This is a genomic window from bacterium (assembly GCA_030247525.1).
In the GTDB taxonomy this organism is placed as follows: domain Bacteria; phylum Electryoneota; class JAOADG01; order JAOADG01; family JAOADG01; genus JAOTSC01.
The window spans coordinates 1-41,937 of the sequence record JAOTSC010000008.1 but is presented as its reverse complement, the minus strand read 5'-3'; the positions used below and the strand labels follow the sequence as shown (position 1 = coordinate 41,937).

34 protein-coding genes are annotated in these 41,937 nt (G+C 49.8%); 13 read left to right on the top strand and 21 right to left on the bottom strand.

What is annotated here, in order from left to right; translation table 11 throughout:
* The 5 genes from OEM52_01735 to OEM52_01715 all read left to right on the top strand — a co-directional run.
* Nucleotides 1-504 (top strand): peroxiredoxin (locus OEM52_01735; GenBank protein MDK9698859.1); only part of this gene is annotated, 504 nt, incomplete at its 5' end.
* 229 nt (nucleotides 505-733) lie between these two features.
* Nucleotides 734-1,105 (top strand): cupin domain-containing protein, encoded by a 372-nt coding sequence (locus tag OEM52_01730; GenBank protein MDK9698858.1) that lies wholly within the window; start codon nucleotides 734-736, stop codon nucleotides 1,103-1,105.
* Nucleotides 1,106-1,131: 26 nt separating this feature from the next.
* On the top strand, nucleotides 1,132-2,082 hold the full coding sequence (locus OEM52_01725) for an energy-coupling factor ABC transporter permease (protein MDK9698857.1): 951 nt from the start codon (nucleotides 1,132-1,134) through the stop codon (nucleotides 2,080-2,082).
* On the top strand, nucleotides 2,079-2,699 hold the full coding sequence (locus OEM52_01720; protein MDK9698856.1) for an energy-coupling factor transporter transmembrane protein EcfT: 621 nt from the start codon (nucleotides 2,079-2,081) through the stop codon (nucleotides 2,697-2,699). Before OEM52_01725 ends, OEM52_01720 begins: the two co-directional genes overlap by 4 nt.
* On the top strand, nucleotides 2,696-3,409 hold the full coding sequence (locus OEM52_01715) for an energy-coupling factor ABC transporter ATP-binding protein (GenBank protein ID MDK9698855.1): 714 nt from the start codon (nucleotides 2,696-2,698) through the stop codon (nucleotides 3,407-3,409). The genes OEM52_01720 and OEM52_01715 overlap by 4 nt, the downstream gene beginning before the upstream one ends.
* Before the next feature lie 214 nt (nucleotides 3,410-3,623).
* Here the strand turns inward: OEM52_01715 and OEM52_01710 are convergent, their stop codons facing one another.
* Complete coding sequence (locus OEM52_01710; protein MDK9698854.1) at nucleotides 3,624-5,114, bottom strand: hypothetical protein; 1,491 nt, start codon at nucleotides 5,112-5,114, stop codon at nucleotides 3,624-3,626.
* 206 nt (nucleotides 5,115-5,320) lie between these two features.
* Between OEM52_01710 and OEM52_01705 the strand changes: the two genes are divergently transcribed.
* The 3 genes from OEM52_01705 to OEM52_01695 all read left to right on the top strand — a co-directional run bounded on the left by OEM52_01705 (nucleotide 5,321) and on the right by OEM52_01695 (nucleotide 8,539).
* Nucleotides 5,321-6,295, top strand: coding sequence for a PAS domain-containing protein (locus OEM52_01705; protein ID MDK9698853.1), 975 nt, complete (start codon nucleotides 5,321-5,323; stop codon nucleotides 6,293-6,295).
* Nucleotides 6,296-6,418: 123 nt separating this feature from the next.
* Nucleotides 6,419-6,880: a response regulator gene (locus OEM52_01700; GenBank protein MDK9698852.1), complete on the top strand. Its 462-nt coding sequence runs from the start codon at nucleotides 6,419-6,421 to the stop codon at nucleotides 6,878-6,880.
* A gap of 198 nt (nucleotides 6,881-7,078) precedes the next feature.
* Entirely contained in the window at nucleotides 7,079-8,539 is a 1,461-nt protein-coding gene (locus OEM52_01695) for a T9SS type A sorting domain-containing protein (GenBank protein ID MDK9698851.1), read from the top strand.
* A gap of 102 nt (nucleotides 8,540-8,641) precedes the next feature.
* On the opposite strand, the gene OEM52_01690 is transcribed toward OEM52_01695, so the two are convergent.
* The 3 genes from OEM52_01690 to OEM52_01680 all read right to left on the bottom strand — a co-directional run bounded on the left by OEM52_01690 (nucleotide 8,642) and on the right by OEM52_01680 (nucleotide 14,220).
* On the bottom strand, nucleotides 8,642-9,142 hold the full coding sequence (locus tag OEM52_01690) for a hypothetical protein (GenBank protein MDK9698850.1): 501 nt from the start codon (nucleotides 9,140-9,142) through the stop codon (nucleotides 8,642-8,644).
* A 68-nt stretch (nucleotides 9,143-9,210) separates the two neighbouring features.
* The gene (locus tag OEM52_01685; GenBank protein ID MDK9698849.1) at nucleotides 9,211-11,637 is read right to left on the bottom strand and encodes a DUF2817 domain-containing protein; all 2,427 of its coding nucleotides are present in this window, start codon (nucleotides 11,635-11,637) and stop codon (nucleotides 9,211-9,213) included.
* Between the two features lie 111 nt (nucleotides 11,638-11,748).
* Nucleotides 11,749-14,220, bottom strand: coding sequence for a M14 family zinc carboxypeptidase (locus OEM52_01680; protein MDK9698848.1), 2,472 nt, complete (start codon nucleotides 14,218-14,220; stop codon nucleotides 11,749-11,751).
* A gap of 151 nt (nucleotides 14,221-14,371) precedes the next feature.
* Here OEM52_01680 and OEM52_01675 point away from each other — a divergent pair, with 151 nt between their 5' ends.
* Together OEM52_01675 and OEM52_01670 are read left to right on the top strand one after the other, a co-directional pair.
* Complete coding sequence (locus OEM52_01675) at nucleotides 14,372-14,713, top strand: STAS domain-containing protein (GenBank protein ID MDK9698847.1); 342 nt, start codon at nucleotides 14,372-14,374, stop codon at nucleotides 14,711-14,713.
* A gap of 216 nt (nucleotides 14,714-14,929) precedes the next feature.
* The gene (locus OEM52_01670; GenBank protein ID MDK9698846.1) at nucleotides 14,930-15,724 is read left to right on the top strand and encodes a DUF92 domain-containing protein; all 795 of its coding nucleotides are present in this window, start codon (nucleotides 14,930-14,932) and stop codon (nucleotides 15,722-15,724) included.
* Nucleotides 15,725-15,770: 46 nt separating this feature from the next.
* Here OEM52_01670 and OEM52_01665 read toward each other — a convergent pair whose 3' ends face one another.
* Both OEM52_01665 and OEM52_01660 read right to left on the bottom strand, forming a co-directional pair.
* Entirely contained in the window at nucleotides 15,771-16,289 is a 519-nt protein-coding gene (locus OEM52_01665; GenBank protein ID MDK9698845.1) for a dihydrofolate reductase family protein, read from the bottom strand.
* A 124-nt stretch (nucleotides 16,290-16,413) separates the two neighbouring features.
* Complete coding sequence (locus tag OEM52_01660; protein MDK9698844.1) at nucleotides 16,414-17,535, bottom strand: hypothetical protein; 1,122 nt, start codon at nucleotides 17,533-17,535, stop codon at nucleotides 16,414-16,416.
* Nucleotides 17,536-18,019: 484 nt separating this feature from the next.
* Between OEM52_01660 and OEM52_01655 the strand changes: the two genes are divergently transcribed.
* Complete coding sequence (locus OEM52_01655; GenBank protein ID MDK9698843.1) at nucleotides 18,020-20,170, top strand: methyl-accepting chemotaxis protein; 2,151 nt, start codon at nucleotides 18,020-18,022, stop codon at nucleotides 20,168-20,170.
* An 83-nt stretch (nucleotides 20,171-20,253) separates the two neighbouring features.
* On the opposite strand, the gene OEM52_01650 is transcribed toward OEM52_01655, so the two are convergent.
* From OEM52_01650 to OEM52_01585, 14 genes are all read right to left on the bottom strand, one after another.
* Complete coding sequence (locus OEM52_01650) at nucleotides 20,254-20,820, bottom strand: NAD(P)H-dependent oxidoreductase (GenBank protein MDK9698842.1); 567 nt, start codon at nucleotides 20,818-20,820, stop codon at nucleotides 20,254-20,256.
* A 56-nt stretch (nucleotides 20,821-20,876) separates the two neighbouring features.
* Complete coding sequence (locus OEM52_01645) at nucleotides 20,877-21,326, bottom strand: MarR family transcriptional regulator (GenBank protein ID MDK9698841.1); 450 nt, start codon at nucleotides 21,324-21,326, stop codon at nucleotides 20,877-20,879.
* 271 nt (nucleotides 21,327-21,597) lie between these two features.
* Nucleotides 21,598-21,966, bottom strand: a complete 369-nt coding sequence (locus OEM52_01640) for a VOC family protein (GenBank protein ID MDK9698840.1) — start codon at nucleotides 21,964-21,966, stop codon at nucleotides 21,598-21,600.
* Nucleotides 21,967-22,024: 58 nt separating this feature from the next.
* On the bottom strand, nucleotides 22,025-23,353 hold the full coding sequence (locus OEM52_01635) for a 2-oxo acid dehydrogenase subunit E2 (GenBank protein MDK9698839.1): 1,329 nt from the start codon (nucleotides 23,351-23,353) through the stop codon (nucleotides 22,025-22,027).
* Between the two features lie 35 nt (nucleotides 23,354-23,388).
* A complete protein-coding gene (locus tag OEM52_01630) occupies nucleotides 23,389-24,141 on the bottom strand; it encodes a class I SAM-dependent methyltransferase (protein ID MDK9698838.1) in 753 nt (250 codons plus the stop codon).
* A 2-nt stretch (nucleotides 24,142-24,143) separates the two neighbouring features.
* Complete coding sequence (locus OEM52_01625) at nucleotides 24,144-25,124, bottom strand: pyruvate dehydrogenase complex E1 component subunit beta (GenBank protein ID MDK9698837.1); 981 nt, start codon at nucleotides 25,122-25,124, stop codon at nucleotides 24,144-24,146.
* On the bottom strand, nucleotides 25,117-26,100 hold the full coding sequence (pdhA, locus tag OEM52_01620) for a pyruvate dehydrogenase (acetyl-transferring) E1 component subunit alpha (GenBank protein ID MDK9698836.1): 984 nt from the start codon (nucleotides 26,098-26,100) through the stop codon (nucleotides 25,117-25,119). The genes OEM52_01625 and pdhA overlap by 8 nt, the downstream gene beginning before the upstream one ends.
* Nucleotides 26,101-26,180: 80 nt before the next feature.
* On the bottom strand, nucleotides 26,181-26,783 hold the full coding sequence (locus OEM52_01615; GenBank protein ID MDK9698835.1) for a lactate utilization protein: 603 nt from the start codon (nucleotides 26,781-26,783) through the stop codon (nucleotides 26,181-26,183).
* 117 nt (nucleotides 26,784-26,900) lie between these two features.
* Complete coding sequence (locus OEM52_01610) at nucleotides 26,901-28,298, bottom strand: LutB/LldF family L-lactate oxidation iron-sulfur protein (protein MDK9698834.1); 1,398 nt, start codon at nucleotides 28,296-28,298, stop codon at nucleotides 26,901-26,903.
* Nucleotides 28,295-29,017, bottom strand: a complete 723-nt coding sequence (locus OEM52_01605; GenBank protein ID MDK9698833.1) for a (Fe-S)-binding protein — start codon at nucleotides 29,015-29,017, stop codon at nucleotides 28,295-28,297. The genes OEM52_01610 and OEM52_01605 overlap by 4 nt, the downstream gene beginning before the upstream one ends.
* Nucleotides 29,018-29,026: 9 nt before the next feature.
* Nucleotides 29,027-32,707 carry an NYN domain-containing protein gene (locus OEM52_01600; GenBank protein MDK9698832.1) on the bottom strand — a complete coding sequence of 1,227 codons (3,681 nt, stop codon included), beginning with the start codon at nucleotides 32,705-32,707 and terminating at the stop codon, nucleotides 29,027-29,029.
* A complete protein-coding gene (gene mutY, locus OEM52_01595; GenBank protein ID MDK9698831.1) occupies nucleotides 32,704-33,843 on the bottom strand; it encodes an A/G-specific adenine glycosylase in 1,140 nt (379 codons plus the stop codon). Before mutY ends, OEM52_01600 begins: the two co-directional genes overlap by 4 nt.
* A gap of 283 nt (nucleotides 33,844-34,126) precedes the next feature.
* Entirely contained in the window at nucleotides 34,127-35,254 is a 1,128-nt protein-coding gene (nadA, locus tag OEM52_01590) for a quinolinate synthase NadA (protein ID MDK9698830.1), read from the bottom strand.
* 148 nt (nucleotides 35,255-35,402) lie between these two features.
* Nucleotides 35,403-35,936: a MarR family transcriptional regulator gene (locus OEM52_01585; protein ID MDK9698829.1), complete on the bottom strand. Its 534-nt coding sequence runs from the start codon at nucleotides 35,934-35,936 to the stop codon at nucleotides 35,403-35,405.
* 830 nt (nucleotides 35,937-36,766) lie between these two features.
* Between OEM52_01585 and OEM52_01580 the strand changes: the two genes are divergently transcribed.
* Entirely contained in the window at nucleotides 36,767-40,312 is a 3,546-nt protein-coding gene (locus tag OEM52_01580) for a S8 family serine peptidase (GenBank protein ID MDK9698828.1), read from the top strand.
* Between the two features lie 72 nt (nucleotides 40,313-40,384).
* Nucleotides 40,385-40,774, top strand: a complete 390-nt coding sequence (locus OEM52_01575; protein ID MDK9698827.1) for a hypothetical protein — start codon at nucleotides 40,385-40,387, stop codon at nucleotides 40,772-40,774.
* A 61-nt stretch (nucleotides 40,775-40,835) separates the two neighbouring features.
* Here OEM52_01575 and OEM52_01570 read toward each other — a convergent pair whose 3' ends face one another.
* On the bottom strand, nucleotides 40,836-41,837 hold the full coding sequence (locus OEM52_01570; GenBank protein MDK9698826.1) for a TerC family protein: 1,002 nt from the start codon (nucleotides 41,835-41,837) through the stop codon (nucleotides 40,836-40,838).
* Nucleotides 41,838-41,937 lie beyond the last annotated feature (100 nt).

The following is a 41,937-nucleotide window of genomic DNA, read 5'->3' as shown; positions in this document are numbered from 1 at the left end:
TGGTTAATCGTATTCTTTTATCCGGGTGACTTCACATTTGTCTGCTCGACCGAGTTAACCGCTTTGGGCGAACAGTACGACCGTTTGAAGTCGATGGGCGCGGAAGTCCTCGCCGTCAGCACCGACAGTAAATTCGTCCACCTCGCATGGCAGCGCCATGAAGCCGGTCTGAAGAATGTCAAGTACCCGATGGGTGGCGACCGTACTGGCGACATCGCCCGGTTGTTTGGCGTCTATGTCGATGGTCAAGGTTATTCCCGTCGCGGTACCTTCATTGTAACGCCGGAAGGCCGAATTAACGTAGTCGAAATCCATGACGATCCGATGGGACGGAACATTGACGAACTGATGCGCCGTTTCAAGATGTCGCTGTTAATCGCCAAGCACCCGGAAAAGGCGTGCCCATCCAAGTGGAAGGATGATGGCGACCCGACGTTAACCCCCGGCGCACACATGGTCGGCAAGGTCTACGGCGACGGCGGCGCGTTAAAAGAAGGCCAATAACCGATTGAATTGTGATACTTCACAACGAATGAATGCGGGCGGACTAAAAGAGTCCGCCCGTTTTCTTTCCCCTTTTCCCGCCGCCAAATTTGTGTTATCTTTATATAATTCGTAGCACGATTATCTCGCAGAACCTCTTCGATACATAGGATACCCGATGAGAACTTCCCGTCAAAGATTCCACTGGTATAGCTTTTTCAGTCTTCTTACAATTTTCTTGGGAACGAGTATGGCACACCCTTCACAAACCACAGAACAATCGGCGTCCGATCCTGATCACATTGCCGTAAAAGTAATCACACTGCCCACCGATCCCGCAGTTTCCTACCAATCGGTGATAAAACCGCCACTCAGCCATAAACTGCGTTCGGGATTCATGCGGATTCAACCGGGGAAGGCATGCGAAGAACATTCGACCGACGGGTATGAAGAGCTTATTGTTTTGCTTGCCGGCACGGCAAAACTACACCACGGCGATTCCACGCAAACGGTAGTCGCCGGGCAGGTCATTTACATACCTCCGCATACCAAGCATTCGCTCGAGAATATCGGATCGAGTGATTTACAGTATCAGTACATCGTTACGAAAGTGGAAGAATAGCCGAAGTTTGAAATAGGAATGAACTGATGCATATCCCCGATGGTTTTCTCGATCCGAAAACTTCCTTGGCAACGGCAGCAATCGCGCTCGCCGGCGTCTCCTACTCACTGGTTCGGTTGCGGAAAACATTATCAGCGCGTCAAGTACCGATGATAGGTCTCGCCGCGGCTTTCATCTTTGCCGCTCAGATGCTCAACTTCCCAGTGATGGGCGGCACGTCGGGACACTTGATCGGCGCAGCGCTGGCGGCGGTGCTGTTCGGCGTACACGGCGCGGTATTGGTAATGACTGCGGTATTGTTGCTGCAATGTTTTCTCTTTGCCGATGGCGGGGTCACGGCGCTCGGAGCAAACATACTCAACATGGGAATTGTCGCGGTATATGTCGGTTACTTTATGTATTCGCTCGTCCAAAAAATCACCGGTGAATCACTGCGCAATCGATTACTCGCAACCGGACTCGCGGCGTGGTGTTCGACGGTCGCCGGAGCGTTTTTCTGTTCAGGACAACTTGCTTTCTCCGGCTCGGCGCCGGCAGGACTCGTCTTTCCCGCAATGACGACGATACACATCCTAATCGGCGTCGGAGAATGTGTCATCACGACGTTGGTCGTCTACTCCTTATCGAAAACGCGCCCGGAGCTGTTCGCTGCATCGAAGGAAACAACGCATAGCGCTGCGGAGTGGTCGTTCGTCGGATACGGTATCGCGGTATCGTTAGGCTTGGCGGTGTTTCTCGCACCGCTCGCTTCTGCATCTCCCGACGGACTCGAACGGGTCGCCGGTCTCCTTGGATTCGAGCAGCTTGCCCATGAAACGCCTCTCGTGGCGTCGCCGCTTCCCGATTATGCAATTCCCGGACTTACTTCACCGATAGCCGCAACCATACTCGCCGGAGTAATCGGATTGCTTGCGACGTTTGCAGTGGCGTTCCTCCTCGCGCGCAGTCTTGCCGCCCGCGCACCGGATCGTTTGTGAGTCGGCAGCCAGCGCTCGAATTTTACGAATGGCACGCTTCGCCGGTTCACCGTATCGCTCCAGTAGTTAAACTGCTTGCCGCCATCCTCGGAACGATTAGCGTAGCCTTCCTCCCCGCCGCTTTCCATTCGATTGGATTGCTATTTTATGCGGCGCTTCTCATCACGATTCTATTGATAAGCCGCATCGCGGTGTGGAAATTTTGTACGCGATTGCTCGGGTTGGAATTATTTGCGGTGAGTCTCTCGACCTTAGCGTTGGTGCAGCCGGACGGCTTGCACCGCTTTATCTTGTTGCTTACGAAGAGTACGCTGAGCGCTGCGACGATGCTGCTGTTAACGTCGACGACGCCGTTTGCCGGTTTATTACAGGCGATGCGACAACTCCGGCTGCCGAAAATACTAACGACGATTCTTGCCCTGACATACCGCTATCTCTTTCTCCTCATCGAAGAATCGCGCCGGATGAACGATGCCCGCGCGAGTCGTACGTTTACTAAGCGTCGCCGGCAACGCTGGCAATCGCTCGCCACCGTGATTGCGCAACTCTTTCTCCGCTCATCGTTGCGGGCGGAGCGAGTGTATCAAGCGATGATCGCACGGGGGTGGCAATTGTGAACGCTATTGATGTAAACAGTCTTTCCTATCGTTACCCCGATGGAAAAATCGCATTAGAGAATCTCACATTTCAGATTGCCGACGGGGAAAAGGTTGGATTGATCGGAGCGAATGGCGCTGGGAAATCGACGTTGCTTTTACATCTCAACGGACTGCTTCCCGAACGAATCGCGACGCTGTCTCCGATTCGCATATTCAATACTCCGATTAGCGAACAGAACTTGTTTTCGATTCGGGAACAAGTGGGGTTGTTGTTTCAGGATCCCGACGATCAATTGTTTTGTTCGACAGTCGAAGAAGATGTAGGATTCGGGCCCTCGCAATTGGGACTTTCCACATCGGAGATTAAACAGCGGGTAACCGATGCGTTGCAATTGGCTGGGGTCTCCGGCTATGAAGCGCGAGCACCGCATCGCTTGAGCCGAGGGGAAAAACGGCGGGTTTGTTTGGCGGGCTTGCTCGCTTGTCAGGCAAAAATTCTGCTCTTAGATGAACCGACCAGTGATCTCGACCCCCGGGGACGCAAAGAACTTCTGACAATTCTGCAAAATCTTCCGACCACCCAACTCATCGCATCCCACGACCTCGACTTTATTGCGAAGCTCTGTACGAGAGTGATTATCCTCTATCGGGGAAAATTGGTTGCGATTGGTGAAACGAATGACATTCTGCATAATACAATGATGTTGGCAGAAAACTGCTTGTTGTAATTAACCCCACCAACAATTTCAATGTTTGTCCAAATTGTCGAGTTCTACGTTTCGTAGCGACAAATGTCTACTTTTGTAGCGCATCTCGTTGCACAAAACGTGAGCTTTGTACCTACAAATCGGTAGCAGAAGCATCGATGTTCTATGCTTTAATCAAAGAAAAGAGGGCGTGCGCGGCACGCCCCTACTCCGATGAAAAGCACTACACGGAATACTACGGAATGATGTACTGCTGGATAAAATCATCGGCAGCGAGCCAGAAGCTACCATTACCAGTCGTATCGGTATTCGCGCGAATCAATTCATCCCCCATCAGCGAGAATGATGTCGTCCAGCGGGCATTGGCGTCGCGTTGTGAGCGACCCGTCATTTCCCACACCACCGGAACATCTTCCTCTTCCCATGTAACCACATTACCCGACCATTGGTAATCGGCGCCACTCCACGGCGGCGGCGCGCCGCCCGGTTCATCGAACGTAGACGCGAGGTTATAAGAAAAATCGTACCCGTTCAACCAATAGCGATAATCAAATCCGGCGAATCCGGTTAACCGGGCGAGCGAATCGGGTGCTAATCGTCGAGCGTTAATCCGGTAGGCAAATACGCCATTAGCCGCAGTATCCCCCTGCAACACCGACCAGCGGTACAGTACGGAATCGGCAATACCGCCGGTTCGCCAAACATTGGGGACGAACCGCACGCATTCCGACGTATCGCCATCCAACCGGGCATAGAAGAGACTATCGGTCATCGGATAATTTGCACTGTCTTGATAGGGATGGGGTATGGCATACCCCCGCTGTAAAGCGCGTACTAAATTGGTGACTTCAGTTCCCCGCCCCAATAGCGTTCGAGCGAGTCGCTCCTGTGCGGTAGCCGAAAGAATTGTCGATGGCAGAAATGCGCGCATATTACGGGTGTTCGACGCGGTGAAGGGGAAGACCTGTCGAAACGCATCCCAACCGATTTGGAAGGTTCCCGTGCCGGTGGAGTCGATGGTAGCACGGAGAAAAGCTTCTCCTTCCAACGTAAACGAAATCGTCCAGTTGCCATTACTTGCTGCTTGCGAAGTACCGGCTAACGCCCAATTCGAGGGGATGCCGTCGCCTTCCCAAGTGATGCCATTGCCGCTCCAGCGCACCGTTGCGCCGCCAATCGGAGGTGTGCCCCCGGGGAAGTTGAAAGCGCCATTTAAGGCATAGGAGTAATTATAGCGGTAACCATCGCCCGCGATAGCGTATGCGATAAATCGGAAGTAAGAATCGCCGGTCAGTCGTGGCAACGCCCCTTCGGCGATTCGCTTGGCGTTAATCGCGTATCGGTAGTTGGTATTGTTAATGGTATCGGTGGTGACTTGTTCCCACCGGTATTTCACCGAATCGAGTGTTTGACCGCTTGCCGCCCAAATGTCGGGAATGAATTTTACCCGTTCGTAGAGGGTATCACCCGCGAATCGCCGGAGATAAAAACTGCTATCGGTCATTTCATAGCGAGGGTCCCGTGGCGGCGACAAGGCGAATCCGCGCTGCAAATCGTCTTCCACCATCCATTGCAACTCGGTAACCCGGTCGAGCACCGTCCGGGCAAGCCGTTCCTGCGCACTCGGCGAGATATAAATAATCGGCGAGAGCCCATACTCCTGCCGGTTCGGGTCACATCCCGCCAGCAGAAGAACCACTAACGCCATCAAGAAAACGATTCGCATAAACCTGCCGCCATCTCCGAATAATGTGCAATAACTTACGTTATGACTACTCCATAGACAAATGCAACCGCACATCGTTTAACATTTCCCTATTCATGCCTACGAATTTAACCAGAAATCTCGCGATTGACATTCGTCAAAGTTTTTTCAAGGGATACCAACGTATTTTGTTATATACAGCATATACCGACGAAAAGGAGATTGGCATGGTACAGTGGGTTGACCACCTAATGAACGATCACGCCCGGATTGAACGGGCGCTGGTGATGATTGAACGGCAGCTAAACAACGCCGACAAATTCGATGCCGCGACCGTAGGCGCATTGCTTGAGTTTCTATTCGATTACGGCGACCGATATCACAACCAAAAGGAAGAATTGGCACTCTTCCCGCTGCTGGGGCAGCGCGGCATCCCGATGAATGGCGGGCCAATTGCGGTGATGTTGTCCGAACATAAAATGGAAAAAGAGTATCTCCTCAAGCTTTCCCGTGACACGTTTGCCATCAAAGAGAAGACAATCGAGATCACGCCAAAGTATCGGGAAGAATTGGCAGCATACATCGCCCTCACCAAAGACCATATTTGGAAAGAGAATGATATTCTCTATCCGATGGGACGACGGGTACTCGATGAGGATGACGACACCAAGTTGATGGAACAATTTGCGGAAGTCGCACAGCAGATGCCTTATCAAGGAGTCGGTTACATCGAACGGTGGGATAACTTGCTGGAGGCAGTGGAAAACACTACCGGTGGGCGGGTCGATTTATTGAAATCGCTCAATACCAATACGATTCGCGCAATGCTCGACGCAATCCCGGTTGAACTCACCTTCATCGATGCCGACGATGTCGTGCGTTATTTCAATAAAGTCTACGATCCAAAGATATTCCCCCGCACACTGTCCGTCGTTGGCAGAACCGTGCAACAATGCCACCCGCCGAAATCGGTGCATCTGGTGGAGCAAATCCTGACGGAAATGAAAGCTGGTACCCGCGATTCGGCGGCATTCTGGATTCCCTTTGGTGAACAGAAAGAAATGTTTCTGCACATCAGCTACTATGCAGTACGCGATGGCGAAGGCAATTATCTCGGCTGTGTCGAAATGAATCAGGATATCGCACCGTTACGTTCCTTGGAAGGACAGTCCCGAACGCTTTCTTCCATGGAAGTGAAGTAACCGAATTTCCCGGTAATCGATTCGCAATGAGCGAGGTGTAAGCCTCGCTCATTTCTTGTTTTGACATCTTGCATACCGCACCTACAATCTATATGTTGCATTCGGTTTTTATAAGATACCTCAATGCCTGAACAACGAATACTCATCGTCGACGATAATGCGAAGTACGCTGAATGGGTACGGGCGGTGCTCGAACACGCCGGCTATTTAGTTGATCATGTCTGGAATGCAAAATCCGGAGTAGATACGATTCAAGCGAATCCAGCCAAGTACACTGCGGTATTTTCCGATATCACTATGGAACATCCCGGCGCGGGACTTTTCATGGTACCAAAGTTGAGGCGGTTGGGGTACCAAGGCGCAATTGTTCTAGTTTCAACTGGTTTTGATTATCAGTCAGTATTTCTACTCTCACGTTTTACATTAGGACTCCTCGGAGTCGACGGTCTGGTCGTAAAACGGGAACTCCTCCAACATGGCCGTTGGCACATCAAATGGATAACGCAAAAGCAGCGAACACAAGACTTACGACAAACGATGGCGGCAATTCAATCCGTTCCGAATTGGGAAAAAAAACAGAATTGATTGTATATACTTGCGCTTGATACAGCGTATACGTATCATGGCAATAGTCGACAATTCGAGGGTCAAATCATGACTCATTATCCACCCAGCTGTAACAACGCAACGCAATCGCGCCTACGATTCTACAGGCTTTTCTTTTTCTTACTAACCGCAACTTTTGCAACCCCCTGCTTCGCACAGGATTCGCTCAATTTATCTTTGCGGTTTCGCGAATCGCAGCCATCCGGTCAGGTGTGGGCGACCACATTGTATGATAATTACCTCTTCGAAGGCATATACACCATCGGTATCAAGATTTGGGATATCTCCAATCCGATCAACCCGCAGAATGTCGGATTTTTACAGATGGAACAAGGATTTCCAATTTACCGCCTACAAAACTATTTCTACATATTTTCGCCCGGCACCGATGTAAAAATTTACAATATGAGCGTTCCCACTGCACCGTTATTAACTACCACCTTTACTACCGGTGGACATCCGACGCAAATGGAGGTTGTTGGACAAACAGCATTCATTAGCGACCGCAATGCCGGTTTGGTGATAGCAAACATTGCCAATGTAACCTCACCATCAATACTGCAAACTCTGCAAATGCCGGATCGTGCGGAGGGTATCGCCGTACAAGGTAACTATGCTTACCTTAGTTGTTGGTATGCCGGTTTTCGCATAGTTGATATTTCGAATCCACTCCAACCGACAGAGGTCGGTGTTTGTGCTCTTCCGGGGCTAACAAGAAGGTGTGTCGTTCGAGGTGATTATGCCTACGTCGCAAATTACCAAAGTGGATTAAAAATTGTGAATATTGTGAATCCAACAGCACCATTCGTCGCCGCCACTTGGATCGATGGTCGCGGCGGGATCACCCATGATGTCGTGTTGTCTGGCGATACGCTGTTTGTCGGAAATGCTGGCTCGGGATTGTACATGCTGAACATTGCGAACCCCATCGATCCGCAGTTAATCGGTTGGTATTACAATTCATATCCGGTTGGCATTACGAAAGTTAACAATACGTTATATGTGAGCGATTTTCGTTCCTTTAGCGTTTACTCAGTGGCTGTACCAGAATTACGATTGTTAACACCCAATGGCGGAGAAGTATATGACGGAGGAACCACCGACACTTTGCGCTGGTATGGCGGCGGTTTCCCGGGCACCATCACCGTTAGTATCAACCTTGATTATCCCAATGGGACTTGGATTCCCATTTTAGAGAATATTCAACACGATGGCATCAGTCCATGGTTTATCGACCGGGTGAATACGACGCACGCCAGAATCCGGATTGTGTCCGATATGTATGAGTTTCTGACTGACGAGTCGGATAGTGACTTTTCCATTGTGACTAATTCAGTGATTACTTCGTCAACGATTTTGCCATCCGAGTATGCGATAGCGGTGGCACCCAATCCCTTTAATTCCACAGCGAATTTATCCTTAGCGATACCGGAGGCAAGCAATCTCCGATTGGCAATCTTCGACGTACAAGGGAATGAAGTTGCCCAACTGTATCGCGGGGCCATCGGGGCGGGGAATCATCGTTTTCCGTGGCGCGCTGCCCCAGAATTGGCAAGCGGGGTGTATCTCTATCGGGCAGAGATTTCCAACCAGAATGCACCAAAGCTTTTCGCGGGAAAGCTGTTGTTAGTTCGTTGAGTTGAAATCTCGCAGAAGCCCACTCACAATTCTACTAATTCTTACATGAAAAAACCGAAGCGGTTGCTTCGGTTTTTCTCATAACAAAGAGTTACGGAAATTCTACTTCATGTAGTAATGAATACCGGCGCCGCCAGTCATTGTGGTGTAGTCGTCTTGTCTAACAGTATAATAGCCATCCCACTTCGTACCGGAGTGGAAGTAGCGGACAAATCCGATATCGACACCAAAACCCAATTCCGGTAATTTCCGCAGGAACCATTCTAATCCAAATCCGGCACCCGCGCCACGAGCATTAATATCGGAATTATTATCGTAATCGAAGCCGCCATAAGCGAGATACAACATCGCGTTATGATAGGGGCGTTTCCGTTCGATGTTACAACGAATCGAGTAGGTCGTCAAGTCACCGAATACAGCAAATGCAGCTTGGGCATTCAACATCTCCGTTACATCATACTTCAAACTCATTCCCACCGATGGTGCAGTCGCTTGAAATCCGATCCCTAATTTGTTGCGCTTCTGCTCGGTTTGACCAAATGCGGCGGCACCCAGCAGCAGCACAATGCCGATGGTGAAAAAAAATCGTTTCGTTTGTAACATCACAAAATCCTCTTTCCTTGGTATAGTACTTAGTGTTACGATGTTCCCAGCCACAAAGTGAACTATGTTCATTTCACCAACGCGACTTTCAGCGTTCTCACTTCGCGGTTTTGCTGGGCGCGCAGGAAATATACACCACTGGATAGTGCCGTTGCATTTAGTGTCATGGTGTGCGTTCCGGCGATTTTACGTTCATTGAGCAGCAATTGTACTTCGCGTCCCATCACATCGTAGAGCGCGACTTTCGTCATTGCATCGCGGGGAAGCGAAAGCGATACCCGGGTCGTCGGATTAAACGGATTCGGCGCGCAAGTAAGTTGGAATTGGTTTGGTAGTGTAGAGGGATACTCGGGAGCGTCGATACTTACTAAAGCTGTAGTTGTAATCGATAACTCATCCATTGTGAAACCATCACGGGTAACGGAGTTATCGGTGTGGACGGTAATCTTCACTTGAAGATCGGTTGGCAATTGATTCGTGAGAAATACTTCTTTTGTCCAAAGTTGCCAATTGCTGACAATTCCAGTAAGAGTATCCAGTACGATAAACGGTTGTTCCCCAATCCGGCAGGAAACTACCCAATAATCGAACCACGCTTCCATATTCCCGCGATACAGAAACGAAATGCGGGCAACATCTTCGGTGAGTAAAGCTCGATTAGGGGTAGTATTCATGATTGTAGTGGGATTGAATACAAAATCTTGTTGCAAACTATTTGCATAATTTCCGGTCGGCGAATCGGTCAATCCACCCAATCGATAGCCGGAGTTTGTATACTGCAAAGCCGTCCCCGTACCGGGCAGCTCGGGCGTAATCGGTTCATACATCCAGATGGCGTTGGTTTGGCGAATGGAGACTTCACTGCGTAACGCCCGTACCGGAACAAATACGCCATTCGGCGAATCGAACGCCAACCAATCGCGTTCGTATAGTAACCCAATCGAATCGTTGTTTAATCGGTATTCTGCGAAGAAAAAACTATCGGGTTGCATCGTTGAGGAAAACCATCTACCCGGTAAATCTTCGTAGGGCGAGAATCGCACCGAATCGCTGGAGATACTTCCACCATTGGCAAACATCAAGGACAACACATTTGCCGAATCGTTTTGAAAACGGGTGTGCACCATCAGAGTGTAGTTTACATTTTGCAACGTGGGAGTTTCAATCGTTTGATTCGCATATCCGGTCGAATGCCGTAACGGAGAATAGACCCGAGTTGGCCAAAAACCATAAGGGAGTAGAAAGCGATAGGTCGGCGTATCACCCAACTTCTTATAAAACGGTCCCCATGCCGATGTCTGGGCGACAGTCCGATTGGTGATGCGTTCCGGATTTTGAATCGTTACATCGACTCCTTGCCAGATTGTCGAACAATACGCAAGGATTGAGTATTTATTGGTCTCCCACATCGTCGGGAGCCAGCTCGCCGCCGGGGTATAGGTATCATGCAATTCAACCGTCACACTGCGAATATTGTGGTAACGGTATTGATAATCCTGCAATCCGCCAATCGCTTGATACCACAACACGCCATTGACCGTACCGTGAGTAAACGGCGATTCGTTATTATTCCACATCGGGGTATTGTGGACGGCGTAGCTATCGGCAGCGGCTTGATACCACATCCGATCCGGTTGCAGGGGGTACGAAGCATTCGCGCCAGCGTCGAAATCGGTATCGAAGGGCCAATTCACAACGATGGTACCGGTATGGTAATTTGCTGCGAGCAGCGGTTGGGTATGCGCTACCCATGCCATAATCGCCTGCGTTTCCGGCTGTCGTCCTGCCGGGGAATCGAGCGAATCGGCGGAGGTTTTGCAGGGGTAGTTGCGATTCAGATCGACTCCATTCGCATTCGCCCGTTGGTTCAACGTATAGCCGTCGGGATTCGACAGCGGCATCAACAGCACCCGGCATTCATTGAGTAGTCGGGTTAAGCGGGCATCGGCGGCAGTCGAATCGAGTAGCCATTCGGCAAAATTCAGGAGCAACGGTACTCCCGGTTTCTCATTGCCATGGAGCGTACTGCTGAGCATGATCCCCGGGCGATTGTCGAAGCCGGCGCTATTGATATTGTTGCCGATGGTGATTGTAACTAACGGGCGATTTTGTACCGAGTAGCCGATGGTATCAATCCGGGTTTGCTCGGGATGGCGCAATGCGAGCGCATTGAGCGAATCGGTGACTTGTTGCGCGGTCGGATACGCATTCCACCAATCGACCATCGATTCATCGTCGGGAAATAGCTCGAGAGCAAACCCGGCAGCGGCAAGCGAAGCCGCCCCTTCCGATGTTGCCCAAACGACTGCACGTCCGTAGCGCGTTTTTTCGTCGATGATAACGCCGGGATGATTTAACTCCAGCGCACGAATGAATTTATGGTCGGCAGTGAAACGGTAGCGTTTCGCACCGGTCATGTCCTGCCCATTCACATTCGCCATGGCGGATAGCGCAAGCAGCAACGTAATTGTTAGAAGATTCACAAAGCGGTTCATCGGAGCCTCTGTAGAGGCGTGCCGCGCACGCCCGATTGGTGATGGTAGGGGCGGCTGGCAGCCGCCCGTTGTGTTGTTTGCAAAAAGCGAATGGGGTTCGACCCCTACGATTTATTTCAATAGCACGACTTTCGTGGTTCGGACTTCGTTCAGGGAAGACGCCCGGATGAAATATACTCCGGACGAATAGGCTTGGGCATTCCATCGCATAGTGTGTGAACCTGCCGCCATACGCCCTTGCTGCAACGTCTCGACCATCCGTCCCGTAACATCATACACTACAACGCTGGCGATACCGTCACGCGGCAACGTTACTGTAATATTCGAAATCGCATTAAATGGATTCGGCGCAGTCGATAGTGAGAACCGTTGAGGAATGGTGACAATTTCTTCAGGGGCATCAACCCATTCATAACCCCAGTGAGTTACCGCTAAATCATCCATGGTATAACCATCCCGTGCATCACTTTCATCAGTATGAACGGTAATCTTTAAGTACAGCGATGTGGAAAGCAATGGTATATCAATCAAAGGAATATCTTTCTGGTACAATCGCCAAGCAGGAACCACACCAGTAAGAGTATCTAATGGGAGGTATGCAATATCATCTATACTATAGGAAATCGCCCAGTAATCTGCCCAGGTTTCCATATTTCCCCGATAGGTAAATGATAATGTTGGGGAATGGGCAGAGTCCCATCTTACTTCATTAAGTATGAAACGACCAAATGTAAACTCACTATTTACATTATTCTCATAGTTCCCAGTTGGCGAATCTGTTAAACCGCCACCCTGCCTCCCGTTTGCTGTGAATTGCAACGCGGTACCCGTTCCATAAGTACCATCGGAAGTATATGCGATACTCGTATCTATGTGCAATCGATTGTCCCTCCGCAATGGTGGGTTGAAATTGTCACGCATAAACTTTACAGGGAGATAAACACCATCGGGACGATGATCCCAAAGCAACCACCTTCGTTCGAGTAAAAGTGGCATCGCATCAGGTACTGGTCTCAGTGATAGGGTAGCATACGTACCGAGGGTTACCCCATGCCAAATTAGTGGGTAATCGTCTAACGGCGAAAGCGACAGTGAATCTAGTGCTACCCGAAGACTATCTAATCGATACGAAGGTCCGATAGGAAAAGTAGTTTCCCAATTTCTATACGACGGAAACAAGTTTCCACTAATTGGGCGAAGAAAGTTTGGGCTAACTAATACTGTCGATGGATAATATTGCGAGATCGGACCATCCTGCCGATAGGTCGAGTGAGTATGCGAATCGAAGATACGGGGATAATACTCACCCGGTGGTAGTAAGAAGCGCCAGCTATTCAGCGTGCCGTTCTTAACATACCTCGGATAGCCCCAATTTAAATCGGCAATCGCCGAATCGGAGGGTACCAATCCGACTAATGTGAGTTCGACTCCTTGTTGAATCAATGAACTAAACGCCAGTATCGAATTCTTGTTGGTTTCCCACATTGTTGGCAACCATTCCGGTGCAGGGGTATGTTCATTCGCCAACTCGACGGTGATGTGGCGGCACCAATGGTAGTAATAATGGTAGTCGGGCAACGAGTTGTGCGCTTGGTAGAGCTGCACCGCATTCACGGTACCATTCACTAACGGCGGCGTGTTGCTATTCCACATTGGCGGGTTATAGACCGCGTAGCTATCGGCAGCGGCAGTGTACCATTTTCGATCCGGTTGCGGCGGGAAAGACGCATTTGCACCGACATCGATATCGGCGAAATTCGGATAGACCGCTGCGGTTATGCCATCGTGAAAATCAATAGCAAGCATCGGCTTCGTTTGTCGCGTCCAATTCATCATCGCCTGGGTTTCCGGTTCCCTGCCGGTTGTCACATCGTTGGAATCGTTGGAAGTTTTATCGGGATAATTCCGATTCAAGTCGACACTATGTCCATTCATCCGGTTGTTGGTCAAGTAACCGTCCGGATTGAAAATCGGGAGTATCTGGAACCGGCAATACTGCCGCAGCCACACCATCCGCCCATCGACATTCACCGAATCGAGCAGCCATTCGGCAAAATTCATTAGCAGTACCGTGCCTGGTTTTTCGTTCCCGTGGATCGCGCCGATCAACATGATACCCGGCTTATTGCCGACATCGGGTGCAGTGATTTGATTGCTGATGGTAATCGCAACCAACGGGTGGCGGTTGAAGGAATAGCCAATCGTATCGATTTTCGCAACGGTCGGATGCCGCGCAGCCAATGCCACGAGGGAATCGGTCACCTGTCGATAGGTGGGGTATTGGGTCCACCAATCGGTTTCATCGATTACCGGCTCCACCGGATGCCCGGCACTCGTGAGCGAAGCAACTCCCTGTGGAGTAGCCCAGACATACGCCTCATTGTACCGGGTAAGTTCATCGACGATGACGCCGGGATGGTCGCACTCCAAGCGTTGAATCGCCTTGTGTTCGGCAGGAAAGCGGAATAGCTTCGCGCCTTCCATTGTGGAACCGACCCCACCAGCAAAGGTAAGACTATAGAAAACAATAACGTAAAACACGTACAAGAAGCGAAACTTCGGAACTGCAAGAACGAACTTCATAGCATCCTCCGAAAACGGGATGAATTGAATGTGAGTATTCGATGGGAAGAAGATTTACGTATTATAGCAAAGTACGATTGGAGAAGATGCACTTGCAATCTATTTTACTCGGTCTAATACAATTTCGATCAAACATCACGGAGATTTCATCATGGATATGATCACAACTTCCAAGCAAGGCGATGTCATGGTAGTTGCCCTCGCCGGCAAATGGATGAGCAGCAACGAGGCGCAACAGCTCGCCGAACTCATTCGCGGCGAACTCATGAATGGCGGCAAATCCATCGTACTCGATTTGTTGCATGTAACTTGGATGAATTCAACCGGCATCGGCGCGCTCGCCGCGGTATTAACTTCCGTCCGTTCAGCCGATGCAAAGCTGGTGCTTGCCCGAATCCCAAGCGACATTCAGGAATTGCTCGATATAAGCCATCTATCGTCAGTCTTTACTATTCGCACATCGTTGGAAGAAGCGTTGCAAGCAGTCGTCTAAGTAGGTTAGATACTCTTGTCTGTCCACGTGGGTAGCCGCGGGCTTTAGCCCGCGCATTGGAACAAGTAAGTGACACGCGTGCTAATGGCTTAGCACTAAATGTTTTCAGGTGATACTACACCGAAGCCGCGGGCTTTAGCTCGCGCGTGTTACCAAATTTTAATAATCGCAGGCTAAAGCCTGCGGCTACCATTAGAGTCAAAGCGGAAAAACATCTTGGAATGGTTTCAAGCGAATCTCTTGTTATCCACCGGATTGGCTGCTATCCTGGCATTACTCGCCTATGGAGTCAAAGCAATCACCATCGGCGGCGCACTGGTGGGATTCGCAGTTGCCGTCGCAATCCTCTATTCCGGCGGGCTGCCGCTGTTTCTCTTGCTGCTACTGTTTGTCGGATTCGGCGCGCTCTTTGCCAAACTCCCGAAAACTGATTCACCGAAAGCGGATCAACATGGCCTCCGTGGTGGTTTTCAAGTGTTCCCGACCGTTGGCGTGGCGGAACTGTTGGCGGTGGCGATGCAATTGCAGTGGTGGCAGGATGCGATGTGGCAACGAGCGTTTGTGTCCGGTATCGTGGTTGTTCTGGCGGCTTCGTTCTCCGATACGCTCTCGGCGGAACTCGGCAGCCGCTATGGCGGAACGCCTCGCAAACTGCTCTTCGGAAAGCAACTGGAACCGGGTCAAAGCGGCGGCATGATGCTATTCGGGCTGGCGATTGGCGCACTTGCCGCTTTTACCATTCCGTTTCTCGCGACAAAGTTGGGTATCCTTCCCCGCGATACCGATGCGAATCTTGCGATGATCGCTTTCGCGGGCAATCTCCTCGATTCACTACTCGGCGCATTCGTGCAAGCAACGTACCGTTGCGAGAAATGTGGTTTTGAAAGTGAATTTTCTCGCCACTGCAACGCCAAAGGAACCGTAATCCACGGACTTCCGGTATCGAATGCCGGCGTAAATCTCATCGTAACGGCGGTTCTGGGTGCAATTGTGGTGTGGTGGAACCTGTAGTAGAGGCGCAATTCATTGCGTCCGGCGGATTCGATGAATCGAACCCCTACTTAATAACCTCGTACTTTAGCATCACGAGTCCCGTTTCATACGGTTGACAGGCTTTCAAATTGAGCCAACTGGTTTTCGCTTTCGGGGCAATCAGTGAAATCCCGCCGCCTAACAGTACCGGATGAACCGCAATCTGAAATTCATCGATCTCGCCCGCTGTGAGAAGATCGCGTAAGAGTTCGCCGCCGCCGACTATCCAGATGTTACCGGTTCCTTCCTGTTGTTTGAGTTCCCGGAGAAATTCACCGGGATCGCGATTCACGATAACGATGTCATCCCTTGGCGCTTCGGTTCGAGTGCGGGAAAAGACATACACCTGTTGACCGGCATGGGGATACTCCGGAAAACTCATCGTGACATCGAATGTTTTCCTGCCCATCACCACCGTATCAATCCCGGTGCTAAACGGCGTGTAGCCGTAATCCTGATCGGTAAACAACCACTCGAAACTACCATCTTCACGGGCAATGTAGCCATCTAAACTCGTTGCTATAAACACAATTGCTTTCTTCATCGCTTACCTTCCAATTTCGATAGCCATGTTTCCAATTTGTTAACTCACTGTTGTCGAACAGCCACAGAGAAATGGGCAAGGAGTAACCCCTGCCCATTACCTATCAACTATCACCCAATCCAGCTTACGATTCGATGACTTCGACATTGGCGCGGGGAACGGTCGCATGTTTCCCTTTAAGTTCGACGACCATGACTCGCACCTTCGCTTCGGATTCGAGTACTTGTAGTTCGGGCGGAAGACTAACAACCTTCCCAATTTGACCAAAGTACGGTTCGCGGATCACCCGAATGACATCGCCGATTTCCAATCCCTTTACAGTGTGAATGGATTCTACCGCTTTCTCACTATGGGGAATCACAACTTCCGGTCGAATAACACCGGCGCGAATTTGCGTCGCACCATTGATCGAAGCTTTCCTGCCATTGTATTTGGTAAAAAGTTTGAAGGTAGGATCTGCCATGGCGATGTTACCGAACCCTTCGGTGAGAATCAAGGTGATGCCGATTTGCTCGGTCCCGGTAATCGCTACACCCTGCTCATAGCCAAGCAGTTCTTTCAAATCGCTATTCGAGAATCCACCAATGACAAGACCAGCGGCACCCACTTCAATCGCTTTCCGTACCGTAGCCAACGATGCATAGGCACCGCCGACCAAGACTTGCCCTTTCGCATCGGATGGAATGTCTTTGACTTCGGTAACATCGGTCGGATCTTTCGCAATCATACGCAGATTTCCGACAGCTTCGCCACCGATTCCGAAAATCCCCTGGATGAACACTCCGTGAGTCTCAATCGTTACTTCACGATCGGGCGTCACTTCGGTGACCAAACCATCGACATAGGCAGCTAACTCGATGGGTACCGGCGGCTCCCGCAACATCATCTGTCCGGTAACCGCTGAAACCGATTCAATGAATCCGGTAATCGGTGATTTTACTACCGAACGGAATAGACCAAAGAGTCCTTTTGATTCAGCAATTATTTCGTCCTTTTGTACGGCAGCGCCTTCGGATTTCTTCAGCAATCCGGGGACATCCTGCGGAGGTACTTGCAACAAATTAGCAACATTAACCGGTTGTACATTCCCCGGCATCTCGCTGCGAAGGACAATCTTCTCCGCCGAAACTTTTTCGCCTTTCTTCACCAAAACGTTTGTTTTGTCCGGTTCCGTGGGGAGTTGCCGGTACTTTTCGATCTTCGTCTGTTCTGCAACCCGTAACCCGGGGGTATAACTGTGTGCCATGTAACAACCCGCTTAAAAGTAATATTCTTAAGTATATCCTATTTCTCTGGGATTCTGCAAGTTCACTACTTGAATGATGCTCCACGATTATTTTCTAAAATCACCTCTCCTGTGTTGATTTTTATCCTGACATCACTTACCTTGCGAAGCACCTCCTATAAATAAATATAATTGAATACTTTGTGGTACTTTTAGTTTTTCGTAAGTACATATCCATTCGTAAAGCAAAACGATGCGTTGTTCTCAGTAGGTAAAACTCCCTTTTAAAGTGCGGTTTCGATTCTGGATTGTTACGTGCAACCAATTGCATGTGGGGAAGAGTTTTCTCTAAAACAACGATTTTGCCAATGCAATAATTTCCTTATCGCTTTTCTTGCGAGTTGGTCGAACTGCGCATTGACATTGACATTGATGCACAACCCTCGCCACACCCGTATTCGCCTGTTCGCAAAGAACTCATCAAACCCATTGATCAGGAGGAACCATGTTGGATAACATCAAGCTCGGTAACAAATTGGTCGGCGCTTTCCTATTGGCAACGCTTATTACCGTCTTCGTTGGTTTTTATGCCCAGTCGGTGCAAAAGACGACGATGAAAGCCCAAGACGACATCGCTCAAATTAACCTACCGAGTGTGCAAGCAACACTGCAAATGCAGGTAGCGCTGGTTGAAGTTTCTCTGTTTGAGCGAGCTCTGTTGTTGAGACGAATGGTTGGTGATGATCGTAAATCGCAATATGGAAAAATGAAAGAGGCGTGGGAGCACTATGATGCAGCAAAGGCAGTCTATGAACCCATACCGCAAACCCCGGAGGAGAAGCAAGTCTGGGATCAGGTCGTTCCATTGGTTGAGGAATGGCGGCGCAGTAATGCTGAATTTATTCAGTTAAACCATGATAAGGATCGCCTCGTAGAATCCGGTAAAAAAGACGTCGAAAAGCAAATCGCAGCGTTGGAAGCCGATACGTGGGATCATGGACAAAAGTCCCGTGCCGTACGCGATGAAGCGCTGGCAAAACTCAAGGAAGTTCGCATTCTCAATTCAAAAGCGGCTGTGGAGGCGGACGCGAATGCCGATATCAGAGCAAAGTCTGGCGCACGAAACCTTTGGATTGTCATCATCCTCGGCGCGATTTTCGGTGTCTCCTTCGGGCTTGTATTGACTCGAAGCATTACCAACCCGTTGTCCCGCGGTTTAGAGATGATGAAGGAAATGGAAAAGGGACATCTTCAGACGCGGCTGAACATGATGCGTACCGATGAAGTAGGGATGCTCGCGAAAGCGATGGACTCTTTTACCGACCGTCTCGCAAGTATGGTGGATGGATTGAAGAAAATCAGTCAAGGCGATTTAAACGTCAAGATTCCTCCCGCCGATAGTCAGGATGAGATTGCCCCGGCATTAAATGCTACTGTAGCGAATTTGCAGGGTTTGGTGTCGGAAGCTGAACTACTAACATCGGCAGCGGTCGATGGCAGGCTTTCCACCCGTGGCAACGAAGCAAAGTTCCAGGGTGGCTTCCGGGCGATTGTGTCCGGCGTTAATAAAACCCTTGATGAAGTGTTGAATCCCATTCATGACGCTTCCCGCGTACTGGATCGGGTAGCGAACCGTGATTTAACAGCACGGGTGACGCAAGACTACCGGGGTGACCATGAGAAAATCAAGATTGCCTTGAATACGGCAATCGACAATCTCGACCAAGGGATGCAGCAGGTTGCAATGACTGCCGAGCAGGTGGTTTCTGCAGCCTCGCAAATCAGTAACAGCAGCCAATCGATGGCGCAAGGCGCTTCCGAACAAGCTTCATCACTCGAAGAAATTTCGGCTACCCTGGAAGAAATGTCGGCAATGACAAAGCAAAATGCTTCCAGTGCAAAAGACGCCAAGTTGATGCTGAGTAAGACCCTCAGTAATGCGAAAACCGGAAACAAAGCGGTTGAGGATATGACGGTAGAAATCGGCAAAATTAAACGGTCTGCCGATCAAACCGCGAAAATCGTTAAGACCATCGATGAAATCGCTTTCCAAACAAATCTGCTTGCGCTAAATGCTGCCGTCGAAGCAGCCCGCGCTGGTGAAGCCGGTAAAGGATTTGCAGTGGTCGCCGAGGAAGTTCGTAATCTGGCACAACGAAGCGCCGCCGCAGCGAAAAACACTTCCGAGTTAATCGAGGAGTCGAGTCGCAATGCCGAGAGTGGCGTTCAGATAACAACGGCTGTTGCGAAACATTTCAGTGAAATTCTGAATGATATTGCGCAAGTAACCGAAATCGCCGAGAGTATCTCAGTCGCCTCTGACGAACAATCGAACGGCGTCTCGCAAGTAACCACTGCAGTCACTCAATTAAATTCGGTGACTCAGCAAAATGCGGCAAACACGGAAGAAACCGCCAGTGCAACCGAAACATTGAACAGCCAGGCGAATGAGGTAAATCAACTGGTTGGCTCATTTGATTTGTCTGACCGCACCAGTCGAAAGCGGACAACCAATCAAGCCCCCAAGCATCAGTTAATGAGTAATAGCGGCGGTGGCGAGCGTCGTCAACCGCGGGCAATTTCTCACGGCGGCGGGCGAATGGTGAAACCGGAAGATGTTATTCCACTATCCGATGACGACTTAAGCCAGTTCTAAATGAATACTCATACATCTTTGCAGTTACTAAGCTTGAGGAAAACTCCTTGCAAGGTAACTGCAGAGATGATTGGGTAGAAGAATCATTTGGGGTGTGAGAAGAGCAGACTCCAATCGACCAAACCTTTGACAAACTGCTGCAATAACTCCCGCGTAGCTTGATCGGTCAACGTTCCATTCGCATCAAATTTCTTGATACCACTCGTGACGAGTATTTCCGGTTTATGGAAAAATTGCGCATTAAGGGCAATCAGGATTTGCTTCAAGTGGGCTTGCGAACGCACCGTACCAAACATTCCACCAGTGCCGATGATTCCGGTTGGCTTTCCATTGAACGGCTGCGATGGCGGACGTGAAGCCCAGTCAATCGCATTTTTCAAGACACCCGGTACCGAGTAGTTATACTCGGGCGTGGCAATGAGCAGTACGTCGGCGTTCGCGATTTTCATCCGAAAATCGATTACCGGTTCCGGAAATCCCTTCGCTTCGATATCGCCGTTGTAGAGCGGAATGTTTGCAAGTGAGTATGTCTCCATCGTGGCATATTCCGGCAGTAACTCGCCTGCGGTGCGCAACAATGCCGCATTTAAAGAGCCGGTGCGGAGGCTGCCGGCAATTCCTAATACTTTGATCGTTTTTCCTGTTGTCATTTGAACACTCCCAATCGTTGCAATATTTCCCGTTCCGATACTTTCGCGACGTTTTTTTACGCAGCACCATTTCCCAGCTTTTTACACAACCGCGCCATCTGTTCCTGTTCACTGTCTGTGAGGACTGATATTTCCTGCAGGATCGATTGCACGTGTTCCGGAAATAGCTTGGCAATGTGCTTTCTGCCGTTAGCAGTCAGGTCGACCGACAACTTTCTCCGGTCGTACTTATCGCGAACCCGCTTCACCAGCTTTCGCTTCTCGAGATTATCGATAACAGTGGTGATGTTGGCACTACTGGTCAGCAGCTTATCGCTGATAGCGCGCTGACATTGCGGTCCCAAGTGAAGCAGCATTTCAAGAACGCCGAATTGACTTAACGTCAAATCACCGGTGGTGCCGCGATGCGAAAGTCGGGTCTGCAACGCCTCATAAGCACGGGTAAATTTGATAAATGTGTTAAGCGCAAGTACTTCTTCCCGGGTACCGGGGTAATGAGTCGGCATCGTCACTCCATATCAATCGTTATGTATTTATTAATACGATATCGAACGAATATTGTTGGAGATCATGAAAATGGGGATTGATTGGAGCTTCACCGTATATCAACCCAATTTTCATTTGATGTTCTATTCGATGAATCAGGTAGGTGAGTTTTACATTTGTATGTCGCTGGGATATCCAAATGGAGGAATGGCAGAGTTTGATTATCCTCTATGAGGATCAAGTGCACTTTACTGTCCCTCTCCGTTACAAACGGACGCTAATGTTTTACTCTTACTTTTCCGGATGGCTCCATGCCCCAATCGGGGTGCCTTCGGGGGCGGTGAAATTGATGATCAAGGTGCCGTCTCCAATGTCATAGGGGCCATAGATGATTTTCCCGCCATGTGTATTCACTTTTTCGATTGTTTCGTCCAGATTGGCGACATTGATATAGACTTGGGTGCGGGTACCGTGTTCCGGTAATTTCCCACCGCCGTTATGAATACCGCCCGCGGTCGGTTTCTCCGCTTCTTGATAGCGGAAGTGCATATACTCCGTATGCGGCGGGTCGACATACCAACCAAAAACATCTTGTAAAAACTTTCCTAATACCGCCGGATCATTCGACCAGAATTCGGTATAATCGATTGTATTCGTCATTTTTCTCCCCCCTGTTCGTAAACGTTGGATATAAGCGGCGTTACGAATCGCTCCAACACTACAACAACGCGAGTGGTGTTTCGAGTAGACGTTTCACTTCATTCAGGAATTTTGCTCCGGTAGCACCGTCGATGACGCGGTGATCACCGCTAATTGTCATCAACATGCGTCGTTCGATACTGAGCTCACCATCCACTACGCAAGGGATTTCCCTAACACTGCCCACCGCTAATATCGCCGCTTCCGGGGGATTCACTATCGCAGTAAAATGAACAACATCGAACATTCCTAAATTGGAAACGGTAAATGTCGAACCGCTGAATTCTTCCGGCTGCAATTTTTTCGCTTTTGCTTTTTCCGATAACTCGCGAGCGGTATCGGCAATTTCCTTGAGCGATTTCTTCCCAGCATTACGAATCACCGGCGTTATCAAACCATCGTCCAATGCAACGGCAATCGCGATATCCTGTTGCTCGTGGTAGGTTATCGCATCTCCGGCAAAGCTGGCATTCACCTGCGGATACACTTGCAATGCTCGGGCGCACGCCGCGACGATAAAATCGTTAATCGACGGCGACTTTCCTTCCAAATGCTTCCATTGCGAACGCAGATCGACGATACGATCCATTTTCGCTTCCACCGTTACCGTAAACATCGGCGCTTGCCAACCATCGCTCATCCGGCGGGCAATTGCTGTGCGCATTTGCGACATCGGTTCAGTACCAGTATGTGTAATCGCCGGAGCAGTCGTCTTCATCGGAGCGGGTGCCAACGGCGCGACGGCAAGTTTCGGTGCGGGCGCAGGAGCAACGGGACGCTGCGGTGGTGGAACTTTGCCAACGGCGGCTTCGACATCGGCGCGGGTGATCCGACCATCGGGACCGGTACCGGCTACAGCGCGTAAATCGACCCCCATCTCCATCGCTAATCGCATCGCCACCGGTGACGCCACCAATCGACTCGATGTTGCTTCTGCGACTGGTTGCACTGGTGCTGGCACGACAGCTGGGGTTGGTGTCGGAACTGGCGCGGGAACTGGTTTCGGTTCTTCTTTCTTCGCCTTCGGTTCCGATTTTGCTGCTTTGGTTTCTTTCTTTGCTTCCGGCTTCTTCTCTTCTTGTTTTGCCGTCACCGGAGCAACCACTTCGCCGGCTTCGCCCAAAACCGCGAGGACTTCACCAACCGGTGCCGATTCGCCGGCAGGCACTCGGATTTCGAGAATTACCCCTTCCTCGAATGCTTCAAACTCCATCGTCGCCTTATCGGATTCGATTTCAGCTAATACGCTTCCCGGTTCAATTTTATCGCCCGGCTTCACTTTCCAATTGAGGATTTTTCCCGTAGTCATCGTATCGGATAACCGCGGCATCGTTAAATTCGTTGCCATTTTATCACCTAATGAGTATTAATTTTCCGCAGCGATTACTTCGCCATTTTAATAACAGCGAACCAAGCCAACGGGCGAATCCAAGGGATGGTAAATAACATCCGATCCGCCGCTTCGGCCATTGGCAGCGCCCATTTCCACAGCAGCTTTGGCAGTACCGCCACATACGGTGTCGTTAAACTATGCCAACTTACTTCCATTCCGGGAAATTGTCGTTTCAGCATTGCTAAGTCACGCATCAATAATGGATGTTCATCGGCAGTGCGCAACTTCGGTGTCAGTTTTCGGAATAAATTGATGACCGGGTTGTGGCCTAACGGCTCGGTAAAAATCGCAACACCGTTTGGTTTGAGGACACGATGGAGTTCGCTCGCTGCCGTTGCCAAATTGAGATGATGCAAAATCCCCGAACCGAAAACCACGTCGAATTCACCATCGGGAAATGACATTGCTTCGGCATTCATCACGATAAACTCGGTCTTTCCTTGCACTCCAAGGTGTTGTGCCTGTTGCCGCGATTGTTGCACTGCCACATCGGAAATATCAATTCCAACAACAAACGTGCTTAATTTCGCAATTTCAAACGCTCTACCCGTGATACCGCAACCGAATTCGAGAACACGTTTTCCCGAACATTGGTCTTGCAACGTACTCTCGTACTCCCGGTACATCGAACGGCAAACTCGATAGAATTTTCCTAACGACGAACGGCGTTTGTCGGAGAATGCTTCATTGTGAAACTCTTTTTCCCGTTGTAACCGGTCGCTCGATTCGTCTGTAGTTTCCATTGTTATCCCCGGTAGGAAACCTTAAGGACCGCTTCCACAACATCGGGGACTTGCGGCAATGCATTATGCTCCAAATGCCGGTTATATGGCATCGGCACATCTTTTCCGGTCACTCGTTCCACCGGCGCATCGAGCGAATCGAACACGCTGCGTTGGACGCGATAGGCAATCTCCGCACCGACCCCGGCAAACGGCAGCGCCTCTTCGACAATTACCAATCGATTGGTTTTTCGTACTGAGGTAAAGATGAGTTCCTCATCGAGCGGCCGTAAAGTACGGGGATCGACCACTTCAATCGAGATCCCGCGTTCGGCAAGTTCCTTGGCTGCCGCGAGCGCCGTATGCAACGCTTTACCCCACGCCACCACCGTGCAATCGGTGCCGGCGCGCTTGATATCGCCGACGCCGATGGGAATCAACAATTCTCCGTCGGGCACTTCCGCTTTGAAGCCATACAGCGTTTCCGCTTCCATGAAAATGACGGTATCGTCGTCGCGAATTGCGCTTTTCAGCAATCCCTTGAAATCGGCTGGCATACCCGGCGCAATCACTTTCAATCCGGGAAAATGACAGAATATCGACTCAAACGATTGACTGTGTTGGGATGCGAGTTGGTGGGCAGCGCCATTCACGCCGCGTACGGTGAGCGGCATTTTGAATTGTCCACCCGACATGTACCTCATCTTCGCCGCATTGTTGAGAATTTGGTCGAGCGCGAGCAGCGAGAAGTTAAACGTCATCATTTCGATAATCGGACGTAGACCAACTTGCGCCGCACCGACACCAACGCCGGTAAATCCTAATTCGGTAATCGGCGTATCGATCACACGCATTGGACCAAAGCGGTCGAGTAACCCTTGGCTTACTTTGTATGCGCCATTGTAAAACCCGACTTCTTCGCCCATCAGGAATACATCGGGATCGCGCTCCATCTCTTCCGCCATTGCCTGATTGAGCGATTCGCGAACGGTAAGCTCAGCCATGATACGCCTCCGTTGCATAGACATGTTTGAATAATTCATCGTCCGGCGGTTCCGGCGACTCTTCGGCGAAGGTCGCACAATCGAGGACAATCGCTTTTATCTCCGCTTCGATGCGTTTCTCTTCCGCTTCGTCGTAGATGCCTGCCGCAATCATTTTTTCTCGCAGCAGCGTAATCGGGTCTTGCTTCTTCTGCTCTTCCACTTCCTCTTTCGAACGATAGTGACCGTGAATCGGATCGGACATCGAATGTCCGCGATAGCGATAGGTGCGCGCTTCGATGAGGGTCGGCAGACTTCTCCCGCGTGCGCGTGAAATTGCTTCATTGACAGTATTGTAGACTTCCAATACATCCATCCCATCGACGTGTGAGCGTGCCATATCATAAGCATACGCTTTCTGCGACAGGTCGTAAATCGATGAGGCGCGTTCAACCGGGGTACCCATTCCAAACCGGTTATTCTCGCAAATGTAGATGACCGGCAGCCGCCAGATCGCGGCGAGATTTAACGATTCGTGGAACGCCCCTTGGTTGATCGCCCCTTCGCCGAAAAAGCAAAGTACGACATCGTCGAGTTTGCGATATTTGATTGCCCAACCGACGCCTGTTGCAACCGGAATTTGTCCGCCGACAATACCGTTGCCCCCTAAAAAGCGAAGCTGCTCGGAAAACATGTGCATCGAGCCGCCTTTACCGCGGGAACATCCGGTGACCTTTCCGTATAATTCCGCCATCACTTCGCGCGAAGACATTCCTTTTGCCAATGCATGGCCATGGTCACGGTAGGCGGTGAGGACGTAATCGGTCTCACGCAGTGCGCCAACCGCACCAATTGCGACCGCTTCCTGTCCAATATACAAATGGCAGAAACCGCCGATTTTCCCTTGCTGATAGCTTTGAGCGGTTCTTTCCTCGAAGCGGCGCAGCAGGATCATCTCCCGCAAGAATTTGTACGCCAGTTCTTTATCGATTGTCATTTTGTTTCCGTTTTGTGATAGATTACCTATCCATGTAAGTATCGGTTATCTTTTTACACGCGGGCGAATGCCATACGCCCCTACAGTAAAAGGATTGCGGTACGTTTTGGACCGTGTATCCCTTTTACTAATACCTTTTCGATGTCGGCGGTACGCGATGGGCCGCCAATCCAAACCCAACCATTCGGCGATAATATTGGTAGCTGTTCCAAGGCATCTTCCAAATGAGCAACGATTTGTGTTCGTTTGGCAATAAAGATGACGTTGGGCGGCAGCAGCGAAATTGCGCGCGGACGCTGGTTGTGCCACCCTTGCGCAATCGTTCCGGTTTCCGCCAGGAACAGCTCGCAAGAACATATTCCGAGATCGAAGAGACCGGGATTCTCAGGCTCCATTTGAATTGATACGAGTGAACCGGGAATTTGTGCGAGTGGCTCGCTAAACTCCGCCAATTCCGGCGCAAGCCAAATTCGTTTGACATCGAACGAGGCGGTAATATAGGCAACAAGGGCAGAATTGACATCGCCTTGTGAATTATCGAACGCAATCTGCTCGCCGCCGTTTCTCTGCCACTCAAACCAAAACCGTTGTTCAACACCCTCAATGGGCAAGCCCCACCGGGTGTGCTCGGGTATTCGGGTATCCATCGCGTCGATGCTACGCAATGCGGATTGGATTTTCATCAAAGTTTCGGTTTTTGCATCCATATTTTCTTTGCAGTCTTGTTGCATTTCTGCGTAGGACAGACACTCTTGTCTGTCCATTCGCCTTATCATTTTTTTCAGACAGAAGTAACAGTCCTACTGTTTCTTTTCCTTCCGCCAACGTTCGCGAAAACTGCTGGGAGCCGGCGTTAACGGCGAACGCTGTGGCGTCCAGCCCGGTAGAATTTTTGTCAATCCCAATCGTGAACACAGCCGGAACAGTTTTCCATACCGCTCATAGCGCGCAGGATTGAGTACTGTTTCTCGCCACTGTTGCATTCCCACTCGCTCAAATGCCGGACGTAATTGATCCCCTTCCGCGATTCGACTTCGTAATGTCCAAAGCTGTTGCGGCAACGGAATCTTCACTGGACATATTTCTCCGCAGGCACCGCACAACGAAGAGGCAAACGGCAGCGATTGTGCGATTTCCCGGCCGCGAAACTGCGGTGTCAACACCGCGCCAATCGGCCCCATATATGCCGAGCCATAAGCATGACCACCCGCCCGCTGATACACCGGACAGACATTCAAACATGCGCCGCAGCGAATACATAATAGCGATTCCCGCAATGCCGGATCGGCCATTATCTTCGTTCGCCCGTTATCCAATAGAATCAAGTGCATTATCTGCGGTCCCGCCGCCCGGTTCGGCGATGGGTGCGAAAGAAAATTCGTATAGGTCGAGAGTCGCTGTCCGGTTGCGCTACGGGCAAGCATTCGCAGAAAGATCGCTAAGAATTTCTCTTTGGGAATCACTTTTTCGATGCCACAAATCGCGATGTGTAGTTTCGGTAAAGAAGTCGTTAATCTGGCATTCCCTTCGTTCTCGACGACAACCAATCGACCGGTATCGGCGCAGGCAAAATTCACCCCGCTGATCCCCGCCTCAGCATGGAGAAACTTGTTGCGCAGAATGCCCCGCGCCTTCAGCGTAAGTTCCTCAGGGTCTTCCGAGTACTCGATGCCCAATTTGTCTTGAAATATTTTCCCAATTTGCTGGCGTGATAAATGCAAAGCTGGTGCCGTGATGTGAGAAGGCGGCTCGTTATTCAACTGAACGATGTATTCGCCTAAATCGGTTTCGACGACTTCGCAACCGTTCGCTTCGAGGAACGGATTCAATTCGATTTCCTCGGTGGTCATCGATTTCGATTTTACGATTTTTGTGGCGTGATTTTGCTGTAGAATTTCAAGTGTGATGTTACGCGCTTCTTGCGTATCGCGAGCAAAATGAACCACAACGCCGTTCTGTTCACAGGAAGCGGTAAGCTGCTCTAACATTTCATCCAAGTGGTCGATGGCGAAATGACGAATGCGATGGGCGGCGTCGCGCATGGTTTCCCAAGTGTCGGGAAAATCCTTGACAACTTCGTCGCGCAATCCGAGTGAGTGATGGGTCGCTTTTTTTAATACCCGCTGCAAATACTCATTTGCAACAGCGGCACGGGCGGCGGCAGGAAACCGCTCGGGATGAAAATGCGATTCGCTCATGGTCTGCCCGCCATCACTTCCGCGACATAAAAAAATCGCAACGGGTTCGCTTGTTTGCTCGCCCGGGTCGAAAGATGCATCAAACAGGAAACATCACCTGCAACAATTCCTTCGACTTTCTGCTCGGTGGCTTTAGCAATTTTCGCATCCGCCATTGAAACCGAGAGTTCGGGAAATTTCACCGAGAAGGTTCCACCAAACCCACAGCAAGCGTCACGGTCGTTGCTTTCCACCAATTCAAGTTCGGGAATGCTGCGGAGAATTTGTTCAGTGTATTGCGTTACCGCAATTTCGCGCAGACCGTGACAGGAACGGTGCAGCATGAGCTTTCCCGGAAACGGCGTTAACAAATCCGGTGCGTGTAGTTGTGTAACCCAGAATTGGGTGAATTCAAAAACTCGCCCGCGCAGCGTTTCCCACAAAATTCTATCATTATCAGAGAGCGGTAACTCCGCATAATGTTTTTCAATCATCGAAGTACAGGAACCGGAGGGAATCACTACCGGTAAATCGTCTTCTGATAACAACCGGATCAATTGCGATGCGACCTTTGCCGCCTCGCCGGGATATCCGGAATTGAATGCCGGTTGACCGCAACAGGTCGTCCTCGGATCGAATCGTACTGTACACCCGGCGCGCTCGAGCAGTTTTACACATGCCCAAGCGGCGTCGGGGAAGAGCCAATCGACAAAGCACGGTACGAATAGTTTGACGTTCATAGCGTTGGATTAACTCTCAATCAATGGTTCGATGAATTGAAAATCGCTGCCGACCGCGGAGCGTAAAGCCAACGACGTACTGCCATTCACCGCCAGTACCCGCACCCGCTTCCCTTGGCTCTTGAGCGAACGGACGAGCATCGTGAAATCGCCGTCACCGGTCACAAGTACAACCGTATCCACCTCCGTGTGTTCGCGCAGGAGACGTGAACATTCGAGATAAATCATAAAGTCGGCGCTGTTCTCTTTCGAGCCTTCCGGTATCATCGTATAAAACCCGGAACCCTGATACGGCCGCATGTGATAAAGGAATGGATCGTTATCCCAATTCGCAATCGCTAATGGGTAGGAAATGATTTTGTGTTCCTTCTTGACCCATTCGATCAATTTATGGGCAATCCCGGCGATCCGCGAACCGTCGCGGTCGTTCCAGGGACGCGAGTTTTTTACGGCGGTGTCTTTTAGACCGAGGAACAGATTTTCATGATCAACCAACAAGACAGCATGCGATTTCGGTTCGGTGGGATCGGATGCGACTTCATCGCCTGCCAATTGTGGCCGGTATAATGGCGTTGATATTTGCACAACGTTGTCACGAATCGTGACGATTCCAATCTCGCGCAGATACATGATATCCGGATCGTGATCGTTGAATGCCTCACCATGGTACAATCGGTCAAGCACAATCCGCGCTACTTTATTCGACGGGAGCTGCAACCGTGCCCAATCGGAGAAATAGGTCGCGCCGGATGCGGTCCAATTCGCGACACTTAACACATTCGCGGCAAGAATTCGCTGCTGCTGTAAACCATTCGCATCGCGAGCGGCTTCCCGTAACAGTAACGCGTAGATTTCCGCTAAACCGCCGCTCTGTTGGTACAGCAAAGTCGAGGCGGTTTCAGAGAGCGCTTTGCGTTCATCAAACCAGATCTGTTGATAGCGTTTTGCCAAGTCCTCATTCATGGCGGGGAGCCGCAACACCTGCAACGACCGCCAGAATGGATGGGGAAGTTGGCGCCGCAAGTAAAACAGGTCGTTACTGCCAACGATCCAAACCAATTCGGGCATATCTGTGAGCTTGAGTAACAAGTCGAGGAAACTCGTGAGTAACATCACCTGTTCATGTGTCGCGATGTTCCAATGCTCGGCAAATCCTTGCAACACTACTGCTTGCTTGGTGTGGGTGCCGGGCGCCGCGCGAAGTTGCTCGATCCATCGGCTGAATCCTGCCGGCGATTGATCAACGGGAAGCGGGATGTTCGTAAAGCACTTCGATGATACTTCGCGTAACCACTTTACGATTTTCTCGCTGCTGAGGGTCCCTTCGGGTGCACGAACCAAGTGAATGGGACATTGCACCGAGTTACTGAGTCCGGCGATTTCGGACGTTAGAGTATTCACGCCAAAGCCAGCAGGAGCTTCGATGGCGAGGACTTCGCCGGGTAGTGTCGTAACCAGATGGCGGCGGATGCGGTTTTGAATTTCGTGATACAATTCGAGGAGTCGTACCGGACCTTGATGCTCTAATGGTGCCGGCGAGCGATCAGTACGATACAATTTGACCACGGCTTCGATACCACTGTTCTCCGAGTGTAACGTCACCGATGAGGGCTGTGTGCCATCTTTGGTTGACCAATGAACAGCGACTTCGTGACGAGCGGGGTCTTGTTTACTTACCGGAAGTACCGAAACGCTGCCATGCCATTCCGGATTCGCATAGACCCGCCAATCCGTATTCTCAGGATAAGGCTCGGCAAACGTGAATCCGATTAAGCCAGCATTCGCATTCGGCGCGACATACTCTTCGCCTTCTTCAGTATCGCTATCATCATAAATGGACGGCTTATACTCGAGCGGCGCTTGATAGGACGTCGGTTCGGTCGATTGCAGTGCGCGGCGGTAACGAGCAAGCTTGGCATCCGCCATCCCCGCTTCGGCAGCCCCTTGAATTCCGACCCGTAAATCGTCGTACAACTCGTTCCGGAAACAGAATTCGAGATAGTAATGCCAATTTTCCTGTTTCGATTTTTGTGGCGCTTTACTCGAGGCAGTCGCTTCCGCTTTCCGCATGAACGAGTACTTTGCTTCCTCGATGTTCCCAGTCATTTCGCTTAATTTGCCGAGGTAGTGCCAATTTGCCCAGAACCACGGATAACGCTCGGTACGAGCACGGAAATGCGCGATGCCTTCTTCGAGTAATCCTTCGGTCTGGAAGTAAGCGAAATCTTTTTCGAGTCGTGCGATGGGAACCAATGCATCGTTTGGATCGGAAAGGTCACTCCCTTTTTTACCGACTGTTAAGCCCGCTTCATCGATGATGCGGTGCAGCAATCGATCTTTTATCATCGGATCGGTGTTGTGTTGGATTGCATAGAACAACCCGAGTGGCAACCACTCCGCTGTTTCCAGCCGGACGATGCGGGCGGGTAAATCCTCGGTACGTTTCAGCGAGAGGAGTAGACCCATTACCGCCGCGACATAAGGACGGCGATGCAAATTACGGTCGAATAATTCGACTGGACACAACAATTCGGCAGCGTCCTGCATTCGTCCCGTACGAACATAAATCCCGGCGAGATTAACAATCGTCGCAAAGTCCTGGCGGCGGGCGGCGATGATTTGTTGCAACAACCGCTCGGCGGAAACATAATCCTGGGTAAGAATGAGCGAGTAAGCGAACCACTCTTTTACGCCTAAATCGCTTGGAGCAAGATCGAAGGCGGCGCGGAACGTATCGACCGCACGCGGTAACGCATCTTCTTCAAACAAACTCTGTTGCGCTTCGCGGAATAAATCAATCGCTTCGCGGTCGCCCTCCCGCAGCGTCTTCAACGGACGCCACCATTCGAGCCAACGTTCTAACCCGCGGGTCAAACGGTTTTCCAGCGATTCGGCGACGCCACCAATTTGAGCAATTACAGTATCGTTATCGACCGTGATTGACCATTCGGATATCTTCGCCGACATCTCTTCATCGAATAAATCACGCCATTCCGCTTCGATCTCACCGGTGGCAATTCGACCAGCAATATCGCCGGAGAGAAAACTCCGCGCCTGTTCGCGAAACATCGTTCGGGCGGGATGACCGGCATGACTGAATGTGTAGTTCCAACCAAACCGGAGATTTTTTCGCAACAACGTTCGGCGGCAATCGTCGTCACTTTGAGCAAGCCACAACCGATCCCAAATTTTCCAGACAATGTCGTCAGCTAACCGGTTCAAATCGATACCACTTGGCAACCGGTCAAACGATGCCTGAACGCCAAGCAGACGCCGGATCCGTTGCCGGACACGGCTGCGCAAGCGGTCAAGGTCGTCAAGCCGTTGTTGGGAGGTTCCCGCCAACAATGCCAACTTCAACGCCCCTAAGGCACGTTCCCGCCAATCGACGGCGGCGGCTAATTGATAGGACAAAAACGATAATCGTTCGCACGCATCCCATTGGCTTTCTTCATACAAGGCATTCGATAAACGATAGGCTAAACCGGTGACTTCGGATATTACAGTCTCACGATGAAACTCAAGGGGTTTTTGACGCCAATTTAATACGGTATTGGTAGCAGCGATCAAGAGTTCTTTTAATTGGTCGTGATCGTCGCTGGTTAATAGTTCCAGCGTCTGAGTGGATTGCTCGATGATGCGGTCGATCAGTTCAGTACTGTTTTGCGTTTGAGGGTCGTAGGTCATCATGTTTTTTGCTCCTTCGTAAAGAGGTTATCTCGTACTGCAGCATTATCCCATCCAATACGGCGAAGGACTTCCTTCGTCGCTTTCGGAAGCGGCATCTGAGTGATTTGATTTTTCGTTACCCACTCCAATCGTTCCGCGGAATGGGCTTGTTCGACACCGCCAACCCGGCGGAGGACGAACGGGTACATCGTTATTTTGAAATGGGTGAAGCCGTGCTTCACAACCGGCACGGCATCGACAACTTCGACCGTGATACCGGTCTCTTCCCGGAATTCACGGACAACCGCTGTTTCCGGAAATTCGTTAAGTTCGCATTTGCCACCCGGCAGCTCCCATAAACCACCAAGTAATCCATCGCGTTTTCGCAATCCCATCAGTATTTTTTGCTCATCGAATAGAATACCGACTGCGATATCAAAATGTGGAACCTCCGTTTTTTTTCGCGGCGGTGGAAAAATTGAAACAGTGTTTGCTCGAAAAGCGCCACACTGTTTTTTCATTGGACAGTTTTTGCAATCGGGTGAACTTGGCGTACAAACCATTGCGCCTAATTCCATGATCGCTTCATTCCACTGCGGAAGATTTTTTGATTCCTCTTGGGCGATGGTTGCGAACACTTTCCGATAAATCTCTTGCGCTTCCGGTTCGGTATAACTGACCGGAATTTGCAACCAGCGCGACAGCACCCGCGCAACATTGCCATCGACGACTAAGGAAGGTTGTCGAAAGGCAAATGACGCAACTGCCGCCGCAGTGTATTTGCCTAAGCCAGGCAGTTTTAATAACTCATGTTCGGTTTCCGGTAGTTCGCCGTCATATTTCTCACAAAGAATCTGAGCCGCCCGATGAAGATTTTTCGCCCGCGTGTAATACCCCAACCCTTCCCACGCTTTCAATACGGCTTGTTCTGTGGCGTTCGCCAAGGTGTTAACATCGGGATACTGTTGCAGCCAGCGTTCAAAATAGGGAACCACCGTGGCGACCCGGGTTTGTTGTAACATCACCTCACTAACCCAAACCGCATATGGCGACCGGTTTTTTCGCCAGGGTAAATCGCGACCTTCCCGCTGGAACCACCGTAGTAGTAACCGATTGATCGACACACCTAAAACCGCAACTTCTACCCGATCGATCACGGATGGATCGAAGAGAATCCGGCGAGTTTTTTTTACTCGTTGTGTTTTCGATTTAGGAATTTCAGATTTTTGGTACACGACAACGCAATTCACAATCAGGAAAATTCTGAGAGTGCATCGGGAATCATCTGACGGAAGAAAAAGTCAGGCGGCGTAAAGAGTTTTCCCTAACGATACCATGTGGTATCGCAACTCACCGAGGGATCAATGGAAAGTAAAGTTTCTCAACAGGTGAACTATTCACAAACGATTACAAAATCAGGTACTGAATTGTTTTCTGCGGCTAACTGCCGGTTGCAATGGTTAACATTCGGTCGAGTGCAACCCGCGACCACTTTTTTACAGAATCATTCACACGAATCTGATTAGTTATTTCCCCTTGTACCAATTTTTCCAACGAATCGGCAAGATCCACCGGGTCGATTCTTGACATCGTTGCGCAATTACAGGTAGTAAATGCCAAATTGGATATGTGTAGAATACCGTTGTATTGTTTTTGTAATCGTCCCACCAAATGATGCTCTGTTCCAATCGCCCAACGTGAGCCTTTTTCTTCTTCCGCCGCTTTCGCGATGCGTTTGATAATATAATCAGTCGAACCGGCAAAGTCCGCTTTTTGAACAACTTCAAAGCGGCATTCCGGATGTACAATCACTTTCGTATCGGGAAACTGTTCGCGAAAGTAGTCGATATGGTTAGGTAGGAACCGTTGATGAACGGAACAATAGCCTCGCCATAACACAATCTTCGCGTCCATAAGTTGTTTTTTTGTTACGCCGCCATACGGTTGCAAGGGATCCCATACAACCATCTCCTCTAAGGGAATTCCCAGTTTGAATGCCGTATTGCGACCCAAATGTTCATCGGGTAAAAATATTATCCGGTTACCCAATAACCAAGCCCACTTCAATGCTGCTTCCGCATTTGACGACGTACAGACCGCACCGTTTTGTTCCCCGCAGAACGCTTTGATATCGGCGGAGGAATTCATATATGTTAACGGTATCGGCGCTTCGCCGCATAGTTCTTTTATTTGTCGGAAAGCCCGTTTCACTTGGCTGAGGGTAGCCATATCCGCCATACTGCAACCGGCGGAAAGGTCAGGTAGGATAACCGCTTGCGAGTCGCTGGTCAGGATATCTGCGGTTTCCGCCATGAAGTGAACTCCGCAGAAAACGATGAATTCAGCTTCACGTTCCTTTGCTGCATACGCCGATAGTCCATAGCTATCTCCAGTTCGGTCAGCAAAGGCGATGATTTCATCGCGTTGGTAATGGTGGCCGAGAATCAGCAGTCGCTTTCCTAACGCAATTTTCGCATCGGCAATGCGGGCAAGCGTCTCCGGGGTCGCTTCGATTTCGTCGACCACTTCCCAAAGTTCCTGTTCACTGGTAACGGTATGTTCCGCCATTTCCTTCCCTGTTATCTGCCACTCGGCGTGCTAACGCAATGTCACGCTAATAATACGAAGAGAATCGTCGGTTTGGTAACATTGTTTTCATAAAAAAAAGACACCCGCCACCGCGGGTGTCTACTTTCTAAAAAACCGGTACAATCGATTAATCTTCGTCGTCATACGCCGGTTGGCTTGCGCTGTCTTTCATTCCGTGACGTTTGCGCTCGCCTGCCAAGTACTCTTCGGTTACTTTTTGGGTAGTTGTTACTAAGAATTCCCAAGAATCGACATATCGTTTTCGGTCGTCGTTCGGTAACCGTTCGAGGGTTTGCTTAAAGACTTCACGGGCATGTTCCCGATGGGCAGTCAAATAAGCGGCGCCGGCAGCAGAAAGGTGTACACGAACCATCCGCTTGTCGGGCAGATCGTGACGACGTTTCACCAAATTGTGTTTTACCATCCGCTCAGTTGTTAACGAAGCGGTGGAGGGGCTAATACTGAGAAGATGAGCTAACTCACTCATCGACAACGGACCATGATGCTCAAGTAACAGCAATGCTTTAAATTGAGCAACCGAAAGTTCCCGTTCCCGTGCAAAGCTTGCGCCATAACGGTGCATCGCCGACATGAGAACAGGAAATGCCGACATCAAACGGTCTATTTGATCGGTTGTCACTTTATTATCATCGTGTGCCATTTACTGACTCCTTTCAAAACAAGGCAACTAACGGTTATACGAACGAAAGGGGAATGAACAGTTATATATGATCAAAGCCTACCAATCGTGTTCTTAAAAGCTATACCCGCCTACGTGTTACAGGTGCAGGGATTCCGCAACGACAAAGCGTCCCTCACACGACAAGATTTGACGTTACTACTAATTATCAATCAACACATCTGTAACAAACCGGGATTGATCGGAAGTTCAGGGAGTCTAAGTATCATTCGAAAATATTAATACTTCCCATCGAATCCATGCCAGAGCGAAATCACAGCTTCCCGTAAAACGTCTTCGCCAAATTCGTCTTGTGAACAAATACAATATACGTAGAAGCAATGAGTAGTATCAAGTCATTCGCCAAGACAGTTTTTCTGGAGAATCAACTCATTAATGATGATTTGTTATAAAACATATTACAACATGTTATAATGTCGTTAATTAAGTGCTATAGATTTCTTATAAAATATAATGTGCTCTGCTCTACTCACCAAAGTGATGCGGCACACATTTTCAAAAGAATACTATCACTGCAAACAAAAGAAAACAAAGGAAAGGATGTTATAGTTGTGAAACAATTCACTACAGTTTTTGATTTACAATGTTTCTCTCTATTGCTGGAAACTCGACTGGTGCTGTCGTTTATTACCCGCAGAGACAGATTTTAACGACTAACGAAAAAAAAACGAGTTTAGCTTGACTAATGCTACGCAAGAAGACATATTCCTATACCATGACTCCGTTGGTGACTTCGGAAAGTTGGTTTGCTTACCCTGTGATGCACTGTTTTTTTCCGGAAGGAGCGCTCAATGAACTCTTTGAACCGCACGAATTTCTCTCTTCTACTGTGCCGGTCTTCCCACTCGATGATCTTTCCTGTGTTGGCTTTCCTAACGCTTTTGTTGTTTGTTCCGATGGCCCAGGCCGAAGAACAACTCTATTGCCCGAATAATGCGTGGTTGAAGTTCACGCCGGCGCAGATTAGTTGGATGACGCGCGCACCGGATGGTTCCCTTTCCTATCCTACTGGACTTACGGAACTGGATCGCATCATGCTCGAATATAACGTTCGGATGTTAAGACCATCGTTTACCCATGATCCGATTTCGTTACGCAATCCGGCTTTTCATGAATTAGGAATGGATCGTTCATACCTGTTTCGTATAATCGATGATAAGTTTGCCGTTGTGAGAACTACGCAAGAGATTGAAACTTTGATAGATCGGATTGCGAATATCCCCGGCATTGAAAAAGCCGAACCGATTGGTATTGCTTTTGCTTTTCATACTCCGAACGATTGGGCGACAACCGGCAATATGTACGGGCTTGACTCGATGCACTGCCGTCAGGCTTGGGATGCACAGCGCGGCGTCGACTCGGTGTTAGCGGTGACAATCGATACCGGTGTCATGTATGATCATCCTGATCTGATTCAGAATTTTCAAATGAATACAGCGGAAGATTTAAATGGCGACGGTCGCTTTACCGCGGTTGATAGCAATGGTGTCGATGATGATTTGAATGGATTCATCGACGATGTCATCGGTTGGGATTTTGTTAGCCACTCGTTCGATGAGATTACCGGTGCACAAGCAGCCGATGGCGAAGACTACGGACCGCCCGACAACACCCCCTCCGACGTTCATGGACACGGAACTCACGTCTGCGGTTCCCTTGCCGCCCGCACCAACAACGGTGTAGGTATACCCGCTGCCAGCTATAACATCCGTACGTTAGGACTTCGTGCCGGATTTGGATGTATTTACAATGGCGGTCTTGCTGGCGTAGGTTTCACCGATAACTTCTGGCCGGCAATTCAATACGCAGTAAACCGTGGCGCTCGCATTATCAGCATCAGTTTTGGCGGCACCGCGACCAACACCGATTATCAAAATGCAATATTGTACGCTCGCGCCTCCAACTGCTTAGTATTTGCTGCGGCTGGAAACAACGGAAATACCGCGCCGCGCTATCCCGCGAATTACAATGGTGTAATGGCGGTTGCTGCAACCGGTGGTGGTAATATCAAAGCCGATTTCTCGAATTATGGACAGTGGATCGACATTAGCGCACCGGGTGTAAGCATCTGGTCGACGACACCGACCAACGCTTACAATCCTGCAGCCTATCAAAGTTGGGATGGCACTTCAATGGCTAGCCCGAATGCAGCATCGGTCGCTGCACTTGCATTGTCGAAAAATCCAACTTTATCTGATGATCGGTTAGAACAATTTGTATTAGGGACTGCCACCAACATAGATGCGCTGAATCCCGGATTTGAATTTCAGTTAGGAGCTGGGCTTATCAATGCCCAGGCACTAATCAATGCGGTGCCGTTGCCAGTAATTGCAATGCGTTCACCGAACGGCAACGAAGTATGGTGGGCAGCGCAGAATCGCGAATTGCGGTGGATGGCAGTCGACTCGGTTGACTATGTAAGAATTGAGTTAGATCGTCATTATCCATCTGGTATCTGGGAAACGATTTTCGCCAGTACGACAAACGATGGTTCGGAATTCTGGACAGTTGCCGGTGACACGACTGATAGTGCTGCAATGAGAATTTCGTGGGTAGGACACCCGCAATACACCGATACTACCGACGGTGTTTTTAAAATCAAATCGCCATGGATTCAAGTAACCAGCCCGGTCGGCGGTGAGACCTATCGGCAAGCGATTGCGGAAGATATCACATGGATGAGCGGCGGTTGCGATAGTGTCGATGTTGATATCAATCGAAATTATCCCGTTGGAACTTGGCAAACAATCGCTTCGAATATTCGCAATACGGGCATCTTTACTTGGATGGTCACTGGACCAGCTTCGATGAATGCGCGAATCCGTGTTTCTAAGCATGGCACCTTGCAGTTTTCAGACGTGTCCGACTCAAACTTTGTTTTACTAACACCCGGTATCACAATGACCGCGCCTGACGGCGGTGAAGCTTGGAACATCGGAACAGTCCATCAAGTCAATTGGGTTTCGCTCGGCACCGCCCGTGTAAATATCGATATCGATCGCAATTATCCGAGTGGCACTTGGGAGCGTATCGTAACCAGTGCAATTAGTAACGGTAGATATAACTGGACCGTCAATGGTCCCGAATCGCCGAACTGTCGGATTCGCGTTTCAAACACGAATGACTCAACCAATGCCGACACATCGAATGCATCCTTCTCAGTATTGCCATCGGATATTCTTATCGGGAGTCCCAACGGTGGTGAGAATTGGACGTTGTTAACGCAACAGACAGTTCGCTGGACACCATTAGGAATCCCAACAGTACGGGTCGAATTGAACCGTAATTATCCTACGGGCACATGGGAAGTGTTGTCAGCCACTTATCCGACCGCCAGTGGCAGCTTTACCTGGAATGTTGCTGGTACGATTACTGGTGCGGCAAGGATTCGATTGGTAAGCACAACCAACCCTGTTCAAGGCGATACATCCGATGCGAACTTCAATATCATAAATCCATCGATAACGATTGTTTATCCCAATGGTGGTGAGTCGATTTTCCAGACTCGCATCCCATCACTGTCATGGTCATCGTTGGGAGTGAGTGGAAATGTACGAATCGAGTTAAATCGCAACTATCCGAGCGGTACTTGGGAAACGTTGTTTGCCAGTGTAGCAAACGATGGCGTACAGGCATGGCCGGTAGCTGGCGCTAATACAACCTCCGCTCGCCTGCGTATTACTTCAATCAGCGATCCGACGGTGATTGGTTTGTCTGCGAATAACTTCACGATTGCCGATCCGATTCTTCACGTAACCAGTCCGAACGGCAGTGAAGTCTGGCCAATCAATCAACTGCGTGATATTCGCTGGAACTCCAATATGGGTGGAACGGTGAATATTTATTTGGATCGCCAATACCCCTCCGGACAATGGCAGTTGCTCGAATACGGTACACCGAATGATGGCGTATTCCCGTGGTCGGTAACGGGTCCGATGACAAGCACAGCTCGTATTCGAATCGTTCATGAATTCGGAGCAGCGTATGCCGATACCAGCGATAGTCATTTTGTCATCGGGACAACGGCAGTGCGGGAGTATCGTTCAGGTACTCCAGTGGCGTTTGCCCTCGATCCGGCGGCACCGAATCCATTCAATCCGGAGACCAATCTTCGGTTTGCGATTCCGTTAACGGCAAATGTAACCGTAGCGGTCTATAATGCGATGGGGCAATTGGTTGCAACCCCGCTGCAAAGCGAATTGCCGGCAGGATTCCATTCGTTAGCATGGCGCGCAAACAACACGGCGGGTACACCGCTACCGAGTGGCGTTTACTTCGTTGTCGTTTCAGCAGGAGCGAAATGGCAATCTTCCCAGAAGATTCTACTGTTACGATAATGAAACATACCGGAGGCAAATGATTGCCTCCGGTATATTGCGAGTAACACCATAACTCGTTGTGAGGATGACGTGGATTTATATTCGAAACATCAACCGTTTAAGCAGTGTCGGGTATGTCAACATTGTTGGAATGAATTGTCCGACCTGGTGAAGGATCGCTCGCTTGATATCGCTGGATATCAAGCTTCATTCAAATCGGTAGAAGAGGGTCTGATTCTCTTCACCCATTTAGATGAGAATTGCCACTCTACCCTTGCTGTCAAAGCTGGTGAGTTAAAGCAGCTGTATCAAGGGACGACGTTTCTGGTGAGGAATACCGGTAAGGTGAGTTGCGAAGGTAGATGTCTGAATTCAAATGATATCGAACCATGTGCCGCCGAATGTGATATGAGGTGGGTACGGGAAGTGCTGCAGATTCTCCGCAGTCACGAATTACCCGACAACCTTGTAGAAGTATAGTTTTGGCAAAATACGAAAAAGAGCGCATCGGGTGATGCGCTCTTTTTTCACGTTAACATTTCTATAACCGTTTTCGCTTTTCGATTTTGTCGGCGGCGATTGAGATAAGCACCGCAGTGAACAGTGTCGTGACAACAATCGAAAGACTAACCCCGGGGGTGATGTTCACCCAATGATGAATCAACATCTTCACACCAATGAATGCGAGCACCAACGCCAACGCCGGCTTCAGATAACGGAACAACGGCAACAGTCGGTCAAGGACAAAGAAAAGTGAGCGCAATCCCAGAATCGCAAATACGTTGGAAGTGTACACGAGGAATGGATCGGAAGTGATTGAGAAAATTGCCGGAATCGAATCGACCGCGAAAATGATGTCGGTCGTTTCGACTGTGATTAACACCAAAGCGAGTGGTGTAAGCAAAAACTTGCCGTGATCACGAATCGCAAACTTTGCCCCGTGATAGTCGATAGTAACCGGGAACTGCTTTTTACACCATTTCAGAATTGGATTGTTGGCGGGATCGACGTCGGCATCGTCATGGGAACGTAGTAGTTTCCATCCGGTGTAGACTAAAAACGCGCCGAAGATATACAGAATCCACTGGAACTGGCTGATGAGTAAAGCGCCAACCGCGATAAAGATGCCGCGGAAAACCAACGCGCCGAGAATACCCCAAAAAAGTACCCGATGCCGCACTGTCTCAGGAACCGAGAAGAACCGGAACAGTGCGATAAACACAAACAGATTATCGACTGAGAGCGAATACTCGACGACATATCCGGTGGTGAACAAGATTGCCGGTTGTGCGCCATATTGATAAAAAATCCAACCGGCATAGAGCGCGGCGCATCCGACATAAAATCCGACCCACCCTAACGATTCTTTGAACGTCGGGGCATGGGCTTTCCGTTGACCGAATCCTAAATCGATTGCCAACAGAGCAAAAATTACGACATGAAAAATCACCCACATCCACCACGGAGCGGCAATGTTCTCGCTGGCGGCGGTGGCGGATTGAACGGTTGATGCGATGGTCAATAGTGTCAAAGGATTACTCACAAAAGGAAACTTGCGAAAAAGTAGCGAAAAGGAAGCGAACAAACAAAAGCGGTCTTGTTGGTTTCATACCCAAAATAAAATACGAGCATTCTCTGAGAGA

Coding starts and splice junctions, on each gene's coding strand:
- nadA (MDK9698830.1), bottom strand. CDS start 35,254: ATGGCGGAACATACCGTTACCAGTGAACAGGAACTTTGGGAAGTGGTC.
- OEM52_01690 (MDK9698850.1), bottom strand. CDS start 9,142: ATGTTACAAACGAAACGATTTTTTTTCACCATCGGCATTGTGCTGCTG.
- OEM52_01640 (MDK9698840.1), bottom strand. CDS start 21,966: ATGACGAATACAATCGATTATACCGAATTCTGGTCGAATGATCCGGCG.
- OEM52_01660 (MDK9698844.1), bottom strand. CDS start 17,535: ATGGCACACAGTTATACCCCCGGGTTACGGGTTGCAGAACAGACGAAG.
- OEM52_01705 (MDK9698853.1), top strand. CDS start 5,321: ATGGTACAGTGGGTTGACCACCTAATGAACGATCACGCCCGGATTGAA.
- OEM52_01675 (MDK9698847.1), top strand. CDS start 14,372: ATGGATATGATCACAACTTCCAAGCAAGGCGATGTCATGGTAGTTGCC.
- OEM52_01665 (MDK9698845.1), bottom strand. CDS start 16,289: ATGAAGAAAGCAATTGTGTTTATAGCAACGAGTTTAGATGGCTACATT.
- OEM52_01725 (MDK9698857.1), top strand. CDS start 1,132: ATGCATATCCCCGATGGTTTTCTCGATCCGAAAACTTCCTTGGCAACG.
- OEM52_01630 (MDK9698838.1), bottom strand. CDS start 24,141: ATGGAAACTACAGACGAATCGAGCGACCGGTTACAACGGGAAAAAGAG.
- OEM52_01580 (MDK9698828.1), top strand. CDS start 36,767: ATGAACTCTTTGAACCGCACGAATTTCTCTCTTCTACTGTGCCGGTCT.
- OEM52_01680 (MDK9698848.1), bottom strand. CDS start 14,220: ATGAAGTTCGTTCTTGCAGTTCCGAAGTTTCGCTTCTTGTACGTGTTT.
- OEM52_01610 (MDK9698834.1), bottom strand. CDS start 28,298: ATGAGCGAATCGCATTTTCATCCCGAGCGGTTTCCTGCCGCCGCCCGT.
- OEM52_01615 (MDK9698835.1), bottom strand. CDS start 26,783: ATGAAAATCCAATCCGCATTGCGTAGCATCGACGCGATGGATACCCGA.
- OEM52_01700 (MDK9698852.1), top strand. CDS start 6,419: ATGCCTGAACAACGAATACTCATCGTCGACGATAATGCGAAGTACGCT.
- OEM52_01730 (MDK9698858.1), top strand. CDS start 734: ATGGCACACCCTTCACAAACCACAGAACAATCGGCGTCCGATCCTGAT.
- OEM52_01600 (MDK9698832.1), bottom strand. CDS start 32,707: ATGATGACCTACGACCCTCAAACGCAAAACAGTACTGAACTGATCGAC.
- OEM52_01645 (MDK9698841.1), bottom strand. CDS start 21,326: ATGCCGACTCATTACCCCGGTACCCGGGAAGAAGTACTTGCGCTTAAC.
- OEM52_01710 (MDK9698854.1), bottom strand. CDS start 5,114: ATGCGAATCGTTTTCTTGATGGCGTTAGTGGTTCTTCTGCTGGCGGGA.
- OEM52_01585 (MDK9698829.1), bottom strand. CDS start 35,936: ATGGCACACGATGATAATAAAGTGACAACCGATCAAATAGACCGTTTG.
- OEM52_01605 (MDK9698833.1), bottom strand. CDS start 29,017: ATGAACGTCAAACTATTCGTACCGTGCTTTGTCGATTGGCTCTTCCCC.
- OEM52_01650 (MDK9698842.1), bottom strand. CDS start 20,820: ATGACAACAGGAAAAACGATCAAAGTATTAGGAATTGCCGGCAGCCTC.
- OEM52_01655 (MDK9698843.1), top strand. CDS start 18,020: ATGTTGGATAACATCAAGCTCGGTAACAAATTGGTCGGCGCTTTCCTA.
- pdhA (MDK9698836.1), bottom strand. CDS start 26,100: ATGACAATCGATAAAGAACTGGCGTACAAATTCTTGCGGGAGATGATC.
- OEM52_01685 (MDK9698849.1), bottom strand. CDS start 11,637: ATGAACCGCTTTGTGAATCTTCTAACAATTACGTTGCTGCTTGCGCTA.
- OEM52_01625 (MDK9698837.1), bottom strand. CDS start 25,124: ATGGCTGAGCTTACCGTTCGCGAATCGCTCAATCAGGCAATGGCGGAA.
- OEM52_01635 (MDK9698839.1), bottom strand. CDS start 23,353: ATGGCAACGAATTTAACGATGCCGCGGTTATCCGATACGATGACTACG.